Raw genomic sequence first — 56,560 nt, 5'->3', positions numbered from 1 at the left:
TCGCCCATCGCCTACCCCGGCTCGGGAAGCCGAGTCGTCGGGTCGGCTTCCTCGGCCGGTCGGGATCACGGCTCGCTGAGCCCGGCCCCGATCGCGTAGCGGGTGAGTTCCAGGCGGTCGCGCAGACCGAGTGTCTGCAGGAGGTCGGCGCGGTGCCGCTCGGCCGTCTTGATGCTGATGAACAGCAGGTCGGCGATCTCCTGGGACGTGTGGCCCTCCGCGACGGCCTTGAGGATCTCCTCCTCGCGCTCGGTGACGGCGCGGGCCGGCAGGGGCTCGCCCTGGCGGGCGCGCTCGAGGTAGGTGCGGATCAGGGTGGTGACGGCGCCCGGGTGGATGAACGGCTCGTCGCGTACGGCGGCGCGGCGCGCCTCGACGAGGTCGCGGTCGGCGACGGACTCGAGGACGTATCCGGTGGCCCCGGCCTTGAGGGCCTCGACCCACGCCGCGATCCCGGCCGGGGGCACCGGCGGCGGGCGTGACGCCCCGGCGACGCGCCCGGCGCCCGGGCACGGCCGCGGGCGGGTCGGTCCGAAGCTTGTTGCCGGGGTCCGCGTGTGGCGCCCTTGTGCGCGGGCCGCTCGGTCTATTCTGTCGCCGACCGAAAAGTGCACAATCCGTACATTTGGGAGCCCCACGTGATCGAAGGCATCGGCAGGCGCCGTTTTCTCGCCGCAGGGGCGGTCGTCGTGGGGGCGGGAGTGGCGGCGGGCAGGGCCTGGGGAAACACGCCGCCGGCCGATGTGCCACCAGGTGGCCTCCTGCGCAGCACGGCGCGGCTCCCCCGCCCGTACCAGGTACCCCTGCCGATCCCGCCGGTGCTCCGGCCGAGCATGCAAACCGCGACGACCGACATCTACGAGCTCACCCAGCGCGTGGCGAAGCTGGAGATCCTCCCAGGGCTCCGTACCAGCTGCTGGACCTACGACGGGTTCTTCCCGGGACCCACGATCGTCTCCCGCTCCGGACGCCGCACGGTCGTCTCGCACCGCAACCAACTCCCCCAGCCGACAGTGGTCCACCTGCACGGCGGCCACACGCCCTCCGACAGCGACGGGTATCCGATCGACCTGACGATGCCGGTCGGCAGCCGCATGTCGTACAGCGAGGCGATGGCGGGCATGCCGGAGATGCACGGCTCGGCCGGCCACCTCACCCACGGCCAGCGCAGCTACACCTACCCGATGCTCCAGCGGGCGGCGACCCTCTGGTACCACGACCACCGCATGGGCTACACCGGACCGGCCGTGTACCGGGGCCTGGCCGGGTTCCACCTGGTGACCGACGACGAGGAGGACGCCCTCGACCTGCCCCGCGGCCCCCGCGACATCCCGCTGATGCTCTCGGACCGCGCGTTCGCCGAGAACGGGGCGCTAATGTATCCCGCGATCGACTCCGGCATGCACGAGCCGGGCGTCGTGCACTCCCACCACTTCGGCGTGATGGGCGACGTCATCCTCGTCAACGGCGCCCCGTGGCCCGTGCACCGGGTCGAGCGGCTCCGCTACCGGCTGCGGTTGCTGAACGGCTCCAACGTCCGGGACTACCGCCTGGAGCTCGACCCCCCGCCGCCGGGCGGCAAGGGCCTGCTCCAGATCGGCAGCGACGGCGGGCTGCTCGGGGGCCCGCTGGCGCACGACAGCCTGCGCATCGCCCCGGCCGAGCGCTTCGACGTGATCGTGGACTTCTCCCGCTACCGGCCCGGGACCAAGGTGCGCCTGGTCAACCGGTTCGGCAGCGGCAGCACCGCGCAGGTCATGCGTTTCGACGTCTCCCCGTCGACCCGCGCGCCGCGCGACGACACCTACATCCCCAAGCGCCTGTCGCGGTATCCGGCCACCGTGCTCGATCCCAGCAGGGCCGTCGCGCACCGCACCTTCGCCTTCCGGCACGCACGCGGCGGGTGGACGATCAACGGCCTCCCGTACAAGCCTGGCCGCTCACTGGCCCGCCCCAGGCTCGGCACGATCGAGGTCTGGAAGTTCACCTCGGTGTTCTTCCACTCGGTCCACGTGCACCTGGACTCCTTCCGCGTGCTGTCCCGCAACGGCAAGAAGCCGGGCGCGTACGACGCGGGGTGGAAGGACACGGTGGCGACGGGACCGGGCGAGACCGTGGAGGTGGCGGTGCGGTTCAACGACTACGCCGGCAAGTTCATGATCCACTGCCACAACCTCGAACACGAGGACATGGCGATGATGGCGGACTTCACCACCTACTGAGGGTGCGCCCCCGCCAGGCGTCCCCGGCCCGGCACCGCGTCGGCTACGACGCGGCCGGGCCGGACGGCTGCTCCGGTGCCGTGCCGCCGCCGACCGGGGGGCTCCCGGCTCCCGGCGGTCCGGGAGTGCCGGGAGCGGGGCTCTGGGGACCCGGGACCGATTCGCCCGGCGGCGGGGACCCCGGGGCGGTCCCGCCCGGCCCCGTACCCTCCGGCGGCGCCGAGGGGGTGGACGGGCCGCCCTGCCCCGGTGCGGTCGGCGAGCCGCCCTGCGGCGGCCCTGTGGGGCTGCCGGGCGACGCGTTCTTCGGGGGTGCCGTCTTCCTGTCGTCCGTGGCCATGTCGTCACCGCTGTCCCGGGTGAACCACTCGCCGGTGTCCGGGTCGCGTACGACGAACTTCTTCACCGGCTCGGGGGCGGGCGCCACCACCACCGTCTTCGACGGCTGGTAACCGGGCCACGCCCGGCCGACGGTCCTGGCGCCGCCCTTCTGCTCGACCGGCCGGGTCAGCGGGTTGCCGCAGGCGCAGCGCACCCGGGGCACGCCCCGGTCGTCCACCAGGACGGCGGTTCCGGCCTGCAGCACCGACTGGAAGGCGGTGGGCCGGCCGTCGCGGTAGCCGTGGTTGGTGACCCGGGTGTCCGCCCTGAGCTGCAGCGGGGTCAGGCCCCGCAGAAACGCCGGCACCCCGGACGGGGCGACGCCGGCCACCGAGGCGAACGCCTTGTTCTTCGACGCGTCCGAGGACAGGACGCTGATCTGCTTCTCCACGTCACAGCTGGCGACGTTGCGCGTCCCGCCGTAGAGGCCGGGCATGCCGCCGCTGTACACCTGCCGCACGGTGCCCCGGGCCGCCGACGGGGTCGGCAGCGGTGGCGTCGCGGAGGGCGCGGCGGTCGCCTCGGCCGTCGACCGCGTGAACGGGTTCGGTCCGGCGCTGCCCGCCGGCTGCAGGAACAGCTCGCCCTGCTCTCCGCCCGACACTCCTCCGGGGCGGGTGAACACCACGGCCAGAGCGACCACGGCGACCACGGCGGCGGTGATCGCGGCCACCTTGGGCACCGACCGCCACCACGGTCCCTCCTTCCCGCCGCCCCCTCCGCCGTCTCCCCCGCCCCCTCCGCCCCCGTCGTCCGGCGGTTCGCCCGGTGGTGTCGGGGGCACGCCCACGACCACGGTCGGCGTCCGCTGCCGTGGGGACGGGGTGGCCCGGTCCGGGCGGGGGGCGGTCGCCTGATCCGTTCCGGGTGGTCCGGACAGCGGACCCGCGGGAGGGCCTTCGGGGCGTTCGGGCGACGGCGGTTCGACGCTCACAGGGCTTTCCTCCAGTCGTCCCGGGCCCGGCACCGGCTCCGCGGCGGGGCCGGGCCCGCGGGGGTCGCTCCGGGCACCCGGCCCGGACCCCGGCCGTACGGCGCCGCGGCCGCATCGGAGGCCCCACCTCTTGACCATTGTGTGCGCCCGTCTCACAGTCCCCGCAAGCCGACAGGTGCCGGGACGGGGCGGCTCCGCGGCCCGTGCCGCCGCGGAGCCCGAGGGGTGCGCCGCCGCGCCTTCCGGGAGACCATGGAATCCCGTCAGCGCGGCGAGGAGGGGACGGCAGGCCGGCCGGCCGGACCGGTCAGGCGGAAGAGGCGCCCACGATGAGCGAGACGGATCGGTACACGACCGGCCCGGAGCGGCTGGACGGGGTCTCGTCCAGCCCGAGCGGGCTGATGGACCTCCTGGGCGTCGCCGCGGTCCTCCTGGAGGGCGACGGCCGGGTCGACATGTGGAGCCCGCAGGCCGAGGAGCTGTTCGGCTTCACCGCCGAGGAGGCGGTCGGGCAGTACGCCGCACATCTGCTGGTGCACCATCCGCACCGCAAGCTCGTCATCGAGCTGTTCTCCGAGATCATGAAGACCGGTGAGAGCTGGGCGGGGTCCTTCCCGGTGCGCCGCAAGGACGGCAGCCGGCGGATGGTGGAGTTCCGCAACATGCGGCTGATGGACAGCCTCGGCGACTACTACATCCTGGGGCTCGCCACCGACCAGTCCACCATGCGCGAGGTGGAGCAGGAGGTCGCCCTGTCGACGCGGCTGATCTCCCAGTCGCCGATCGGCATCGCCGTGCTCGACACCGGGCTGCGGTACCTGACCGTCAATCCCGCGCTCGCGCGGTTCCACGGCATCTCCGTCAAGGACCACCTGGGACGGCAGTTCCGCAGCGTGCTGCCGGGTGCGGAGTTCCAGACGGTCGAGGCGGAGATGCGGCAGGTCCTGGCCTCCGGGAAGCCGATGGTCGACCGGTACACCGTCGGCCGGCCCCCCTCCGACCCGCGGAGCGAGCACGCCTGGGCGCTGTCGTTCTACCGCTTGGAGGACCACCGGGGCCACGTCCTGGGCCTCGCCGAGGTCGTCGTCGACATCACCGAGCGGCACCGCGCGGCCGCGGAGGCCGACCGGGCCCGGCGCCGGCTGATGATGATCGCCGACGGCTCCGCCCGCATCGGCACCGCGCTGGAGGTGGAGCGGACGGCCCGGGAACTGGTCGAGGTCGTGGTGCCCGACCTCGCGGACCTGGCCGCGGTCGACATCCTCGACAGCGTCCTCGACCAGCGCGTCCCGGCCCCCCACCAGGACCCGCCGCTGTTCCGCTCCCTCGCGGTCAGGAGCGCCTACGCCACGGACGCGGCCCGGGCCGTCCCGCCCCCGGGCGACCTGGTCACGTACCATGCCGACCACCTCTCAGCGCAGTGCGTGCGCACGCTCCGGCCGCACCTGATCGCCCACGCCGGCCAGCACGACCTGGAGCGGATCACCCCCGATCCCGAGTCCGCCCGGCTCCTCGCGGACGCCGGCGTCCACACGTGCATGGGGATCCCGCTCATCGCCCGCGGCGCGGTCCTTGGGGTGCTCGGCATGTGCCGCGCCCGTACCCACCAGCCCTTCGACGAGGACGACCTGGCCCTCGCCACCGAGCTGGCGTCCCGCGCCGCCGTGTGCATCGACAACGCCCGCTGGTACCAGCAGGTGCGCAACACCGCCGAGACGCTGCAGCGCAGCCTGCTGCCGGAGCCGCAGCCCCACCACCCCGGCCTGGAGGTCGCCGCGCGCTACCGGCCCGCCCAGGCCAGGAGCAAGGTGGGCGGTGACTGGTACGACGTGATCCCGCTCGACGACGAGAAGACCGCGCTCGTCGTCGGGGACGTCATGGGCAGCGGCATCGACGCCGCCACCACCATGGGCCGGCTGCGCACCGCCACCTCGACGCTGGCCGAGCTGGACCTGGACCCCGCCAAGGTGCTGGGCCACCTCGACAAGATCACACGCGGCCTGGACCCGTACATCGCGACCTGCGTGTACGCCCTGTACGACGCGCGCCGCGCCGAGTGCCACCTGGCGACCGCCGGGCACCTGCCCCCCGTCCTCGTACGCAGCGACGGCCCGCCGGAACTGCTCGACCTGCCGACCGGCACGCCGCTGGGCGTCGGCGGCGTACCGTTCGAGAGCACCACGATCGCGCTCCGGCCCGGTGACCGCCTCGTGCTGTACACGGACGGGCTCGTGGAGACCCGTGACGATCCGATCGACGAGCGCCTGGAGGTGCTCCTCACGCTGCTCGCCTCGCCGGACCCGACGGTGGAGGAGACCTGCGACCGGCTCCTGCGGGAACTGCGCAGCGCCGACGACCACGACGACGTCGCGCTCCTCATCGCCCGCGCCGACCCGCGCCCCCTGCCCTGACAGCACCTCTGAACAGGTGCCTCCCAGTGCCGTCCCGTGCGCCGGGCGGGTGGTGCCCGCGTCCCCGGGTGGGCTGGACGGCGCTAGGTGGAATGCATGGGGTTCGGCCCCGGCGCACGCCCGGGCCGTACTGCCGCACGGAAAGGCGTGAGCGAATGGGACACGGCGGAAACGTGATCGCGGAGCTGCTGGCCGACCACCGGGAGGTCGAGGAGATCTTCGACCGCATGCAGTCGATGTCGACCGGCGACCCGGCGCTGCGGGAGCTGGTGGACGAGGTGACCATCGAGCTGGTGCGGCACTCGGTGGCGGAGGAGCAGTACCTCTATCCGGCCGTCCGTGAGCACGTCGAGGGCGGGGACGGCATCGCGGACAAGGAGATCGCGGACCACGCCAGGGTCGAGGAACTGCTCAAGGAGCTGGAGCAGTTGCCGCCGAACGACGGCCGCTTCCATCCCCTGCTCATGCGGCTGATGGACGAGGTCACCGCGCACGTCCTGGACGAGGAGGGCACGCTCTTCCCGAGGCTCAGCAGTGCCTGCTCGCCGGAGGCGCTCGACGACCTCGGGGACAAGGTGCGCCGCGCCAAGTCCGTCGCGCCCACCCGCCCCCATCCCTCCGCGCCGGACACACCCCCCGCCAACAAGGTCCTCGCCCCGGGCGCCGGCCTGGTCGACCGCGCCCGCGACTTCGTCTCCGGCCGCGGCCGGTCCTGACGCACGGCACGGACGGTGCAGGGTCCCCGGCTCCCGGGGCCCTGCGCCGGGGCCCGGGCGCGGCGCCCGGGCCCCGGCGAAAACCACGGGCGCCCCGGGGTCGCGGGCGCAGTACGGTCGCGCCGTGGTCGGTGAGGACGGTTACTTCGGGGAGCGGGTCGCTGCGGCGTACGACGAGTCGTCCGCGGAGATGTTCGAGCCGGACGTGGTGGACGCGACGGTGGCGTTCCTGGCGGGACTGGCCGGCGGCGGCCGGGTGCCGGAGCTCGGGATCGGGACGGGGCGCATCGCGTTGCCGCCGGCGCGCCGCGGGGTGCCGGTCCACGGGATCGACATGTCGCGGGCGATGGTCGCCCGGCTGCGGGCCAAGCCCGGCGGCGACGGCATCGGCGTGACGATCGGCGACTTCCGCTGATCGCGGAGGGACCCGCCGCAGCCGGGGCGTGATGCGGCTCATGTCGTAAAAGCGCGGTTTTGCGTACGCTGGCCCCGCCGCGCACCGACAGGCCGCGGCTCGCACTCTGGCGGAGGACGGTCCTCTCGGCATGCACAGTGAGCTCTCGTCGGTCATAGCCGCCGCCACGCGCTGGCTGCTGTCCGCCTACCCGGCGACCGGCGGAGCGCTGAGCCGAGCCCTGGCGGAGGCCCAGGCCCGCCAGGCCGTCATGGTCGCCGCCACGCTGCGCTACCCCACGGCCGTCGACGCCGCCCTGCTCGGGCTGCTCGCGCCGGGCGGCGCCGACCGGCTGGACTGGATCGCCGGGGCCCACGCCGCCGACGAGGACGGGGGCGGCGACTCGGGGGCCGGCTGGCGCACCTGGGTCGACGAGGTCGTCGTCAGCTGGGCGGCCTGCCTGCTCTCCGACGCCGACCTCGCCGCCTCCGCCGTGGCCGCGCTGCCCGCCACCGAGCACGGCTCGGCACTCACGGGCGACGCGCTCCGGCTGATCGCCCCGGGCGCCCACGACCGCGCGGCGGCGACCCTGCTGCGCCACCCCGACCTGGTGGGGCCGATAGCCGGACTGCACCGCGCCGAGCTGACAGCGCTCCTGGAGACCGTCGCCATCAGCTGATCGCGGCACGTGAAATCCGGTGACGTGACGACCGGCGAATCCCACGCTCCCGGCATGGAAGGTGTCTCGATCCGCCCGGGCCGGTTGGCGGAGCCCGTACCCCGGAGGCCGGGGGTCCGGGTCAGCCGCCGACGTACTCCGCGAGGTGCTCGCCGGTGAGGGTGGAGCGAGCCGCGACGAGGTCGGCGGGAGTGCCCTCGAAGACGATCCGGCCGCCGTCGTGGCCCGCGCCGGGACCGAGGTCGATGATCCAGTCGGCGTGTGCCATCACCGCCTGGTGGTGCTCGACCACGATGACCGACTTGCCGGAGTCGACGAGCCGGTCGAGCAGGCCGAGCAGCTGCTCGACGTCGGCCAGGTGCAGGCCGGCGGTCGGCTCGTCGAGGACGTAGACGCCGCCCTTGTCGGCCATGTGGGTGGCGAGCTTGAGCCGCTGCCGCTCGCCGCCGGACAGGGTGGTGAGCGGCTGGCCGACGCTGAGGTAGCCGAGGCCGACGTCGGCGAGCCGGCCGAGGACGCGCTGCGCGGCCGGTGTGTGCGCCTCGCCGGCGCCGAAGAACTCCTCGGCCTCGGTCACCGACATGGCCAGCACCTCGCTGATGTCGCGGCCGCCGAGGTGGTACTCCAGCACCGACGCCTGGAACCGCTTCCCCTCGCACTCCTCGCAGGTGCTGGCGACACCGGCCATCATCGCCAGGTCGGTGTAGACGACGCCGGCGCCGTTGCAGGTGGGGCAGGCGCCCTCGGAGTTGGCGCTGAACAGCGCCGGCTTCACGCCGTTGGCCTTCGCGAACGCCTTGCGGATCGGGTCGAGCAGTCCGGTGTACGTCGCCGGGTTGCTCCGCCGCGAGCCCCGGATCGGGCTCTGGTCGACCGACACCACGCCCTCGGCCCCTACCTGTCGGGGCATCGACCCGTGCACGAGCGAACTCTTGCCGGAGCCGGCGACGCCGGTGACGACGGCGAGCACACCGAGCGGGATGTCGACGTCGACGTCGCGCAGGTTGTTCGCCGTCGCGCCGCGGACCGGAAGCGTGCCGGTGGGCTTGCGGACCGTCTCCTTGACCGCGGCCCGGTCGTCGAGGTGGCGGCCGGTGATGGTGCCGCCGGCCCGCAGCCCCTCGACGGTGCCCTCGAAGCAGACGGTGCCGCCCGCCGAACCGGCGCCGGGGCCGAGGTCGACGACGTGGTCGGCGATCGCGATCGTCTCCGGCTTGTGCTCCACGACGAGCACCGTGTTGCCCTTGTCCCGCAAACGCAGCAGCAGGTCGTTCATCCGCCGGATGTCATGGGGGTGCAGGCCCGCGGTGGGCTCGTCGAAGACGTATGTGACGTCGGTGAGCGAGGAGCCGAGGTGGCGGATCATCTTGACGCGCTGGGCCTCGCCGCCCGACAGCGTGCCCGCCGGGCGGTCGAGCGCGAGGTAGCCGAGGCCGATCTCCGTGAACGAGTCGAGGGTCCGCTGCAGCGCGGCGAGCAGCGGCGCCACCGAGGGGTCGTCGAGGCCGCGGACCCATGCGGCCAGGTCGCTGATCTGCATCGCGCAGGCGTCGGCGATGCTGATCCCCTCGATCTTCGAGGACCGGGCACCCTCGCTGAGCCGGGTGCCGTCGCACTCGGGGCAGGTGGTGAAGGTGACCGCCCGCTCCACGAAGGCCCGGATGTGCGGCTGCAGCGCCTCCTTGTCCTTGGACAGGAACGACTTCTGGATCTTGGGGATCAGGCCCTCGTAGGTGAGGTTGACCCCCTCGACCTTCACCTTGGTCGGCTCCCGGTAGAGGAAGTCGTGCATCTCCTTCTTGGTGAACTTGCGGATCGGCTTGTCCGGGTCGAGGAGGCCCGACTCGGCGTAGACCCGCACCGTCCAGAAGCTGTCGGACTTCCAGCCGGGGATGGTGAACGCGCCCTCGGCGATCGACTTGGAGTCGTCGTAGAGCTGGGTGAGGTCGATGTCGGAAACCGTGCCGCGGCCCTCGCAGCGCGTGCACATGCCGCCGGTGCGGGTGAAGGTCGCCTTCACCGCCTTCTGGGCACCGCGCTCGACGGTGATCGCGCCGCTCGCCCGGACCGAGGGGACGTTGAAGGCGTACGCGCTGGGCGGGCCGATGTGCGGTGTGCCGAGCCGGCTGAAGAGGATGCGCAGCATCGCGTTGGCGTCGGTGGCGGTGCCGACCGTGGAGCGGGGGTCGGCGCCCATCCGCTGCTGGTCGACGATGATCGCGGTCGTCAGCCCTTCGAGCACGTCGACCTCGGGCCGCGCCAGTGTCGGCATGAAGCCCTGCACGAACGCGCTGTAGGTCTCGTTGATCAGCCGCTGCGACTCCGCGGCGATCGTGCTGAACACCAGCGAGCTCTTGCCCGAGCCGGAGACCCCCGTGAACACCGTCAGCCGGCGCTTCGGGATCTCGATGCTGACGTCCTTGAGGTTGTTCTCGCGCGCGCCGTGCACGCGGATCACCTCGTGGCTGTCGGCGGCGTGCGGCGCAGGCGACTGCGTGTCCGTGCTCATGACCATGCTGTTCGTCTCCATCTGTCGGCCGGGGCCGCCTTCGCGGTCCCGGTCGGCGTCGCCTGGCTCGAACCGGCTTCGAGCGTAACGTCTGGTTCGTCTCCGTCGGTGCGGTCGCGGCAACGGCCGCCGGACGGTCAGCGCCGCTCGTTGAAGCGGATCAGGTTGCCCGCGGGATCGCGGAAGGCGCAGTCGCGGATGCCGTACGGCTGCTCGGTCGGCTTCTGGACGACCTCGGCGCCGCCGGCCTCCAGCCGCGCGAAGACGCCGTCGAGGTCGGCGGTGGCCAGGGTGATGCGGGCGTAGGTGCCCTTGGCCATCATCTCGGTGATGGTGCGGCGCTCGTCGTCGGTGATGCCGGGGTCGGCGGCCGGCGGCTCCAGGACGATGGACGTGCCTGGCTGGTCGGCGGGGCCGACCGTGATCCAGCGCATCCCGCCGTATCCGACGTCGTTGCGGACCTCGAAGCCGAGGGCGTCGCGGTAGAAGGCCAGGGAGGCCTCCGGGTCGTCGTGCGGGAGGAAGGTCCAGTGAATGGTGATGTCCATGACGCTCACGCTAGCCGCGGCCCGGTGACCGTGGCTTCTCCATTCCTGACCGGTCCGGGCCCCTGCCCGCGCTGCGCCGGGCCGAGGACAGCCTGTGGCTCAACCCCCGTGTCAGGGAGGGAGTGTTGACGACGCCGCGCGGGCGCCCGCGTGGGGCGGCGGCCGTGAGGAGGACGTCAGCCGCCCGGCGTGACGCAGGCGTCCAGCATCGGGCCGAGTTCGCGGGCCACGGCGGTCAGGGCGCGGACGTCCTGCTCCGCCCTGGCGATCACGACGGCTCCTTCGATGGCGCTGATCATCAGGGTCGCCAGCGACTGCGTGCGCGCGGCCGGCACCCCCATCGCCCCGAGTGCCTCGGCGACGGGTCCGGTCCAGGTCGCGAAGGCGGTCGCGGCCGCGGTACGGGTGGAGGCGGAGGTTCCGGCGCAGTCGACCGTGGCGGCGGCCACGGGGCATCCGCCGTCATAGCCCGAGGCCAGGAACTCGTCCGTCCACTGGCCCACCATGGCGGAGAACAGCCCGCCGGGAGTCGGCTCGGGCAGGGCGGCGAGGAAGCGGGCCACGCGGTTGCCCGCGTAGCGGCCGGCCCAGCCGACGGCCTCGTTGACCATCTGCTCCTTGCCGCCGGGGAAGTAGTACTGCAGCGATCCCCGGGGCGCCCGCGCGTGGGCCGCGACGTCGCGCATGCCCGTCGCGGTGACACCGCCGCGCCGGATGAGCTGCGCCGCGCTGAAGACCATGCGCTCGCGGGGACCCCGCGCGGAACCGCCCATCGCCGACCTCCCACCGTCCGGCCGTCCGGCCCTCCGCCCACGGGGTGGCGGCCGTCGCCCCCGGATGCGCGTCAGCCTATCGGCGCCGATCCCACCGGGGCCGCGCACGACCGGAGCGCGGGTGGCGGCGGTCCCCTCGGGACTATTATGACCGCTGTCATAACGCGCGGTCGACCGGTCGGAACGGCGGTGGGGCAATGGACGTGGGTTTCATCGGCCTGGGGATCATGGGGCGGCCCATGGCTCTCCGGCTGGCCGGGGCAGGGGTGCCGCTCGTGGTCTGGAACCGCACGGCCGCCCGGAGCGAGCCGCTGCGCGCGGCCGGGGCCGAGGTGGTGGACGGACCCGGCGAGGTGTTCGCGCGGGCCCGGGTGGTGATCCTGATGCTGGCCGACGGCGCCGCCGTCGACGCCGTCCTGGGCCGCGGCACACCGGAGTTCGCCGCCCGGGTCGCCGGACACGTGATCGTCCACATGGGGACGACCTCGCCCGAGTACTCCCGCGGTCTGGAGGCCGCCGTCCGCGCCGCGGGCGGCGGCTACGCGGAGGCCCCCGTCTCCGGCTCCCGCAAGCCCGCCGAGGACGGGCAGCTCGTGGCGATGCTCGCCGGGGATGCCACGGCGGTCGAGGAGGTGCGGCCGCTGCTCGCGCCCATGTGCCGGGAGACGTTCGCCTGCGGGCCGGTGCCCGGCGCGCTGCTGATGAAGCTGTCGGTCAACCTCTTCCTGATCACCATGGTCACCGGCCTCACCGAGGCCTTCCACTTCGCGGAGCGGCAGGGCCTGGACACCGCGCAGTTCCTCGCCGTCCTCGACGCCGGGCCGATGGCCAGCGCCGTGTCCCGCATGAAGGCACCCAAACTGAGGGAGCGCGACTTCACCGCACAGGCGGCCGCCGCTGACGTCCTGCACAACAACCGGCTCATCGCCGAGGCGGCCCGTACGTCCGGTCTGGCCTCGCCGTTGCTGGACGTCTGCCACGCCCTCTTCGACGAGACCGTGGAACGGGGCGACGGACGCTCGGACATGGTGGCGGTCCTCCGTGCGATCGAGGCCAGGACGGACGTCGGCGACCTCGTCACCGACTCGGCGTCGGGAGGCGGACGGCGGTGAGCGGCACCGGGTGGTCCGCGGAGGCCGCCGTCACCGCGCGGCGCGTGTGGCGGCTCGCCGAACCGGTGCACGCCGCCACCTACTTCGCGCCCGAGGCCCGGGCCGCGTACGAGGAGGCGGGCCTGCGCGGCTTCTGGCGCGGCTGCTTCGCCGGTCGCGCGGCGCCGCTCGGCCCGGTGGGGCCGGAACCGGTCGTCGCCGCCTTCTTCGGCTTCGCGCCCGCCATGGTGGCCCGGGCCCTGCCCGCCGTCTGGGAGCAGGCACCGCCGGAGCGCGCGCTGGAGGTACGCCGCCGCGGTGCGGGCGCGGCCCCGCGGCGGCTGCTCGCCGGGCAGGAGGCCGCCGTGGCGGAGGCGGTGGCCCTGCTGCGTCCGGTCGCAGCGGGCCTGGACGTCGCGGGACGGGTCCTCGCCGCCGCCAACTCGGCCCTCCCCGTGCCCCGAGACCCGATCGACGCCCTGTGGCACCACGCCACCGTGCTGCGGGAGCACCGCGGGGACGGCCATGTCGCCGCGCTCGTCGCGGCGGGTCTGGACGGCTGCGAGGCGCTGGTCCTGCGAACGGGCATCGATCTGCCGCGCGCGGAGTTGCAGCCGAACCGCGGGTGGACCGACGCGCAGTGGGACGCCGCCCGCGCGCGCCTGACGTCACGGGGCCTGCTCGGCGCGGACGGTGCCGCGACCTCCGACGGACGGGAGGCGCACCGCGTCCTGGAGGACGCCACCGACCGCGCCGCCGGGCGCCCCTGGGAGGCGCTGGACCCGGTTGCCGTCGACCGTCTCGTCACCGTCCTGTCAGCTCCAGCGCGGGCCCGCGCCGGAGCCCTGCGCTTCCCGAACCCGATCGGCGTGCCCGCCCCCTGAGGGGCCTTCAGGCCGAGAGGAGTTCGGCGATGCAGGTGTCCCAGTCGATGCGGGTGCCCTCGGTGCCCGGCGGGACGAGTTCCGCGGTCGCGGCCAGGAAGCGGGCGAGCTCCCCCGTGGCGATCTGCAGGACGGCGGCTCCGCCGGGACCGGCGAGCGTGATGAGGGTGTGGGTGTGGTCGCCGGGTTCGACGTGGACGTCTCCGTCCCCGGCGGACGCGGCGAGCCCGGCCAGCAGCAGTTCGCGGGAGAGCGCCCACTCCGCGTCGTCGGCACCGTCGCCGTGGCCGAACCGCATCCGCACGGTGTAGGGGTCGTCGGGACGGTAGTGGCAGTCCGCGGACAGATCCAGGAACCGCCGGGTCCCGGTGATCAGCCGCAGGGACAGACGCTCCGTGAGTGCTCGCATGGACGCCCCCTCGTGGGCCGGGTCCGGCCGCGTATCGCGTTCAACACCGTGTCTTCGCACTCCGCTTGCCCCGGGATTCGCAGCTCGGACCGGCATGACGGGAGAGATTCCGTGAAGGCTCACCGCCTTCGGCGCCGGGCGGCGTGAAGCATGCCGTGATCGTCTTGCCGTTCGCCTGTGTGCGGGAGTGGCAGTGGTCCGCGACGGCGTTCACGAGCGCGAGGCCGCGCCCTCCGGTGGCGGTCGAGTCGGGGGCGCGCGGGGCGGGCACCTCGCCGTCCGCGTCGTGGACGCTGACGTGCAGGCACCGTCCGTCCCAGGTGAGGACGAGGTCGGCGTCGCTGTGCGCGTGGGTGTGGGCGTTCGTGACGAGCTCCGACACGGTGAGCAGGACGTCGTCGACCGTGCCGGGCGCGTCCTCGGTCCAGTCGAGTGCGGCGAGGTGCTCCCGCGTCCACCGGCGGCCCGCGCGCACCCCGCCCGACACCGGGAAGGAGCGCGCCCAGCCCACGGCCTTCATGGAACTGTCGGTCATCGGTCCTCTCCCTTCTCCGTCCATGCGGTACGCCTACCCCGCCCTGGTGGGCGGCACCGCCCCGGGGAGCGCCGACCCGGTGGCTTCACGGACGCCCTCTATTGAACTCGTCCTGTTTTCTCCTGTGTTCGCTGCCGAGAACCGGGGGCCTCGGACGGGTCGACACGAAGGTCTGCGATGACGGCACACGACTGCATCGGCGGCGTCGGAACCGCGGGGTGCGTCCTCGCCGCGCGGCTCTCGGAGGACGGCCGGGCACGCATGCCGCTCCTCGAAGCCGGTCCGGCCGGGACGTCCCCGCCCCGGCGGCAGGATCAGACCTCGACGGCCGAGTGCTTGAGGCGCTCGGCGACCGTCGCCAGCAGCTCGTCGGACAGCCGCGGGTCCTCGACCGCGCGCGACATCAGCAGCGCGCCGACCATCGCGCTCAGCGTGAGCATCGCGTCGGCCCGCGCCTCGTCGGGGTCGTCGCCCTCCGCCGCCTCGCCGATGAGCTCCAGATAGCTCCGCACCTGCTTCTCGTAGGCGCCCTTCATCTCCGCGTCGCCGCGGCCCGCCGCGGCGCCGAGGGTCACCAGGGCGCAGCCGGTCCCGGGGGCGTCCCGGTGGGCGGCGCCGAGGTAGGCGTCGATCAGCCCGGTACGGGGCTCCCCGGGATTCTTGCGAGCGGCTGCCGCCATCTTCGCCTCACCGTCGGCGAGGGCCAGGGCCGCGGCCTGGCTCATCAGGTCGTCGCGCGACGCGAAGTGCTTGTAGAACCCGCCATGGGTCAGGCCGGCCTCTTTCATCAGGTCCGCGACGCCCGGGCGGGTCATGCCCTCCTCGCGGATCCGCCGGGAGGTGATCCGCAGGACCTTCTCACGCGACTCGGCCTTGGCTGCCTGCGAGTGACCCATCGCCTGACCTCCCGGATCTCCGTCGGGCTGCCCCGATTCAAAAGTGGATGACGGTCATCATACACCTTCCCCGGGGCCCGGTGGACTTCTTTGACATGCAGGATGACACGCATCATCCTTCATGTGGATGACATAAATCATCCAGACTGGGAGGGGGACCCCGAGGCGGTCCGGAGATCCCCCGCCGGTGCGGGCCCATGCCCCCCTGCCACCTGCGACTCATCCGCGTACACCCGTGACCACCCGCGAGGAGACATGCCGACTTCAGCCACCCGCCCGGACGTCAAGCGGGGGACCATCCCCGTCTTCGCCACGGCGACCGCGATCACGGTCGCCAACATCTACTTCACACAGCCGCTTCTCGACCAGATCGCGCGGACCTTCGGGACCTCCGCCTCCGCCGCCGGACTGGTGGCCACGGCAGGACAGATCGGATACGCGCTGGGCATCGTCGCCGTCGTCCCGCTCGCGGACCGGGCCCGGCTGCGCCGGCTGTCCGCCGTCCTGCTGGCGGTCACCGCCGTCGCCCTCCTGGCGGGCGCGCTGGCCCCCTCGGTCGCCCTGCTGGGCATGGCCACCCTCGTGCTCTCCGCGAGCACCGTGCTGCCGCAGGTCATCATGCCGACCGTCGCCTCGATGGCCGCCCCGGGCCACGCGGGACGGGTGCTGGGCGCGGTCGGCACGGGGCTGACCATGGGGGCCCTGCTCTCCCGTACGGCCTCCGGCCTCGTCGCCCAGGCCACCGGCACCTGGCGGGCCGGATTCCTCGTCGCCGCCGCGACCACCGCGGCCCTGCTCCTGATCCTTCCCCGCTACATGCCGGCAGAGCGTCCGGCAGGAGCCGCGACGGCCGGCGGTTACCTCCGCCTGCTCGCCTCGCTCCCCGGACTGGTCACCCGGCACGCCCCGTTGCGCCTGTCGGCCGCGCTGGGAGCGACGGTCTTCGCGTCCTTCTCCGCCTTCTGGTCCGCGCTCGCCTTCCACCTCACCGCACCCCCGCTCGGGCTGGGTCCCGCGACGATCGGCCTGTTCGGCCTGTGCAGCGTGCCCGGCGCGCTGGCCGCCCGCTACTCGGGGCGCCTCAGCGACCGGTGGGGCCCGCGCGCCGTCAACGCCCTGTCCGTCGCCTCGGCGGTGCTCGCCTTCGTGCTCTTCGGGGCCGCCGGGCAGTCGCTCGCCGCGCTGGCCGTCGGCTGCAACCTCCTCGGCTACGGGGTGACCAGCGGCCAGATCGCCAACCAGGCCCGCATCTTCACCGCCCCCGCCGGGATCCGGGGCCGGCTCAACACGGTGTACATGTTCGCGGTCTTCGCCGGCGGCGCGACGGGTTCCGCCGTCGCCGGGGTGCTGTTCTCGGCCTTCGGGTGGCCCGGCGTCGTGGCCGGCGGCCTCGGCTTCCTGCTGCTCGCCGGCCTCACCCTGGCCTGGCACGGCCTCCGCTCCCGCCGCGCGGCCACCCGGCCCGCCGGTACCGCAGCGTCGCCCCGGGAGGAAGCGGCCGACGCCACCGTGCCGACGGCCCGGGGGTAGCGGCGGCACCAACGCGCCGACGCGCCGGCCCGTGGCGGCGGCTCCCGGACCGGCGCGGGTCCCGGCACGGCTACGGTCCGTACGGGCCACCACGGGGGACGGTCACCGGGCGCGCTCCCAGGTGAGGACGCCGGTGCGGAGCACGCCCCAGATCCTGGCGGGTTCGGGCAGGCTCAGCCGGAGCCTGCCCCCGTCCAGGGCGGCGACCCTGGTCAGGGTGCCGCCCACCCAGTTGGGGAAGAGGCTGAGCTCCACGTGGTGGACGACCACGTCGTCCTCGGGGATCGCGTAGGTCCCCGCGTAGGCCAGGTAGCCCTCCGCCGCGGCGGCCAGCTCCTCGGGCAGCCCCTCCTCGAGGCGGCCCTGCCGGAAGTCGGGCCGGTCCACCCGCATGATCTGGGCCGACATCTGGCCGCCGGGGGTGTACGTGATCAGCCCGCGGGGACGCGGCCCGAACGGTTCGACGACGTCGCCGCCGACGACGTCAGTGGCCTCGTAGGACACCAGGCGCCAGGCGCCGATCAGGGAATTGCGCAGTTCATCGGGGGTCATGCCGTACCTCACAGGTGTGCGGGCGCCCGCCGGGCGCCGTCCGATGGCCGCCGGCCCGGCTCCCCGGAGACCGGCATCGCTCCTTGACAGTCAGGATGACGAGAGTAATCCTGAATGAGGATGATAGCTATCATCCACACTTGGGAAAGGACGCGCCATGACCGACACCTACGAGCCCACCCGCACCGCGGTACTGCTGGTCGACCCCTACAACGACTTCCTCTCCGAGGGCGGCAAGGTCTGGCCCGTGCTCGCCGGGGTCGCCACCGAGGTCGGTCTGCTCGACAACCTCCGCGCCGTCGTCGGCGCCGGCCGCCGGGCGGGCCAGAAGGTCTTCTTCGTCCCCCACCGCCGCTGGCAGGAGGGCGACTACGAGAGCTGGGACCACCCCAACCCCACGCAGCGCATCATCCAGGAGCGCCACACCTTCGCCCTCGGCACCTGGGGCGGGGAGTTCCACCCCGACTTCCGGCCCGCCGACGGCGACGTGGTCGTCCAGGAGCACTGGGCGCAGAGCGGGTTCGCCAACACCGACCTGGACTTCCAGCTCAAGCAGCACGGCATCACCCACGTGATCGTCATCGGCCTGCTCGCCAATACCTGCATCGAGTCCACCGGCCGCTACGCCATGGAACTCGGCTACCACGTCACCCTCGTCCGCGACGCCACCGCCGCCTTCGCCCCCGAGATGATGCACGCCGCCCACGAGCTGAACGGGCCCACCTACGCCCACGCCATCACCACCACCGACGAACTGCTCAAGACCCTGCAGAACGGAGACCACTGAGATGCGACTGACCGGAGAGATGCTGATCGGCGCGTCGTCCGTCCCCGCGTCCGAGGGCACGATGAAGGCGCTCGACCCCGCGACCGGCGAGCTGATCGGACCGGAGTTCGCGCTCGGCGGCCCGGCCGAGGTCGACCGTGCCGCACGCCTGGCCGATGAGGCCTTCGACAGCTACAACCGCACCGGCCTGGCGGAGCGCGCCTCGTTCCTGGAGCTGATCGCGGACCGGCTGGACGGGATACGCGCGGAACTGGCCGGGCGGGCCGCGCTGGAGACGGGCCTCCCGGTCGCGCAGCTGGAGGGCGAGGCGGCCAAGGCCGCAGTCCAGTTCCGGCAGTTCGCCGACGTGGTCCGGCAGGGCCGGTTCCGGCACGCCACGGTCGATCCGGCCCAGCCGGAGCGGCTGCCGCGGCCGCGCGCGGACCACCGCATGCAGAGGATCGCGATCGGCCCCGTGGCCGTCTTCGGCGCGAGCAACTTCCCCATCTCGTACTCCGTCGCCGGTGGCGACACCGCCTCCGCGCTGGCCGCGGGCTGTCCGGTGATCCTCAAGGCCCACAACGCCCACCCGGGCGCCTCGGAGCTGATGGGCCGGGTCATCCAGGGCGCGGTCGCCGACTCCGGCCTGCACGAGGGTGTGTTCTCCCTCGTCCGCGGGGCGGGCAACGGGATCGGCGAGGCCCTGGTGGACCATCCGCTGGTCAAGGCGGTGACCTTCACCGGTTCCGAGGGCGGCGGCATGGCCCTGTACCGGAGGGCCCGGCTGCGCCCCGACCCGATCCCGGTCTTCGCCGAGATGACCAGCGTCAACCCGACCTTCGTACTGCCCGCGGCGCTGGCGGCGCGTGGCCGCGAGGTCGGCGACGGCTTCGCCGAGCGCATGCTCGTCACCGTGGGCCAGGCCTGTCTGAAGCCGGCCGTCCTGCTCGCCGTCGACGGCCCGGGCTACGCCGCGATGCGCGACGCGGCGGCGGCACGGGTGAACGCGATGGGCGCACGCACGATGCTCACCCCGGGCATCCACGACGCCTACGACCGGGGCGCGCGGCGACTGCTCGACTCCGGGGCGGAACCGGTCGCGGAGGGACCGGAGCCGCAGGCCGCCTGGGAGGGCCGCGCGCGGCTGCTCGAGGTCGACGGGGACCGCTTCCTCGCCGAACCCGCCCTCGCCGAGGAGGTCTTCGGACCGGCCGCGCTCCTGGTCCGGCTGACCGGCATCGAGCAGCTCCTCGAAGTGGCCCGGAGCTTCCGCGGCCAGCTCTCGGCGACGATGCACCTCGACGACGAGGACCACGCGGAGGCCGTACGCCTGCTGCCGATCCTGGAGCGCCGCACCGGCCGGATCGTGGTGAACGCCTTCTCCCACCCGCAGGAGGTCGGCCACGCCACCATCCACGGCGGCCCGTTCCCGGCCACCACGGACAGCCGCTTCACCTCGGTCGGCATGAGCGCGATCGACCGTTTCCTGCGGCCCGTCACGTACCAGGGCTTCCCCGACGCGCTGCTGCCCGAGGCGCTGGCCGCCGCCAACCCGCTCGGGCTGTGGCGGCTGGTCGACGGGGACGTCACCCGCGACTGACCCACCGCGCGCCCGGCGGCGGGGGGCGGGGACTCCGCCGCCGGGCGCACCCGGGTCCCTCCCCGTCACTGGAGCGGGCGAGCTCCTCCCGGGTACGGGTGATCCAGGGGTGGTCGTCGCCGAGGCGGCGGACGCGGTCCTGGAGAACCTGGCGCAGCAGGCGGGCGGCCCGCGCCCGGTCGCCCGCGAGGCCGACCGAGCAGGCGTGCGCGTTGCGGCCGGCGACACCGGCCGGCATCCTCAGCACGGACACGGCCGCCCCGGCGGCACGCCCCCTCCCGGCCCCCATGCGTGTACCCCCGTTCCCACTTCCCGGTGGCACCGCCCGCTATCCCCCCGGGGCGGTGTAGCGGGCGGAGGCCAGGGAGAAGTCGAGGAAGCCGCGGGCCCAGGCGTGGATGCCGTCCGCGTACTGGCAGACCGCCGCCAGCTGCGCGGACGTCAGGTCGGTCGCGAGCGCGGTGGCGTACAGGTCGCGCGTCGCGGTGCGCAGGGCCGCGACGCGGCGCGCGTGCCACAGCCGGGTCTCGTCGACGGCCTCGCTCAGGGTCAGTCCGTGGTGGTGCCGCAGGACCAGGACGAGGTTGGTGGTCTCCCCGGAGCGCAGCTCCTTGTCCACGGAGAACAGATCGTTGGTCCAGCCGATGACGTCGGCGGCGGCCTCGCGCAGCCTGCGGCAGGCCGGGGAGATCCAGATCCGCTCGGGCAGTTCCGACTCCTGGGCGTACTCGATCAGGTCGAAGCACCACCCGGTCGCCCCGGAGACCCGCCGCCAGGATATGTACGTCTCGGGTGTCGGCACCTCGTGGCCGGCGCGGATCCGGATCATGTCCTGGTTGGTACGGATCCACGCGATCAGATGCCGGCGGAAGCGGTCGCCCCACGCGGGCCCCATGGCCCCCGTCACGCGCGGCACCACCTCGCCGAGGACGCGGACGGCCGGCGACGCCGAAGCGGGAGCCGTACGTCCCCAGACGCCGACGGCACGCGTCATGGCCTCCAGTTCCGCGCCGACCCGGGCGGACGGGTCCGGGCCGGCGTCGCTGCCGTCGTCGACGGCGAACATCCACAGCGTCAGCCGGGCCAGCTCCGTCAGCCGTGCCGGAGCCGCCCAGGGCCACACGTGTCCGGCCATGGCCACCTGCCGTTCCCGCCCGGCCTGTCCCTCGGTGTGCGCGGACAGCAGCCCGGCCCGCCGCGCCCAGGCCATGACGTGCGGCTCCACCTGCCGCAATCCGGGATTGAGCAGCGACGGTCCCGGCACGCGCACGGTGGGCCCCCCGGCCCGTCCCCGCGCGGCCACGCTGTGTGCGGCCCGTCCCGCCGGGCCTTCGATATGGACGAACACAGGAGTCTTCCCCACCGAGATCCCCCCTTCCCGCGCCGTCGGCGACCCGGGCAAGGACTACGACTTCAAGCCATCCCCGTCCGGGTTCCTACCCATCGATCGACGGCGGAACGCCAGGAACGGCCAGGTGACGTCGGGGCATTGGCGAGGTTCCCGGGGGTGCCGGAACCTCCGGGGGCCACGATGCGACATGATCCGGGCGGGCACCGACCGCCCGTGTCGTTCCCGTTCACCGAGGAGAGAAGTGCACAGACACCGCCGCCCGTCCTTGGCCGTCATGGCGGCCGCGCTCCTGGCCGCCCTGCTGGCCGCCTGCACGAGTCCCGGGACCGGGGTCGCGGCCGGATCCGGCCCGTCGGCCGTCGCCGGCAGCGGTCCGGCACCGGAGGCGGACCCGCCGGTCACCGGGTTGCCGGACGACCACCGGCACGTGGCCCCCAGGACCGCCGCCGCCCGGCGGCCCCACATGGTCCAGCGGTGCACCGAGCACACCCGGCGGGTGCGGCACTCCTCCTCCAGCGGTTCCCGCAAGCGGAGGTCGACGCGGACCTGGTACAGCACCGAGCACTACCGGGACTGCAGGAAGGTGCAGCAGGGCACCGAGCCCTACACCCGCGTGCTCTCCGCCGAGCGCTGGTGCGTCGAACTGGACGACGTCGGCGGCGACCGCGCCAGGGACGACATCTGGTACAGGGTGGACTCGCCCACCTACGGGAGGGTCGTCGACGCGCCCGAGGGCGCCGTGCTGTCCTTCACTCCCGTGGCGACCGGCTGCTGACGGCCCGCCTCGGGTCATGTCCGGGCTCCCCCCGTAATCCGGATGCGTCCCCCCGGCGCGCCTGCCATCCTCGCGCCCATGTCCACCACATTCGAAGATCTCGTCGCCGAGGGTGAGGCCGTCCCGACGGAGGGCTGGGACTTCTCCTGGTTCGCAGGCCGCGCCACCGAACAGCGCCCGTCGTGGGGTTACTCGGGGCTCCTCGCCGACCGTATGGCGCGGGCCGAGGCCGTGCTCGACGTCCAGACCGGCGGCGGGGAGGTACTGGCGTCCGTCCCGTCCGCCCCGTCCGTGGTGGCGGCGACGGAGTCCTGGCCGCCGAACCTCGAGATCGCCCGCCGCAATCTGGCGCCGTTCCACGCCACCGTCACCGAGGTCGACGACACGGCCGATCTGCCCTTCCCGCCGGACCACTTCGACCTGGTGGTGAGCCGCCATCCGGTGGTCACCCGCTGGGACGAGGTCCGCCGGGTGCTGCGCCCGTCCGGAACCTATCTGTCCCAGCAGGTCGGCGCGGGCTCGGTGCAGGAGCTGACCGACTACGTCATGGGGCCGCGGCCCGTGTCCGTGCACGCGTCGCGTGACCCCTACATGACGACGGCCGGCTCGAGCCCGGTCGAGGCCACGGCCCGCGCGGAGGCGGCGGGGCTGGAGGTCGTGGACCTGCGCCAGGAGGCGCTGCGCATGGAGTTCCACGACATCGCGGCCGTGATCCACTTCCTGCGCAAGGTCATCTGGATCGTCCCCGGCTTCACGGTGGACGCCTATCGCGACCGTCTCGCGGAGCTGCACGACTTCATGGAGCGGCACGGGCCGTTCGTGGCGTACTCGCGGCGGTATCTGATCGAGGCCCGCAAGGCTGACCGACGGCAATGACGGCACCACCGGTGAACGCCTCGCGGATCAGGCCCTTCGCGGCCTCCGACCTCGACGCCGCGACCGGTGTGCTCGACCCGCGGCCGGCTCAGGGCTGACCTCGCGCGGCCGCGGGCGCCGAACGGGCGGGCGGGACGCCTAATCCACGACCCCGAAGTCCTCCGGGAACGCCTCCAGGAACTCGCGGCGCCGGGGGTCGGGCTCGGCCGCCGCCATCGCCTCGAGGACGACCAGCAACTCGGTCCGCTGGGCGTCCGACATGCGGTCCACCACGGCGGCCACGCCCTCCAGCACCGTCACGGCGTCGTCCTCGTCCATCTGCTCCTCGTCCGTGCCGTCGATGAACCAGGTGACGTCCACGAGCGCCTCCGCCAGGGCGTGGGTCAGCGAAGGGTACTGAGGCATCGGCGTGTTCTCCCCGGAGAGGTGGCTGCGGCGTTCTCCGGTATCCCATCACAGGCCTCCGACAACGCTCTTCGGGGTCACCGCCGCAGGTGCGCGAGCGTCACGTCGGGCAGGGCGTACGGGCCGCCCTGGGGCGCGGCGGGGTCCGGGGCGCCGGGGTCCTGAGGGGTGTCGCCGGGTCCGGCGGCGAAGCGGGCGGCGTACCTCTCGGCGTCGTCGACGGGGGCGTAGTCCAGGACCGACGGGTCGGGGAGCCGCCAGAAGCGGCGGGTGTTGGCGGACACGGCGTACGCGGTGGCGAAGCGGACGGCCGGCGGCGCGGTGAGCGCGGCCCTGACCCAGCCGACGGCGTCGCGGTGGCTGAGCCAGGTCGCCAGATGCCGGAGCTCACCGGGTTCCGCCTCGAAGCTGCCGATGCGCAGGCAGATCACCGAGAGGCCGAACTTGTCCGCGTAGAGCCGCCCCAGCGCCTCGACGGCCGCCTTGCTCACCCCGTACAGGCCGTCGGGGCGCACCGGTTCGTCGGGGGCCGTGCGGTGCCCGGTGGGGTAGAAGCCCGTGACGCGGTTGCTGCCGGCCAGCACCACGCGCGGGATGCCGGTGCGCCGGGCGGCCTCCAGGACGTGGTGGGTGCCCAGGACGTTGGTGTCCAGCAGGTCGGCGAGGGGCGCCTCGTCGGGGATGCCGCCCAGGTGGAGCACGTGGTCGGCGCCCTTGAGGGCCGCTTCGACGGCGGGGGCGTCCCGCAGGTCGACGGTGTGCGCCTCCTCGTTGGCGGCCTCCGGGCGCAGCGGTACCCGGTCGAGCAGCACCAGCCGTTCGGTCTCGCCGCGCAGTGCGGCACGCACCACGGACCCGATGTTCCCCGCCACGCCCGTGATCGCCAGCGTTCCGCGCACCATGGCCACTCCCCCGTCCCCGACTGCCGCGCTGTTCCTCCGCGATCCTCCCAGGTTCGGGACCCGGCGTCCCTGATGAGGCGTCATTCACCCACTGTTGGCCGGTCGTTCGCGCGCAGTTGGCGAAGGCCGCCTCAGCGGGGGTGCGTTGGTCAATGCGAGGCACGGGGACGGTCTATGCTCTCCTCCGTTGTTGGGTCGTTGCGATATCAACCACTGCTGGTCGTCGAGGGGACAGCGCGCCATGAACCATCCGGGGTTGTCGATCAATCAAGTGCGGATCGCCGTGGCCGTGCTCAGCCTGGCGCTGTTCGCCCAGACGGCCTTCTGGCTTGTCTATGACATCGTTATCCGCGGACTTCCGGGCGCATGGGCGCTGTGGACGACGGGCTGGGTGCCCGGTCTGTCGGCCACGTCCTCCCTGGACCTGGGTCTGGCGGCGCTCCAGCTCGCCGCCGGGCTGGCCACGCTGTTCCAGACCCGCGGCGCCGGCGGCCTGCTGGTGACCGCGTGCGCCGTGACACTCGGCTTCCGCCTCCCCGCGGTCTGGTACGTGCTGCTCAACTCGTCCTCCGACCCCTGGTTCGGCACCCTGACGGGCGCCTCCGTGAACACCGTCGGCGGAACCGCCGTCCTCGCCGTGGTGCTCGCCCTGGTCCTGGGCGCGCTCCTGCTCCTCGCGCGGCACATGGAGTACGAGGCCACCGCCTCGGACGCGGTGGCGGGCGGCGGGGTCCGGCCCGTGAAGGTGACGGCCACGGCCTCCGGGCTGCTGCTCGCGGTGCTGAACATCTTCTACATCGGCCGGAACACGGTGACGGCCTTTCAGGTCGGCCCCGGTGTGCTCACCGACCTGCTCGTCGGCAAGGGCGGCGGGCGGGCGGTCCTCGGGGTGTCGTCCCCGTACCAGTGGGCCTGCCTGACGGTGCTGTGCGGGGCCGGCATGCTGCTCGCCGCCCGGCGCCGGCCCGTCGCCACCGGGTTCTCCGTCGGCCTGTCACTGTTCATGATGCCGTCGGCGTTCACGGAGCTGTGGGGGTACGCGGCGGGCACGATGCCGGTGACCGTCGTCGACACCGGACAGAGCCTGCTGGAGTTCGTCGGTTCGGCCGCGGTGGTCGCCCTCATCGTCGGGGACGTGCTCCGTGACCGGCGGCCGTCCGGGGAGCCGGAGATCTTCTCGACCGCGGAGCTGCCCGAGGTCGCCATCCCCGCCCAGCGCGACACCGGCGCCGAACCCGCCGCAGCCGAACGCGCCGCAGCCGCCGAGGCCGAACCCGCCGGGGCCTGAGTCCGGGCGGCCTCGTCAAGGGTGCCGCGAAGAGCGGTTGCACGTCCCCGGTGCCGGTGCCGACAGTCACGGGACGGCCACCACCGTACGGCCGGCCGTCCTCGGGGACGCACCCGCCATCTGCGAACTGCTCGACGCGATCGACGTCATGGAGATCGGACGCCCCGAGACGGACCTCGGGACGGTGGAGACCGAACTGCGGCGCTCTACCTCGCGCACGGCCTGGCGCTGCGCTTCGCCGTCGACACCTGGGAGGTGACGCCGCCCGCCGCCGGCGCGCGGTGAGGGCACGACCACCGCCGTCCGGCCCGGGAGCGCCGCGCCGGACGGCTCCTTCATGCCCGGCCCCGCCCGGCGTGCCGCACGGGACCGCGTGCGCCGGGCCGCGTCGCCGTCAGGAACCCGTCCGCCGGCCGAGTGCCGGACCGAGGCGGGTGGCGATGTCGGTGAGAATCTGCACGTAGTCCTCCGGTTCGAAGTCGAACGGCAGCGCGAACGCCACCTCGTCGACCTCGCGGAAGGCCGCGTGCGCGGAGAGCCGCTCCGCGATCTCGTCGGAGGTCCCGACGATGTCCGGGGCGAACATCAGACGTCCCGGCCCCTGTGGGGCGGCCGTGCGCGGCAGCCTCCGGCGGGCGTACTCCTCGTACTTCTCCCGCTGCCGCGCGGAGGCGCTGTCGGTGGGAACGACGACGAGACCCTGGGAGACCCGGGCGCGGTCGCCGTCGGGGTGCGCGGCGCGGAAGGCCCTGATGTGCGACAGCTGGATCTCGGCGAAGTCCTGCGACTCCTCCGCCTTGACGACGCTGCTGGTCAGCAGATTCATACCGTGGGCCCCTGCCCACCGGGCGGAGCGAAGGCTGCCCCCGCCGTACCACATGCGGCCGACCAGCCCCGGGGAATGGGGCTGGACGCGGTCGGAGAAGACCTCGAATCCCTCGGTGCCGCCGAAGTCGGTGGCCCGCTCGCCCCGTACGAAGTCCAGAAGGCGTTGCACCCGGCCGTAGCCGAAGTCCTCCTGCCCGGCGGTGTCGGGGTAGAGGGCGTGCCGGACCTCGTCGAAGTGCATCGGCGGCCCCACGCTGACGCCCGGGTTGAGGCGGCCGCCGGACAGGATGTCGACCGTCGCCAGGTCCTCGGCCAGCCGCAGCGGGTTCTCCCACCCCAGGGGGATCACCGCCGTTCCGAGTTCGATGCGGCTGGTGCGCTGCGAGGCGGCCGCGAGGACCGCGACGGGCGAGGAGACGCCGAACTGCAGATGGCGGTGGCGCACCCACGCGCTGTCGAAGCCCAGCCGCTCCCCGAGTTCGATCATCTCGAGCGTCGACTCGTGTCCGCGGCGCGGGTCCGCCTCGTCGAACGACCCGATGGTCAGGAAGCCGAGCTTGCGCAGCGGCTTGCCATGCGGTGGCACGGGGCTCTCCTCGTCGTCGCGCGGTCCAGGGCACCCTACGTCACGGTCCTCCCGGGACCCGCCGGGGCACACCGGCACCGGGGCCGGACGCGATCGGCGGTGCCCCGCCCCGGTGCGGGGGCGGGGCACCGCCGATTGCCGACGGCCGGTCAGCTCACGGTGACGGGCAGCTCGTACAGGTCGTTCTGGGTCACGACCGGCTTGTTGCGCAGCTCCGTGGCCGGCACGGCCAGATCCAGCTTCGGGAAGCGCTCGAACAGGGCGGGCAGGGCGACCGCGGCCTCCAGACGGGACAGGGCGGCGCCGGGGCACACGTGCGGGCCGTGCCCGAAGGCGATGTGCCGGATGGGGTGGGGGCGGGTGATGTCGAAGACGCCGGCGGTCGGGCCGTGCTGGTTCTCGTCGCCGCCGATCGCCGCGTACGAGACGATCAGGGCCTCGCCCTTGGCGATGACCTTGTCGCCCACGGGGACGTCCTCCGTGGCGAAGCGGATCAGCACGTGCGAGGTCGGCGTGGAGTGGCGCAGGGTCTCCTCGACCACCGACTCCCAGCTCGCCTTGCCGTCCCGGACCAGGGCGAGCTGGTCGGGGTGGGTGAGCAGGTTGACGACCGCGTTGACGATCAGGGAGATCGTGGTCTCGTGCCCGGCCGCGATCATCAGCTGCAGGGTGCTCTGGATCTCCTCGTCGGAGAGGTGGTCGCCCTCCTCCGAGGCCGCGATCAGCGCGCTGGTCAGGTCGTCGCCGGGCTCGGCGCGCCGGTCGGCGACGGTCTTGGCCATCAGGCCCGCGAGTTCGCCGAGGGTGGCGATGACCTCCTCGGGCGGGGTCTGGGTGGAGAAGAACTTCTCGAACAGCACCTTCAGTCGCGGCAGGTGGGCCTCGTCGATGCCCATGAGCTCCTGGACGACGTACATCGGCAGCGGGTAGGCGAAGGTCGCCTTCAGGTCCACCACCTCCGACGCGCGGGCCGCCTCCTCGACGCGGTCCAGCAGGCCGGAGGTGAGCTCCTCGATGCGGGCGCGCATCTGCTCCACCCGGCGCGGGGTGAGGGCCTGGGCGACCAGTCCGCGCAGCCGGCGGTGGTCGGCGCCGTCCACGGTGAGCATGGACCGGCCCGGGTTGGCGAGGCCGATCAGCGCCCAGTCGGCGGGTATCTCACCGCGGGTGAAGGCGTCCCAGTGGGCGATGTCCTTCACCAGCCGGGGGTCGGTCAGCAGCGCACGCGCCTCGGCGTGGTGGGTGACCGCCCACACCGGGACCCCGCCGGGCAGCTCGACCGCGGCCAGCGGGCCCGCGTCGCGCAGCGCGGCGCTCTCGGCGACCAGGTCGCCCACCAGCGGGTCCAGCACGATGGGGGAGGCGGCGTCGTGGCCGGTGACCGGGCACTTCATCAGTTTTCTCCTAGGGCGGGAGTGGGGGTGAAACGCACGGGGAGCTTGGTCATGCCCCGCAGCCACGGGGACGGGCGGCGCACCAGTCCGGTGGGGTCCGCCGCCAGATCCAGGTCGGGCAGGCGGTCCAGCAGCACCTCGATGCCGGTGCGGGCGATGGCCTCGGCGATCTCCTGCGCCGGGAACGGGCAGCGGTGCTCGCCGTGGCCGAAGGAGAACCAGGCGTTGTTCCCGTTGGTGGAGGCCCCGGCCTCCAGGTGTACCTGGGGGTCGGCGTTGGCGGCGGCGAAGCCGAGGATGAGCAGGTCGCCGGAGGAGATGTGGCGACCGCCGAGCCGGGTGTCGCGGCTGGCCCACCGCCCGGCGATGTTCTGGGTGGGGGTGTCCTCCCACAGCACCTCGTTCATGGCCTGCCCGACGCTGTGCCGGCCGCCGGTGAACGAGGCGGCGAAGCGGTCGTCGGTGAGCATCAGCCGCAGCGAGTTGCCGATCCAGTCCGCGGTGGGCTGGTGCCCGGCCACGGTCATCACCATCATGTCCTGCACGATCTCCTCGTCGGAGAAGTCGTACCGGTCGGCGAGCATCCGCGAGACGACGTCCGCGCCCGGCTGCTCCTTCTTGGCCTGGAGCAGCTCGCTCATCGCGGTGTAGACGTACACCTGGCCGGGGATGGCGTCCTGTCCCCCGTCGACCAGGTCCTTGACCGCCTTGACCAGGTGGGGGCCCTGCTCCTCGGGGAACCCGTAGAGCCGGGCCAGCACGCGGACCGGCAGCAGCATCGCGAAGTCCGCGAGCAGGTCCGCCGCGCCGCGGCCGCAGAAGGTGTCGATCAGTGCGTCGGCGTAGCCCTCGGCGTACCGGCGCAGGTCGACCGCGTCGATGGCCTCCATGGCGTTGCCCATCATCGCGGCGCGCCGACGGTGCCGTTCGCCGACGGTGTAGAGGATCGACGGCTGCTTGCGCCCGATCATGGGCAGCAGCGGCCAGTCGTCGGGGATGCGGTCCCACTGGTTCCACAACTCCGAGTCGCGGCTGAACAGCACCGGGTCGCCGGTGACATGCAGCAGTTCCCGGTAGCCCAGCACCAGCCAGGCCGGCACGTCGCCGTCGAGCATCACCGGCGCGAGGGCGCCGTGGTCGCGCCGCAACTCCCTGTACAGGGCCGCGGGTTCGATGTGGAAGCGCGGACCGCTGAACGGCACCGCCCCGGCGAACGGGTCGGTGCCGGCGGCCGGGGATGGTTGACTGGTCACGGTGCGGTCCTCTCCCGGGCACGCGGGCTGGCGGCGGACAGGGTCTGCAGGTGCCGGACGAGGGTGATGAGGACGTCCTTGGACGACTGGCGGGACCGCGCGTCGCAGTCCACCAGCGGCACCCCGTCCGGAAGCGACAGCGCGTCGCGGACCTGCTCCTCGGTGTGCTTCGGTCCGCCGAAGTCGTTGCGGGCGACCACGAACGGCGTGCCGTGGTGCTCCAGGCGGTCGATCGCGTACCAGGAGTCGTCCAGGCGGCGGGTGTCGACCAGTACCACCGCGCCGAGCGTGCCGGAGAACAGCCGGTCCCACAGGAACCAGAACCGCTCCTGCCCGGGCGCCCCGAACAGGTACAGCACGGTACGCGTGTTGATGCTGATCCGGCCGAAGTCGAAGGCCACCGTCGTGGAGGTCTTGGCCCCCACTCCGGCGAGGTCGTCGACCTCCGCGCCGGCCTGCGTCATGGTCTCCTCGGTGTTCAGCGGGCGGATCTCGCTGACCGAGCGGACCATGGTCGTCTTCCCCACGCCGAACCCGCCGGTGATGACGATCTTCAGCCCGTTGTCGGCGGTCGCGTGCAGCGGCGCCCGCGGCCCCGGCAGGCCGGGAACTCGGCCGGGGTCAGAGGTTGCGTAGTCCAACGAGCACCTGCTCCAGGATCTCGGGGTCCGGAAGTTGAGCCGCCGTCCGGGCGGTACGGGGATGGCGGGCGCTGATCCGGCCGGTGTCCAGCAGATCGCACAGCAGCACCTGAGTGATGCCGACGGGCAGCCCCAGGTCCGCGGCCAGCTCCACCACCGCGGTGGGCCGCCGGCAGATCCGCAGGATCGCCGCGTGCTCGGACTGCATCCCCGGAACCGGATCGCACTCGGCGACCACCAGGGTCACCAGGTCGAACACATCGGACGCAGGCCGGCTGCGGCCCGACGTGAGGGTGTACAGCCGGTCCGGATCCTCCTCCCGGCCCGGGCGGGGTGTCATGCGCCGTCGCCGTCCTCACCGGGCACCTCACGCGGGGGCGCGCTCAGGTGCTCGCCGAGCTGCTCGACCAGCTCGTGCATGTTGTGGCCGATCAGGCCGACCTCGGCGTCCTCGTCGGCGACGACGGCCAGATGGGCGCCGTCGCCCGCCTCCACGATGAACAGGATCCCGCCGTAGAACTCGGTCATGGCCTGGCGCACTCCGCCGCTGCCGTCGCCGAACTCGATGGACGCGCCCTGCGACAGGCTCTGGATGCCGGCGGAGATCGCCGCGAGCTGGTCCGCCTGGTCCACCGACAGCTCGGGGGTGCGGCACAGCTTGAGTCCGTCCCGGGACAGGACCAGGGCGTGGCGGGCGCCGGGTGTGCGCTCCAGCAGGTTCTCCAGCAGCCAGTTGAGCCGCTCGTCCGTACTGGTGCTGCCGGGGGCTGGTGCGGTCATCTCGTGTCGCTTTCTGGGGATGGGTCCGTCGCGTTGTGCTCGTCACGGCCCGCGCCGGGCGCGGACACGGGGTCGGGGGCGGGGGCGGGGCCGGTGGCGCTGGAGCCGTTCACCGCGCTGCGGAAGGTGCTGAACCGGGCGGCCCGCTCCGCCGCGGTGCCCTGGCCGCCGGTACCCGAGGTCCTCGGGGCAGCGGCGGGCCGGTCGTGCCCGGCGGCGGCCAGGGTCCGGCCGCGTCGGCGCTTCGGCAGGCCGCTCTCGCCCAACTCGGTGGCCGCCGAGTCGACTTCCTCATCGGGGACGACCGATGCCGGGGCCGGGGCCGGCGCCGGAGCGGGCGGGAGCGCTGCCGGCTCGTCCGGGGGCAGGACGGGAGCGACGTCCGGGCCGGAGTCCGTGCCGGGGCGCGGGACGGTGAGCAGTTCCTGCGGGATCATCATCACCGCGCCGGTGCCACCGCGGGCGGAGGGCCGGAAGGACACCGTCAGCCCGTGCTTGCGGGCCAGCCGCCCCACCACCGTCAGGCCCAGCCTGGTGCCGGACAGGCCGGTCAGGTCCGCGGACGCCGCCGCGACGGCGCTCTGCGCCCGGCGCAGCGCGACCTCGCCCATGACCAGGCCGCTGTCCTCGACCGTGATGACGGCCCCCGCGGGCACCTCCTCCACGTACACGTGGACCTCGGCGGTGGGCGGGGAGAAGTTGGCCGCGTTGTCCATGAGTTCGGCCAGCGCGTGCATCACGCCCTCGGCGGCGTGGCCGACGACGGCGACCTCGCTGGTGGAGTGGAGCCGCACCCGCTGGTAGCCGGCGATACGCCCCATCGCGCCGCGCAGGATCGACTCCATCCTGATCGGCTTGGCCCACCGGCGTCCGGAACGGGCCCCGGTCAGCACGGCGATGCTGTCCGCGAGCCGGCCGGCCTGGGCGGTGCGGTGGTCCAGGTGGAGCAGGTCGTGCAGGACGGCCGGGTCGGTGTGGCGGTGCTCCATCTGCCGCAGGTCGGCCAGCATGCCGGTGGCCAGCGCCTGCATCCGTCCGGCGGCGTTGGCGCCGACGGCCATGGCCGCGGCACGCCGTGACTCGCTCGTGCCCACCCGGTCGGCGACCAGGGTCAGCACCCGGCGCTGCGCGCCGCTCAGCGGCTCCCGCACCGCGGCCAGCGCCCGGTCCACGGACTCGCCGGCGGCGATCCGGTCGGCGGCGGCGGGCAGCACCTCTTCGGCGAACCGCTTGGCGTCCGCCCGGAGGGCCGCGACCTCGCCGGTCAGCCGCCGTGCCCGCCAGCGCTCCTGCGCAGCGACGGCCACGGCGCAGACCAGTACGAGGATGCCGGCTACGGACGCGGACGCGCCGGGCACCCGCAGCGACCGGGGCGCGGCGGCCACCAGCCATACGGCGACCGGCACGGTGACCACCAGGGGCACCGCCAGAGCCCGCGCCACGTACATGAGCGGAGCACGCTGCTCACGCGGCCGTGCCGGGATGCGCAGGCGCCCGGTCCGCGGGCGCGGGAGCGCGGTCTGCGCTGTCATCGATCAGTGACCTCGGGGCGGGTACGGACGGGTGGGACGGGCGAAGAGAATCCAACAAAAACGGGCATTACCGTGCGCACGGACCCGGTCGGGTTCCGTGTTCGCTGGGAACTCGCGGTCACTATATGCGAGTTGCCAGCGAGTGTTGATCAACGCAGCGGTGACAGTTGTTGGCTGGTGAGGATATGTGAGGTAACCGCGGGGTCGCTTGCGAGGACGTCCGTGAAACCTGCGCCCCCGTTTCCCTTCGTACGCCGCGCTGCCGTGGTCACGGCCGCCGCGCGGCGGCGGTGGCGCTGACCACTCCCTTTCGCCTCGCCCCGCGGGGACTTGGGCCCGTCGGCGCGTTCGCGCGCCGGGCACCGGGCCCCCCGCGCCCGGGCCTCGCCCCTTCCGCCGCACGACACGTACGGCGCCGTGTCCACTCTGGGACATGTCCCAAGCGCGACAGGGCGGTTCGCTACAGGGCGCAACACGACTGTGGCTGACTCTGGGAGTCCTTGAGCACTCCGATCATCTTGGGGTTCCCTTTGTCCTTGCCTCCGTCCCGCAGACGCGGGCTGACCGCCGCCGCCGCCGTCGTGCTGGCGGCGCTGACGGCCACCGGACCGGCCGTCGCGGACTCCGTCGCGGCGTCCCCTCCGGCCGCCGCGGCCTCCCCCGCCACCGCACCCGCCGGTCGCACCGGCGTTCCGCGCACCGTCACCCTCATCACCGGCGACAAGGTCACCGTGACCGCCACGGCCGACGGGCACACCGCCACGACCGTACGCGATCAGCAGGGCCGGCCCAGTGGCGCACACGTCATGACGGTCGGCGCCGACACCTATGTGTACCCCGACGCCGCGCTCCCCTACATCGCGTCGGGAGCCCTGGACGAGCAGCTGTTCAACGTCACCGGGCTCCTCGCGGACGGCTATGACGACGCCCGCAGCGACCAGTTGCCGCTGATCGTCACGTACACCGACGCGGCCGCCCGCTCCCGCAGCGCGAAGACGCCCGAGGGGGCGAGCAGGACGCTGACCCTCAGCAGCATCCAGGGAGCCGCGATATCCGCGCGGCACGCGCGGGCGGCGGACTTCTGGTCCTCCCTCACCGGCACCGAGGCGGCCCCGGCCGGAGCCAGGGCGGCCGGCACCGAGCCGTCGTCCGGACAACTGGCGGGCGGCATTGCCAAGGTGTGGCTGGACGGGAAGGTCAAGGCCGCGCTCGCCGACACCACGGCGCAGATCGGCGCCCCGCAGGTCTGGCAGGGCGGGGACACCGGACAGGGCGTGGACGTCGCCGTACTGGACACCGGGATCGACGCCGCGCACCCCGACTTCGGCGGGCGAATCGCGGCGACGCAGAGCTTCGTGCCCGGCCAGGACGTCACCGACCGGCACGGCCACGGCACCCACGTCGCCTCGACGGTCGCCGGCACCGGCGCCGCGTCCGGCGGCAAGGAGCAGGGTGTCGCCCCGGGTGCCGCGCTGCACATCGGCAAGGTGCTGAACAACGACGGCAACGGCCAGGACTCCTGGATCCTCGCCGGCATGGAGTGGGCGGCCCGCGATCAGCACGCGAAGGTCGTCAGCATGAGCCTCGGCGGCGGGCCCACCGACGGCACCGACCCGCTGAGCCAGGCCGTGAACCGGCTCAGCGAGGAGACCGGCGCGCTGTTCGTCATCGCGGCGGGCAACTCGGGTCCGGCACCGTACAGCGTGAGCGCGCCCGGCGCGGCGGACGCCGCGCTCACGGTGGGCGCGGTCGACGGGCAGGACCGGCTGGCGTCGTTCTCCAGCCGCGGTCCGCGCACGGGCGACAGCGCGCTCAAGCCCGACCTGACCGCGCCCGGCGTCGACGTGCTCGCCGCGCGCTCGCAGTACGCGCCGGAAGGCGAGGGCTCGTACCTGACGATGAGCGGCACGTCCATGGCGACGCCCCACGTCGCGGGCGCCGCGGCCCTGCTGTCCGCGAGGCACCCGGACTGGACGGGGCAGCAGCTGAAGGACGCCCTGGTCAGCACGACGAAGACGACCCGGCAGTACAGCCCCTACACGGGCGGCAGCGGCCGGCTCGACATCGCGGCCACCGTGAACGACTCGCTGTTCGCGACGGGTTCGGTGTTCACCCGCACCCACTGGCCCTACACGCCGGGGCAGACCGTCCGCAAGGACGTCACCTACACCAACACCGGCGCCGACCCGGTCACCGTGGATCTGGCGGTGAACGCGCCCGGTGTGCCGGAGGGGCTGTTCACACTCACCGACTCCCGGCTGACCGTGCCGGCGCACGGCACCGCCACCGTGGGCGTCGTCAGCCACCTCGACGCGGCGCAGGACGACGCGGGCTACAGCGCGGTGCTCACCGCCACCGGCACCGACGGCACGCTCCGCACCCACACCCCGATCGGCCTCAGCAAGGAGAGCCGCCGGGTCAACCTCTCCTTCACGGCGAAGGACCGGCGCGGCGGACCGCTGCCCGGCATGGTCATCCTGAAGGACGTCGCGCGCGACACGATCCCCCAGGTGTACTCCGTCGACGACTCCGGGAGCGTCTCCCTCAGCGTGCGTCCGAGCACCTACGCGGCCTGGATGTACGCCGCGGTGCCCGGCATCGACGGCACGCACTCGCGCGGTCTGGCCGTGCTGAGCGCCCCCGAGGTCGTCCTCGACGGCGACCGCACGGTCCGCTTCGACGCCGGCGCGCTGCGCAAGGCCGCCGCGGTCGCCCCGCAGCGGACCGCGAACAGCTACCTGCGCGTCGACCAGTACCGCTCGTACAAGGACCTGCACGCGTTCTTCGACAGCTACCAGCCCGAGTTCTGGCTCTACGACAGCCTGTGGGTCACCCCCACGCCGAAGGTGACGCAGGGCTCGTACACCTTCGCGACCCGCTGGCGTGAGGTCCAGCCGCCGCTGACGCTCTCCTCCGGCGGGCGCTCGTACGACGACGTCGTCATCCAGAGCCTGTCGCCCAAGCTGCCCGAGGGCACCGGCACGTACGCAGCCGTGTGGGCGGGCGACGGCTCGGCCGCGGACTTCGCCCGGCTCACGGTGCGGGGCAAGGTGGCGGTCGTGCGCCGCAGCGACACCGTGCCCGCCCCGGACCAGGCGGCGGCCGCGAAGAAGGCCGGTGCCAGGCTGCTCCTGATCCTCAACGACGGCTACGGGCCGCTGGACGCCTGGGCAGACCTGCCCGAGGGCGCTCCCCTGCCCGCGGCCTCGCTCGGCACGGACGACGCAGCTCGGCTGCTGCCGCGGGTCAAGCAGCACGGGGCGACGCTGAAGCTGGCCTCGCACCCGTACCCGCACTATCTGTACGACCTGGTGCGCCACAACGCCGGCGCCATCCCGCGCGATCCCTCCTACCGGCCCGGTGCGGGCGAACTCGCCCGGATCGACGAGTCGTTCCGCGACACCAAGCGGGGCGAGGCCGCCGCGATCCGCTACGACCTGTCGCCCGACTTCGCGTGGGCGGTCGGCGCCGCCGTGACCACCGTGCCCGCGCAGGGCGCGACCACCTCGTGGGTCACGGCGAAGCCCGGCGTCAAGTGGGTCGCGCAGGCGGCCGTGCCGGACCTGACCGAGTTCGGCTCTTCGCACTCGTACCGGCCGCGCAGCCGGAACGCCGAGACGTGGTTCGCCCCGGTGCACCACCCGCGGCTGCTCGGTGACAGCGCGATCGCGACGGCGCCCTCCCGGGTCGGCAACATCCTGGCCGTCTTCGGCATGCCCGCCTGGGGCGACTCCGGCGGTCACGCGGGAATCGTGTTCGACGGCGACGCCACCGCGCAGACCTCGCTCTACCAGGGCGACGAACTCCTCGGTCAGGGTGTCGACTACGTCTCCGCCGAGGTGGCCTCGCCGGAACCGCGGCCCTACCGGCTCGTCGTGGACGGCGCACGCGACCTGCCCGGACGGCCGTACGCGGTTCGCACGCACACGGAGTGGCGGTTCACCTCGGGGTACACCGACGACACCACCCTGGTGCCGATGGCGCTCGTCCAACTCGACTACGCGGTGCCCACCGACCTGTCGGGCCGGGCGCACCGGCGCGGCGAAGTGAACGTCACCGCTTCGCAGTTGCCGGGCGTCCTGGGCGCAGCGCCGATCAGCGCGGCGACCCTGGAGGTCTCGTACGACGACGGCAGGTCCTGGCACCGGACCTCGCTGCGGCACAAGGGCGGCACCTGGCAGGGGCGTCTGGACGCTCCGTCCAAGGCCCGCTTCGCGACGCTGCGGGCCACCGCCCGGGACGCCGAGGGCAACAGCGTCAGCCAGACCGTCGTCCGGGCCTTCGGCCTGAAGTGACGGCGTGACACAGGGGCGGGGTCGCGCGACGGCGCGGCCCCGCCCCGGCGCGTCACCCCGCGGCGGACGCACCCGGCGCGCCGGCCGGCGCTTCCCGTTCCGCGTCCGTGTCCGCGTCCGCATCCGCGTCCGTGCGGACGAACCGCCCGGCGGCGCCGGCCACGAGCGCGAGCACGAGGGAGGCGGCGCCGATGACGAACAGCGTGCGGTGGCTCTGGCCGGTCAGGTCGAAGACATAGGAGTACAGGTACGCGGAGAGGGCCAGCGACAGGGCCCCGGCCACGGTGGCCTTGCCCCAGGCGGCCGACTGTGCCTCGGGGCGCCGCGGCACCAGCTCGTGGACGCGCCCCAGGACGACGGGGACGACGCCGGGCGGGAAGGAGCCGATGACCACGCTCAGTACCGCGATCGCGAGCAGGCCGTGCGCCATGGCCAGCGCGGCGAGGGCCGCCGTCTGGAACAGGGTGATCAGCAGCAGCGCCCGGGCGAAGCCGAGGCGGTCGCCGAGGAAGCCGTAGAGGGTGGGGCCGACCAGCGCGCCGAGTCCGTAGAGGATCCAGACCGTGGAGCCGCTACCGGAACCCCGGCCGAGCCCCCGGCTGACGAAGTCGGCGAGGAAGGCCATGGCCGGGGTGAGGCCCATCGAGATCAGGGCGTACTCGCCGAGCAGCAGGCGCAGCCGCGGCGAGCGGGCGGGCTTCCGGGCCGCGGTGGCGGCCGGGGCCGCCGGTGCGGGGGCGGCAGACGGGGTGGGGGCGGCAGACGGGGTGGGCCAGCCGTTCCAGCTCAGTGCCGTCAGGACCGCGCACAGGGCCGCGAGGCCCATCCAGGTCCGGCTCAGCCCGAGGTGCAGCAGGAGGGGCACCAGGGTTCCCGAGGCGGCGATGCCCACCCCGAGCCCCGCGAAGATCGCCCCGCCCGCCACACCGCGGCGTGCGCCGCTCAGGTGCGGGAGCACGGCACCGGCCACCCGGACCATGATCACGCCACCGGCCACCCCGGAAGCCGCGCGCCAGACGAAGAACCAGACCACCGATACGGGAACGCTGCAGGCCAGCAGGGCCAGCGTGGCGAGCGCCATCATCCACCGCAGGGCCCGCCGGTCGCCGAGCCGGCGCCCCACCCGCCGGGCGCTCAGCGCGCCGGCGAGATACCCGGCCAGGTTGGCCGCGCCGAGGTAGGCGACCGCCGTCGGGGAGAACCAGCGGGCGGTGATCAGCTCGGGGACCAGGGGCGTGTAGGCGAAGCGGGCCAGGCCGATGCCGACGAAACTCGCGCTCGCGCCCGCCGCTATGGCCCGCCACGCGGCGGGCCGGGGAGGTGTGGTGCTCATGTGCTCATGTCCACTTTCCGCCCGGTCGCGGCGGGTCCGGGCATGGCCCGGCCCATCCGCGCAGACCATCTTTGACAACCCCGTCATGTTTGACAGCGTTGCAAACTTTGACGGAGGCGTCAAAAATGAAATAACGTGAGGGCATGGCTGGACGGCGTCAGTTCGATGAGCAGCACACTCTGGGCCGGATCCTGGACGTCTTCTGGAACCAGGGCTACGGAGCGACCTCCATGCAGGACCTGGCGACCGCCACGGGCGTGCAGCGCGGCTCGCTCTACAACGCGTACCACGACAAGGAGTCGCTGTTCCTGCGCGTCTTCCGGGACTACGCGGACGCCTTCCTCGCCGAGTCCGCCGCCACGCTCGACCAGCCGGACGTCCGGCGGGCGCTGGAGGACTTCTTCGACTTCACCATCGCGTCCATGACCCGCGGCACACCGGCCCGCGGCTGCCTGTCGACCAAGACGGCCACCGACACCCAGGCCGACGCGGAACCCATCCGAACCGCGATCCGCGACATGCTGGACCGGCTCGAGGGCGTCATGGCCGAGCGGCTCTCCCGTGACGACGCGGCCGGCCGGCTCACCGTCCCGGCCGCCGAGGCGGCGCGGGTCCTGATCACCATGACCCGCGGCACGGTCGTCATGGAACGCGTCTACCAGGACCCCGAGCGGCTCCGGGCCACCGCCGGATCCCTGATCACGATGATCCTCGGCGGACGGAGGACGGCCGCCGCCTGATCAACGGGCCCGGTAGGGTGCCCGGGTGACGGAGGACACCGAGCCCGACTGGGCGGCCACCCGCGCCTGGGTGGACCGCCACCTCGACGACGGGGAGCGGATCGAGCCCGCGGAACGGCTGCTCGGTGGCTGGACCTCGCAGATGCGCCGCCTGCGCGTCGAAGGGACCGGCGGCGAACGTCATGTGGTCCTGCGGTCCTTCGTCAAGCCCTTCTACCTCCGGCACGCGGAGCGGCTCCTCACCCGCGAGGCACGCATCCTTACGCTCCTTGGCCCGACCGACGTCCCCGTGGCGGAACTCCACGCCGTCGACGCGACGGCGGAACACTGCGACCACCCGTCGCTGCTCATGTCGTTGCTCCCCGGCGGCGTCCGGCTGGACGAGCGGGACGCCGCGGCGCGGGCGGGGCTCCTGGCCCGGCAGCTCGTCCGCATCCACGCCGTACGGGTCGCCGAGGAGCACCGGCCCCGCGCCTACCAGGCGTGGACCTCGCCCGAACGGGTCCGCCCTCCGCGGGCCACGGACCGGCCGGAGCTCTGGGCCCGCGCCGTTGACGTCATCCGTCGCGACCCGCCCGGCCACGAAGGCCGCTTCCTGCACCGGGACTTCCACCCCGGCAATGTGCTCTTCGCCGGGCACGGCGACGAGTTGCGCATCACCGGCGTCGTCGACTGGGTGGAGACGTCCTGGGGCCCGGCCGACCTGGACGTGGCTCACTGCGCCACGGCCCTCGCGCTGCTCCACGGCCCCGGAGCGGGAGTGCGCTTCGCCGACCTCTACACCGCCGTGGGCGGCCGTCTGACCGAGGCGCCCGAAGCCCACCTCTACTGGCGGCTCCTGGACGCCCTGGCCTTCGCACCCGACGCCGAGAAGGTCGCCGTCCCCTGGCGGGAGCTGGGCCGCGCCGACCTCACCCCCGCGACGCTCACGGAACGTCTGGAGGGCTACATCGCGGCGCTCCTCGACCGGTACGGGACGGTCTGACGCGGCGTCCCCGCAGGTGCCCGCACCGCGACGTCACGGCCGGCGGCGCCCGCGCTCCGTCGCGGAGCGCGCGCGCCACCACCGTCGGCAGGCATCCGGGTGACCGCCGGCCGCCGGTGGAGGGGACCGCCGAGGAAGTCGAGCGCGACCTCGATGCCGATGCCGGCCTGGGGTTCGCCGCGTTCGACGGCGCGCTGGAGGATGCGGGCCGCGTTCTCGCGCCGGTGGCGGCGGACGGCGAGGACGAGGGCGTCGGCGAGTTCCCGTTCCCGTGTCGCCTCGGCGAGCAGGCCGGGGACGATGCGGCAGGCCGGCGGGTGGCAGAGCGCGACCCGCGCGTCGCGGAAGAAGTGCAGGAGGTCACCGCGCAGGCTCCCGGTGTCGTGCGGCCGGATCTCCGACACGGCGACCCGGGAGACCAGCGCGACCGTCATCTCCCGCTTCGACGGCCACCGGCGGTGGATCGCCGCCTTTGCGGCACCCTCCAGCGAGAGCCTGCCGTAGCCGACGGCGGCGAGCTCCTCGAAGAAGGCCAGGCGAGGGCCTGCGTGACCTCGTCCTGCAGGACCGGTCCCCCGGACACACGGCGTCCGGGCGCGGGGGCATTCGTCATGCCGGCAAGCCGGCACAAAACGGAACGGTCGCGTCTCGACAGAGCCGGCGGCTACCGCCCGCCGCCGCCCGCGCCCCCGACCGGCAGGGTGACGGTGACGGTCAGGCCGCCGCCCGGACGGGCCGCGGCGTCGGCGTCGCCTCCGTGGGCGCGCGCGACGGCCTGGACGATGGACAGGCCAAGGCCGCTGCCCTTCGCGGCCCCGACGCGGTCGGTCAGCCTGCGGAAGGGCTGGAAGAGGACGGGCACCTCGTGGGAGGGAACGACGAGCCCGGTGTTGGCGACGGTCAGCCGGACGCCCTCGGGGACCGTGGCGGTCCGTACGTGGACCGTGCCGCCGGGGACGTTGTAGCGGACGGCGTTGTCGACGAGGTTCCGGGCGAGCTGCTCCAGCAGCACCGGGTCCCCCTCCAGCCGTGCGGGGCGCAGATCCGCTTGGACCGTGACTCCGGCCCGTTCGGCCGTCGTCGCCGCGGCCTCGACGACCGAGGTGGCCGCCTGGCCGAGGTCGGTGGGCAGCCGGTCCACGGTGCCGTTCTCGGAGCGGGCGAGGGCGAGCAGGGCGTCGATGAGCCGCTCGTGCCGGGCGTTGACCGCGAGCAGGTCCTCGCCGAGGTGCCGCACCTGCGCCGGGGCGTCACGGCGGTTCACGGCCACTTCGACGAGGGTGCGGTTGATGACCAGCGGGGTCTTCAACTCGTGCGCCGCGTTGGCGATGAACCGGCCCTGGCCCGCGAAGGACTCGTCCAGCCGCTCCAGCATCCGGTCGAAGGAGTCCGCGAGGGTCTTGACCTCGCCGGGCGGTGCGTTCAGGGCGATCCGCTGGTTCAGGGTGCGCCCGGCGACCCGCTCGGCCGTGCCGGTGATCCTGGTGAGCGGCCGCAGCAGCCGTCCCGCCACGAGCCAGCCGGCGGCGGTGGCGGTGACCCCCACGGCGGTGGCGACGAGCGAGCCCCACTTGAGCATCCACAGCACATCGGCGCGCGCGTCCGCCGCCGAGGCGGCGGACACGTAACCCAGCTCCTTGGCCGCCTGACTCTGCTGCTGCTCCGTCAGCGGCGGATAGACCTTGAGGTAGGGCGCGGTCCCGGGGTGGTACTGCCGGTAGCGCTGGACCAGGAGCACGGTGGCCGCCAGCACCACGGCCGCGGCGACGAAGAACATCAGGCCGAAGACGGCGGTCAGCCGCAGCCGCAGGCTTCCGCGCCGGTCGAGGATCCAGCGGGGGACGAACCTCATACGAGGCACCGCCCCGCGTCGACGTCCTCGTTCATCAGTGGCGCACCGCCTGCCCGCCTTCGCTCATCGATCCGTTCCCGGAGCACTCAGTATGCGGCCGCGGTGTGAGCGGGGCGTGAGGGGTCCCGCTCACCACCGGTTCACCTCCGCCCTGCTCGGATGACGGGCGCCCCGTCGCGCTCTCGAAAGGCAGGCTCTTGCTCGATCTCGTCTTCGGACGGCACGTGATGTACGTCCTCCTCGTAGTCCTTCTCTCCGCGGCGGTGTTCGGGGGCACCGGGCACCTGCTCCGCCGGCGCTCGGACCGGCCCTGGGCCTATGCCGCCTGGGCCGCCTCCACGACGGCCGCGCTGCTGCTGACGCTCTGGGTCAGGACGGCCGCGACCGGCGCGGTGATGTGCGTCGTCAACAAGGACGTGTGGGAACCGCTGGGCGTGGCCCAGGGACGGATGAACATCGCCCTCTTCGTCCCGATCGGCTTCTTCGGTCTGCGAGCGGCCCGGCGCCCCGTCCCGCCGCTTCTGCTGTCCGTCCTGCTCAGCTGCGGGATCGAGAGCGTCCAGGCCGTGGTTCCCGCCATCGGCCGCTACTGCGACACGAGCGATCTGGTGGCCAATGTCCTGGGGGCGGTCGCGGGCGTGGGCCTCGGGGTGCTCTCCGTCCGCCTCGGCGGCAGGCGCCTGCCGCCCTGGGGATTGCCCCGTCGCCGTCTGCCGATCGCGGCAGGGGCCGGCCTCACCGCGTGCGCCTGCCTGCTGGCGGCCACCGTCGAAGTCCGGGTCGTCGACCACGCGGAGCCCGCCAGGGCCGCGTCCGCCGAGCAGCGGGCGGCGATCGCCGACGTGGTCCGCCGGGCGCTGGGGAGCGGCTTCCGGATCACCGGTGTCTCGGACTTCACCCCGTGCGGCGTGGACGGCGTGAACGAGCGGGCCTGGGCCGAACTGGAACCGGACGCCGGGGTCGAGATGACCTGGCCGGACCGGGACCTCGTCACCATCGACGTGCGGGGGCGCACCACGTCCCTCACGCAGCCGCCGACCGGATACCCCATCCCGGGCGCGGCCGGACCGGTGAACGACCCCTCCGCCGCGCGCCGGGTCGCCGGCCGGTACGTGGCCGCGCGCTACCCCGCGGAGGCCGACGCGACGCGGCCCCTGGTGGAGGCGCCCGAGGCGGAGTCGGCGGACATGTGGACGGTCGCCTATCCCTACCGTGATCCCCGCATGCCCGCCATGAAGTCGCTCCGGGTGACGCTCAACCGCGCCGGACGCCTGCGCGGCCTCCAGCTGTCCGCCGGCCCTCCCGGCGGCGACGCCACCGGCGCGGCAGGAGCGGCGGAGCAGAAGACGGGCACCTGCTCCGACGTCCCGCGCGGGGCCCCGCCCCTCGGGAACTCCTGATCGTTCAGGTACTACGGGTACGAAAGTTGCCCGTGGCACCTAACAACTTACGGAGCAGGCATGACCGCTGGGGAGGACGGCCGGCCCGGTGTCCCGGGAACGGGCCACGGTGCGACGGCGGGGCCGGGTCGCCGGAAGCGGCCTCGCAAGGCCCGCGCGCAGCGCCCCTGGTGGCAGGAGCTGCCGATACTGATCGTCGTGGCACTGGTCATGGCACTGGGGATCAAGACGTTCTTCGTGCAGGCCTTCTCCATCCCCTCGGGTTCGATGCAGAACACCCTGCAGGTGGGCGACCGGGTCCTGGTGGACAAGTTCACCCCGTGGTTCGGCGCGACACCCGAGCGCGGCGAGGTCGTCGTCTTCCGCGATCCCGGCGGCTGGCTGGGAGACCGGCCGCCGGAGCCGACCGGAGCGACCCGGCACGCGATCACGAAGGCCCTGGCCTTCGTCGGCCTGATGCCCTCGTCCGACGAGCAGGACCTGATCAAGCGCGTGATCGCGGTCGGCGGCGACACCGTGGAGTGCGAGCGGGGCAAGCCGGTCAAGGTGAACGGGACACCACTGGACGAGCCGTACATCTATCCCGGCGCCACGCCGTGCGACGACCTGCCGGTCGGCACGGTCAAGGTCCCCAATGACCACCTGTGGGTGATGGGTGATCACCGCAACGGCTCCTGGGACTCCCGCGCCCACGTCCACGACCAGGGCGGCGGCTTCGTGCCCGTGGACGACGTGGTCGGCCGCGCCTTCGTCGTCGCCTGGCCCGTGCCCCGGTGGTCCACCCTGCCGGTGCCCGCGACCTTCGACAGGACGTGACGCGCGGCGGCCGGGTGCACCCGCACATCGGGCCGCCCGGCCGCCGTCCCGTCGCCGCTTGCCCCCTCGCGGCACGGCGCCGGCAGTGGGGGAAGTCCCACGATGCGGGAACGCTTCCCGCCATCCGGGCGCGGGAGAAGGCGATGCGGCCATGACCGGTGATCGCACGGGACGGCGGGGGGGCCGTCGCACCGCCTGACCCGCGACCCGGGCGAAGGACCTCGCGGTGCAGGCGATCGGCTGCGCCTTGGCCATCTCCGAGGGACGGCTGTGGCGTGGGCACGTCGGCGTCGGTAAGGTCCCGCCTCTCCGCGCACCCGGCCGGAGGCCGGACGCCGACCCCGTCGCCTTGACGATGCCCCGTACGGGTCGCACAGTGGACACCGCGTTGCGGCAATGGCTTCCACGATGCGGCACGTAAGGACGGTGGAGCCGTGATCCATACGACTCCGCGCATCCACCGGAGCGCGGACGCACCCGGTGCCGGCCCTGGTCCCGGCCCCGTACTCCCTGCGCACGGCGGTGGCGATCGCCCCGCCACGCACGCGAACCTGCCCGTGTTACCCCCCGCCCTCCACGGCCCGGCCTCGGCGTCCGCGCACCGGACCGGCCGCGCGGGGCGCCGCGTTCCCCCGGCGACCGCCCGGCACGACCGCCCCTGACCCGTCCGGCACCGAGTCCGGTGACGGCCCACCCGTCCGCAGTGGCGCATTCACGCGTTCCCATCGTGCCGCGGGGCGCACGGCACGGCACATCGCGCACCACGTCCGCGCACGGGGTTCGAACCACCCGCAGGACCGCCCATGAACGACTTCTCTCCCCCCGTCCCCACAACGGCGCGGGCCGGCCGTGGCAGCCGCCCGTCCCGCGCAGGCACCGCCGGTGGACGGTGGGGGCACTTCCGGCGTCCCTTCCGGACTGCCGGGCGTTTCCGGGGGGCCGGTACGCGCATCCAGGTGTCCCTGCCGGTCGGGCTGATCGCGGCGATCACCCTGGCCGGGTCCTTCGCCCCCATGGCCGTCCACCTGTCCCCCCTGCTGGTGGCCGCCCCGACCTCCACGGCGGCGTTCGCGCGCGCCCGGTTCACCGCATGCGTCGCCCTGGTGGCCAGCGCGGCCATGATCGTCGTCGACCGGCACGACGGGCTGCTGCACTCGTCGATCCTGTTCATCCACATCGGCGCACTGCTCGCGGTGTCGGGCTTCGTCATCGCCGCCCGGACCCTGCACGACCGCGACCTCAGGGAGCTCAACCAGGTGCGGGCGGTCTCCGAGGCGGCGCAACGGGTCCTGCTGCGGCCGATCCCGCCGCGGATGGGCCCGCTGCGGGTCGCGTCGGTGTACCGGGCGGCGGCCGAGCACGCCCTGGTGGGCGGCGACCTGTTCGCGGCCGCCCGGACCGACGGCACGACCCGTTTCCTGATCGGCGACGTCCGCGGCAAGGGACTTCCCGCCGTCGAGGACGCCTCCGTGCTCCTCGGCGCCTTCCGTGAGGCCGCCCACCACCACGCCACCCTGCCCGAGTTGGCGGCCTCCCTGGAGCTCAGCGTCCGCAGGCACCTGGCCCAGCTCACCGAGTCAGACCCCGAGGCCGGGGAGCGCTTCATCACCGCCCTCCTGGCCGAGGTCCCCGACGACGCCGGACTCGTCCGGATCGTCAGCTGCGGGCATCCCCCGCCCCTGGTGAGGCACGGCGGCCGCGTGGCCGCCCTGGACGCGCTCCGGCCCGCGCCGCCCTTCGGGCTGGCCGGCGGCTCCCCGGACGACTACCACCTCGACACCTTCGTGTTCGGGGCCGGGGACACCCTGCTGCTGTACACCGACGGCGTCATCGAGGCCCGGAACGCGGCCGGCGAGTTCTTCCCGCTGCCCGACCGAGCGGGCGACTGGAACTGGGAGGGCCCGAACCAGCTCCTGCGGCACGTCGGCGACGACCTGGACGCCCACACCTGCAGCCACCTCGACGACGACCTGGCGATGGTGGCCGTGCAGCGCGCCTGCGCACCGGAAGCCGGTCAGGGTCCGCCCCCGCCCCGGCCGCCCCACCCCGCGGAGGCCGCCCTGTGATCGCCGAGCGGGCCGTACGGCCCGGCCGGCGGCACGTCCCCGACCGCGGAAAGGCGCTGTTGACAATGGCCGGCACACGACTCCCGTGGCGACTCAGCCCCCTGCTCATCGGCTACATCGGGGCCGCCTGCGCGGTCCAGCTGGAGGCGTCCGCGGGCGGCCTGGTCCGCTGGTCGCAGTACTCGGCGTTCGCGCCCCTCGCGGCCGCCGCCCTGCTCCCCGTCAGACGTACCCTCGCCGTCGGCATCGCCACCCTGGCCGCCAGCGTGGCCGTCTACGGCTTCGCGATACGCGGGGTGTCCACGGGCGGCCGGACCGTCGTCATCGCCGCGGCCGCGCTCTCCGTCGGTCTCAGCGTCGTCCTCTGCCGGACCCGGCTGCGGCTGCAGCAACGGCAGTGCGCGACCGCCCCCGGGCCGCGGTCCCGCACGACGACCGCCACGGAACCGGCGCACCTCACGGACGGCGGAGGAGCGGACGCCCCGCCCTTTGGTCCGCACGGTCTGCTCCCCGGCCACCTGCCGGTCACCGCGGCCGTGGAGGTCGTCGGCCACTGCCTGCCCGCATGCGGCCGGTCCGGCCCGGTCGCCCACTGGCTCGACGCCATACCGCTGTCCGGCGCCCGGGTGGCGCTCGTCGCCGGCTCGGTCGCCGCCGGGGACGGGACCGCGGCGGGCGACGCGGCCGCCGAACTCCGCGCCGCGGTACGCACGCTGGCCGACATCGACCTGCAGCCGGACGAGCTGCTCGCGCACCTCGACGACGTCCTCGGCCGCCTGCGGCCCGCCGGCGCCGGGGTCAGCGCGGCATGCCTGTACGCGGTCTACGACCCGGTCTCCGGGCGCTGCTCGCTCGCCGGCGCGGGGCACCCCGCACCCGTCGTCGTCACACCCGACGGTGCGGTCACGCCTGTCGGCCTCCCGCCCTCGCGACCCCTGGGAACGGCACGGCCGTCCGTCGAGGCCACCGAGATGGAACTCCCCGCGGGCAGTCTCCTGCTGCTGCTCACCGGCACCGGCGCCGGCGGACCCGGCAGCCCGGGCGGCCCGGAACTCCTCGACGTCCTCACGCGGCCCCACCCGTCACTGGACGCCACCTGCCGGTCCGTCCTCCAGGCCGTGCCGGGAACGGACCGTCCTCCCATGGCCGCCGTGCTCGCCGCCCGCACCCGCGTCTTCGACACGAGCACCGTCGCCACCTGGGACCTGCCGGCCGACCCCGCCGCCGTGTCGCACGCCCGCAGGCACGTGGCGAGAAGGCTCGACGCCTGGGGCCTGGCGGAGGCCGCGCCCTCCACCGAACTCATCGTCAGCGAGCTCGTCACCAACGCCATCCGCCACGCCCGGCCGCCCGTCCGGTTGCGCCTGATCCGTCACGACGGGGGCGTGACCTGCGAGGTCTCCGACAGCAGCAGCACCTCCCCGCATCTGCGGCGGGCCCGCACCTTCGACGAGGGCGGCCGTGGGCTGTTCATCGTCGCCCAGCTCACCCGGCGCTGGGGGTGCCGCCACACCCCGCAGGGCAAGACCATCTGGGCCGAGCACCCCTGTCAGGCCGGGACCGGTACGGCCTGCTGAGACCGTCGCCCACGGCGGTCCCGCGCCCGGGGGACGCCCGGGCGCGGGACCGCCGTACGGTGCCGCCGGCGGTCACCGGCGCACGGTGAACTCCCCCGTGAGCGGCCCGAGTCGCACGCTGTACGTGCCCGCGGCGCCGCGTCGTACGGTGAAGCCGACGCGTATGTCGTGACCGGCGCGGACCCGGACGGTGCGGCGCTGCTCGACCTCGCCACCGACCAGGAGCACGGCCTCGTACGTCCCGGTCCGCTCGCCGACGTTCTTGACGTCGGCGCCGATGCGGACCGGCCTGCCGGGCCGGGCCCGTTGCGGGGTGACGGACAGGCCGCTCAGCGCGAAGACCGGTTCAGGACCCGCGATCCGGTCGTGGACGAAGACGTCGAACCGGCGGTTGGTGTCGTCGGCGACGAGGTTCGTCGACGCGCTCTCGAAGGCGACGTACCGTCCGTCCCCGCTGAGGGAGGGGAGGTCGGATGCGCCGTCCCCGTCCGCTCCCTCCGGCGCGGTGGAGACCCGCTCGGTGGTGCCGGCCGTGCGGTCGCGGACGAAGACGTCCGGCTGCCGGTTGGTGTCACCCGGGTCGAGGTTCGCCGCGTAGCTGTAGAAGGCGACCTTGCTCCCGTCGTCGCTGAGCGAGGGCGCGAAGGCCCAGTCTTCGGCCTCGGTCCCGCCCGAGGTGACGGAGACCTCCTCCGAGGCGCCGGTCCGCAGGTCGTGCGTGAACAGCTGCCAGTTGTTGGTGAAGGCGACGACCCGGCCGTCGGCACTGATGACGGGACCGGTGTTCTCGCCGGGCCGCGGGCCGGGCACCTGCGTGGTGGTGCCGGTCTGCCGGTCGTGGACGAAGACGTCGAGCTCCCCGTCGGTGTCGCCGGGCACCAGGTTGCCGGCCGCGCTCTGGAAGGCGACGTACCGTCCGTCGGCGCTGACCGACTGCTCCCTGGAACTGCCGTTGCCGGGGGTGCCGTCCGGGGCCTGTGAGACGCGGCTGGTCCGCCCGGTCTGCCGGTCGTGGACGAAGACGTCGGTGGCGTTGTTGGTGTCGCCGGGCACGAGGTTGTCGGCGTCGCTGTTGAACACGGCGTAGCGTCCGTCGGCGCTCAGGGAGGGCGCCGAGGACAGGCCGTCGGCCTGGGTGCCGTCGGAGGCCACCGAGACGCGTTCCGTGGCGCCGGTCTCCCGGTCGTGGACGAAGCTGTCGGTCTGCTGGTTGGTGTCGACCGGCACCAGGTTCGTGGCACCGCTGTTGAAACCGACCCAGCGGCCGTCGGCGCTGAGGGTGGGCGTCAGGGAGAAGCCGTCGGCCTGGGTGCCGTCGGAGGCGACGGACACCCGCTCGGTCTCGCCGGTCCGCAGGTCGGTGACGAAGACGTCGAGCTCACCGTTGGTGTCGCCGGGGGCGAAGTTGGACGCCGGGCTGGCGAAGGCCACCGCCGTCCCGTCCGCGCTCAGCTCCGGCCACCATGCCTCGTGGTTGCCCTGCTTGCCCTCGGAGGTCAGCGACACGCGCTCGGTGGCCGGCGGTCTGGGCAGCTGCAGAGCGGCCCGACCGGCCGGACCCGAGCCGTGCACGCTCACCCGTACGGGCTTGGAGCGGGAGATGCCGGGCGCGGCGGCGGAGACCTCGTACTCGCCGACGGGGACGTCGCGGATCGTGTAGCGGCCGTTGTGATCGGTCGTGGCCTTCAGCGGGTCGGGGACGTCGAGGACGGCGACCGTCGCTCCCGGTACCGTCGAACCCGTCGGCCCGTAGGTGACCCGGCCGGTGATCACCCCGCGGCGGGTCGGCGTCAGCCGGAGCGACAGGTCGGTGTACCGGTCGGCCCGCACCCGGGCGGTGGTCTCCTGCGCCGCGTAGCCGAACCGCGTCAGCCGCAGGGCGTGCGTGCCCGCCGCGAGGCGCAGCTCGAAGCGGCCGTCGGCTCCGGTGGTGACCGTGCGTCCGGTGTCCGTGCGGGCCACGGTGACGCCGGCCAGCGGTCGGCCGCTCTTTGCGTCCCTGACCGTGCCCCGTACGCCGCTGCGCAGTGCAGCCTCCTTCACGGCGGCGTACGCGTCGATGCGGCCCCAGCCGTAACGCGGGTTGGGGCGCGCGCCGTAGCGCTGGTCGAAGAAGGAGGTGCCGGTGAGGATGGCGAGGGCGTCGTCAACGGTGAGGTCCGGGCGGGCCTGGAGCATCAGCGCGACGGTGCCGGACACGTGCGGTGTGGCCATGGAGGTACCGCTGAGCAGCCCGTAGTCGCCGCCCGGGAGCGCGGACAGCACGTCCACGCCGGGCGCGGAGACGTCGGGCACGACGTACGACTGGGGCCATTCGGCGGGCGCGTCGATCCAGTCGCTCCGGTCGACGACCTCGCCGCAGGAGAAGTCGGCCACGTCGTCGGCGTCGTCGGTGGCGCCGACGGACACGGCCTCGTACACGTTTCCAGGGCTGGCGGAGCCGTCGACGCACTGGTTGCCGATGGCGAAGGAGGGGAACACCCCGGCGCGGTAGATGTTGCGGGTGGGTTCGATGAGTTCGTCCGCGTAGCCCTCGGCGCCGAGCGACATGCTGACGACGTCGGCGGGTTCGCCGGCGGGCTTTCCGTCCGCGTCGTAGGGGGCGATCGCCCACTCCATGCCCGCGATCACCTGGGCGAGCGTTCCCGAGCCGCCCGGGATGATCAGTCCGGCCATGAGGTCGGCGTCCGGGGCGACGCCGATCCGCGTGCCCGAGGCGTCGCCGCCCGCGATGGTGCCGGCCACGTGCGTGCCGTGGAAGCTGCTGTCGTGGGGCAGGGAGGCCACGGGCTCACCGGTCGCGGAGAACTCGAGCCAGCCGCCCGGGTGGGCGGGGTCCGCGGCGTCGTCGGTGGCGAGCTTCCCGGCCAGGTCGGGGTGGTCGAAGTCGACGCCGGTGTCCAGGACCGCGACCCGTACGCCCTTCCCCGTCGGCCCCTGCTCGGCGCGCACCTTGTCGACGCCGATCTTCGTCAGGCCCCAGGTGCTCGCCTCCGCGGCCGCCGCGCGGCTCGCCGTGGCGGGCTTCTCGGGCTCGGTGGAGGGCGCCTTCAGGGTGAAGTTGGGGATGATGTGGTCGACCGGCGCGAGGGCGGCGAGTTCCCGGAGGGTCTGCGGCCTGACCTTCACCAGGACCATGTTCTTCAGCCAGAAGGTGTTGAGCACCTCGTCGCCGCGCGACTCGACCAGGTCCACGACCGGGGACTGCACGGAACGTGCGCTCCGGGTCAGTTCGGCCCGCACCGCACCCGGCTCGGCACCCTGCTCGGGGAGTGCGGTGCGGTCGCGCAGCACGACGGCCGCCTCGACACGGCCGTCACCCCGCGCACCGGCGGCCTCCATCCGGCGGACCAGCACCGGGTCGATCTTCTGTCGCCCGGCCGGCTGCGTCGCCGGCGCCGGGCCGCTTCCCTGCGCCGCCGCCGGGAGGGCGGTCAGCAGCAGCGTGCATATCCCGAGGGCCGGCAACCACGCGCGGTGGCGGCGTTGCCCGAGTAAGCGGCGGGCGGACAGCGGCATGGGCGCTCCTTCGTGCGACGTGGGTCCACGTCCTCGAGCCGGAATGACGGTGTACCGCCGGGAACGCTGACATCCGCTTCGCCGGGCTGACAAGATGATCGGGGGGCGACTTCCCGTCAGGTGACGGGAGTACGACACGTGAGGACGGCGCGAAGGCGGACCATGCTCGAATCCATCGGCCTGAGCCGGCAGGACGAAGCGGTGTACGAAGCCCTGATCCGCCGTGTGCACGCCACCGTCTCGGAACTGGCCCACGACTGCCGGCTCCCCGCTCCCACGGCGCGGCGCTGCGTGCAGTCGCTGGTCTCGCTCGGCCTCGCCGTCCGCTCCACCGGGCGCCCCGTCACCTACGCCGCGGTCTCCCCCGACAGCGCCCTGGAGACCGTACTGCGGGACCGGGAGCGGGCGTTGAACGACGTGCGCTCCCACGTCACCGGCCTGATGGACCTGTACCGCGCCGGCACGCGTTTCGTGAACCCGGGCGAGCTGGTCGAGGTCGTCTCGGGGCGCGACGACGTCAACCGCCACTGGGCGCAGATGCAGCAGAGCACCCGGACACAGGTGCGGGGCTTCGACCGGCCGCCGTACGCCGCCGTCGAGGAGCACACCGAGCCGAACCCGATCGAACTCGAGCTGCTCAAGCGCGGCGTCGCCTACCGCGTCATCTACGACAGCACCGTGCTCGCGCTCCCCGGCTGGCTGGCGGACGTCACCGTCGGCATCCGGCACGGCGAGCAGGCCCGCGTCGCCCCCGGACTGCCGATGAAGCTGGCCGTCTCCGACGACCGGCTGGCCATCATCCCCCTGCTGCGGCCGGGCGACAACGCGGTGACGGCGTCCTATCTGATCCACCCCTCGCCGCTGCTCGACGCACTCATCGCGCTCTTCGAGGCCCTGTGGGAGCGCAGCGTCCAGGTGCGCCTCCCGGCGAGCGACGGTCCGGCGGGCCGGCTGGAACAGACCGCCGGCGAGCTCTCCGCCGAGGAGGCCAAGCTGCTCACGCTGCTGGCCGCTGGCGCCACCGACAAATCGGCCGGCCGCGCCCTGGGGTGGAGCGAGCGCACCGTCCAGCGCCATGTCACCAGGCTCATGCAGCGCTTCGGCGCGCAGACGCGCTTCCAGATCGCCATGGAGGCGACCCGCCGCGGGTGGATCTGACGCCTCCGCCGCCCCCTCGCCGGGGCCGCGCCGTGGCGGAGCTCCCGCACGCCGCGTCCCACCGGCCCGGCGTGCCGACCGACGGCCGCACGTCGTGTCGCTTCACGCGGTTCGCGTGATGTGTCACAAAATGTCCGGGGTGCCGTGGGCATCGCGGACGTTCACGGACCAGCCGTCAGGGAGACCTCGTGGGTACCACCGTCGCAGATGTCATGGTCGCGGCTCTGGCGGCATCCGGCGTACGCCGCGTCTACGGCCTGCCCGGGGACTCACTGAACGGCTTCACCGACGCCCTGCGCCGCAACGGGGCCGTCTCGTGGGCGCACGTGCGGCACGAGGAGACCGCCGCGTTCGCCGCCGCGGGCGAGGCGGCGGTCACCGGAGGGCTCGCGGTGGCGGCCGGCAGCTGCGGCCCGGGGAACCTGCACCTCATCAACGGACTGTTCGACGCACAGCGCAGCCGTGTGCCGGTGCTGGCGATCGCGGCGCACATCCCGCGCGCGGAGATCGGCGGGGAGTACTTCCAGGAGACCCATCCGCAGGAACTGTTCCGCGAGTGCAGCGTCTACCGCGAGATGGCGAGCATCCCGGAGCAGATCCCCCGGCTGCTGCGCATCGCGATGCGCACGGCGCTGGAGCGTGCCGGCGTCGCGGTCCTGGTGATCCCGGGCGAGCTGTTCCTGGCCGACATCGACCTGCCGGCCCCTCCCCGTCCCGTGGTCGCCACCTCCTCTCACGTACGCCCGGCCGAAGCCGCCCTGGCGCGGGCCGCGGAGGTGCTCAACAGGGCGGAGCGGGTGACCGTCCTCGGCGGCGCCGGCTGCCGGGACGCGCACGACGAGGCGGTGGCACTGGCCGAGGTGCTGAAGGCGCCCGTGGTGCACGCGCTGCGCGGCAAGGAGTTCCTGGAGCACGACAACCCCTACGACGTGGGGCTGACGGGCCTGATCGGCTACAGCTCCGGCTACCGGGCGATGGAGCACTGCGACGCGCTGCTGATGCTCGGCACCGACTTCCCCTACCGCCAGTTCTATCCCGGCCCCGGCGTGCCGGTCGTCCAGGTCGACGTGCGCGGGGAGCACATCGGGCGGCGCACGGACGTCGACGTGCCACTGGTCGGCACCGTCAAGGACACCGCCGCGGCACTGCTGCCTCTGCTCCACCCGAAGACCGACCGCTCCTTCGCCGACCGGATGACCGGCCACTACCGGCGGGTGCGCGGCCGGCTGGACCACCTCGCCGCGGCCGGCCCCTCGGACTCCCCCATGCACCCCCAGCACGTCGCCGCCACCGTCGACAAACTCGCGGCCGCCGACGCCGTCTTCACCGCCGACGTCGGCACCCCCACGGTGTGGGCGGCCCGCTATCTGACGATGAACGGCCGCAGGCGGCTCGTCGGCTCCTTCAACCACGGCACGATGGCCAACGCCCTGCCGCACGCGATCGGCATCCAGGCCTCCCATCCCGGTCGCCAGGTCGTCGCCCTGTGCGGAGACGGCGGCCTGAGCATGCTCCTCGGGGAACTGCTCACGCTGCGTCAGCTGGACCTGCCGGTCAAGGCCGTGGTCTTCAACAACACCGCGCTCTCCTTCGTGGAACTGGAGATGAAGGCCGCGGGGATCGTCAACTACGGCACCGAGCTGGGCGAGGCCGACTTCGCCCAGGTCGCGCGCGCGGCAGGGCTGTTCGGGGCCAGGGCCGAACGGCCGGCACAGCTCGACGAGGCGCTCGCCGCCGCGTTCGACCACGACGGCCCCGCCCTGATCGACGCGCGCACCGCCCGCCATGAACTGTCACTGCCCCCGAAGATCACCTACGGCCAGCTCAAGGGCTTCACGCTCTTCGCCACCCGTACGATCCTCTCCGGGCGCGCCGACGAGATCGTGGAGCTGGCCAGGACGAACCTGCGCGAGCTCGGCTTCGACTAGAGCCGGTCGCCGGAACCCCGCTCAGCGGGGCGCGCCCGGCGCGACCAGGGTGTGCACGAGGGGGACGCGGACCAGGACGAACGCGCCGGCCACGACGAGCAGCGCGCCCAGCAGCATGGGCAGGAGCCACCAGCCGTCCCGCAGGTGCTCCTCGAAGACCGTCACGCCCAGGGCGAGGCTCACGGTCGCGTCCCCCAGGGTGAGCGCGGGCTGGGAGGCCACCAGCGGCCCCGACTGCATGGCGTTCTCCAGGAGGAAGACGGCCACGACCCCGACGAGGGCGAAGCCGTACGTCTGCCACGCGGTGAAGAAGGCGGCGGGTCCGTCGCTGCTCCACACCTGTGTCGCGTCCTTCAGGAGCCCGGCGGTCAGCGCGTAGCAGATCGCCGCGCCGAGGCCGAAGCACGCGGCACGCACCCGCCCCTCGGGGCGCCGGACGGCGGTCAGCGTCAGGAGCAGGACGGCCGCGGCGCAGCTGGGCAGCGCCAGCGCCCACACGCCCGGGCGTGGCTGCGCCGGGCCGCCGCTGGGCGAGGCCGCCCACAGTCCCGTGCCCAGCCCGGCCACCATGGCGCCGACGGCGGCCCAGCCGCGACGCGGGAGCCGCCGGTGGAGCACCAGGCCGCCGATGAACAGGGCGAAGGGCAGTTCCAGGACGAAGAGCGGCTGTACGAGCGAGAGCGCGCCGTTCAGCAGGGCCAGCGCCTGGAACGCGGCCGCCGCGATCACCGCGCCGAACCCCGCGAGCCACACGGGCTTGCGCAGCAGCTCGCCCATGAGGGCCGGGCGCAGCCCCACGGAGAGCGGGACCGTCCGTGCCGCGTAGCGCTGAAGAACGGTGGCCAGGGCGTTGCTGACCGCCGCGAGCAGGGCGAACAGCACGGCAAGGGCGGTCTGCACCAGGGCTCCCCTCGGGATCCCGGCCCACGCTGATCGCTCCGCTCCCCCACCGGGACGCGCGACGCGTGCGCGACCTGAGGGGTCTCGGCAAACCGGGTTGACGCCCCTTGCCGTGCACCGGTTTCCTGCTGCGATGCCGACACTTCGCATCGAACGGCCCGACGGCGACGCCATGCTCGAGGACTGGCGGTTGGTCCACAACACGATCATCCCCACCGACCCCCTCTCCCTCGACGACGTGCGCGAGCGTTCGCGGCGCAACCACCTCCAGGTCGCCTACCTCGGCGGCGTCGCCGTGGGCTGCACGACGGTACGGCCGCCCACGGGCGAGGACGCGACGGCCACGGTCATCGCGCGGGTGCTGCCCGAACACCGCGGGCAGGGGTTCGGGCAGCAGCTCTACGCCCGGGGGATGGACCGGGCGCGGGAGCTGGGCGCGGGGGTGATCGAGACGATCGTGCTGGCCTCCAACGTGGAAGGGCTGCGCTTCGCGGAGGCGCACGGCTTCGTCGAGGTCGAGCGCTACGTGCTGGACGGCGACACCGTCCCGTACGTCACGCTGCGGCTGGCCTGAGCGGCGGCCCCGCGTCCACTCCGCCGGGCCGCCGTTGTGCGACATCCGCGGGCGGCCCCGCATCGGCGTCGCTACCGCTCCGCGGGGGCGCTCCGCCGCAGGTAGCGCGCCGCCACCTCGCGCAGCCGGTCCCGGCCGAAGCTGCGCCCGTGGCCCGGGTGGACGACGGAGACGTCCAGCTCCGCGAGGAACTCCACGGTGCGCCGGTAGGCGGGCACGTCGGACTCGGGGAGGTCGTCGACGAGGTAGCCGTCGTAGACCGCGTCGCCCGAGTAGAGCACCCCGGTGCGCTCCTCCAGGAGCGCGACCGAACCGGGCGTGTGGCCGGGCAGGTGGAGGACGGTGAGCGTGCGGTCGCCGAGGTCGATCCGCTCGTCCCCGCCCAGCGTGCGGGTGAGGGTCACCGTGCCGATGCCGTAGCCGCCCGGGTCGTACGCGGGGTCGGGCAGGGCGTCGATGAGGAGGTCGGGGAAGGACGCGCCCACGTCCTCGGTGCCGAGCCGCTCGGCGAGTTCGGCGCCGTACAGGCTCGCCGGCACGCCGCGCGCCAGGGCCGCGGCGTCCGCGGTGTGTGCGGCCCGGTCGTGGAACTCGTGGGCTCCGCCGACGTGGTCGAGGTGCGCGTGGGTGAGGACCAGCAGCGGGTCCCGCGCGAACACACCCGGCATCTCCCGGCCCAGGGGGACCACGCCGAGGCCGGCGTCCACGACGAGGTCGCGGTCGGCGCCGCGCAGCCACCACACGTTCGCCTTCAGGATCTGGTGGACGTGCGGCTCGCTGATTCGGACGAGGCCGTCGTCGACTTCGCGTTGCTCGTACCAGTGCGTCATGTCGGCCCAGTGTCCTCGCCCGCGGTACGCGCCTTTCGGCGGGGGTGCGGGTGGGTGCGGCGCGGGCCGGTTCGGGGCCGGACACGGCGACGGGGTGGCCCGGTCGTCCCGGTCGCGCGTAGTGCACTCCCGGGGACGACCGGGCC

General features: G+C 73.7%; 47 protein-coding genes and 3 pseudogenes. 24 read left to right on the top strand and 26 right to left on the bottom strand.

The window, feature by feature from the left end:
• Positions 1-65: 65 nt before the first annotated feature.
• Positions 66-437: pseudogene (locus ACWDAS_RS27385) on the bottom strand (LuxR C-terminal-related transcriptional regulator); the annotation flags it as partial.
• Positions 438-638: 201 nt separating this feature from the next.
• Between ACWDAS_RS27385 and ACWDAS_RS27380 the strand changes: the two are divergent.
• A complete protein-coding gene (locus tag ACWDAS_RS27380) occupies positions 639-2,222 on the top strand; it encodes a multicopper oxidase family protein (protein WP_450395967.1) in 1,584 nt (527 codons plus the stop codon).
• A gap of 43 nt (positions 2,223-2,265) precedes the next feature.
• Here ACWDAS_RS27380 and ACWDAS_RS27375 read toward each other — a convergent pair whose 3' ends face one another.
• Complete coding sequence (locus tag ACWDAS_RS27375; RefSeq protein ID WP_450395965.1) at positions 2,266-3,537, bottom strand: DUF6777 domain-containing protein; 1,272 nt, start codon at positions 3,535-3,537, stop codon at positions 2,266-2,268.
• 329 nt (positions 3,538-3,866) lie between these two features.
• Between ACWDAS_RS27375 and ACWDAS_RS27370 the strand changes: the two genes are divergently transcribed.
• The 4 genes and pseudogenes from ACWDAS_RS27370 to ACWDAS_RS27355 all read left to right on the top strand — a co-directional run bounded on the left by ACWDAS_RS27370 (position 3,867) and on the right by ACWDAS_RS27355 (position 7,737).
• Positions 3,867-5,948 carry a SpoIIE family protein phosphatase gene (locus ACWDAS_RS27370; protein WP_450395962.1) on the top strand — a complete coding sequence of 694 codons (2,082 nt, stop codon included), beginning with the start codon at positions 3,867-3,869 and terminating at the stop codon, positions 5,946-5,948.
• A gap of 155 nt (positions 5,949-6,103) precedes the next feature.
• Positions 6,104-6,664, top strand: a complete 561-nt coding sequence (locus ACWDAS_RS27365; RefSeq protein ID WP_450395959.1) for a hemerythrin domain-containing protein — start codon at positions 6,104-6,106, stop codon at positions 6,662-6,664.
• 124 nt (positions 6,665-6,788) lie between these two features.
• A pseudogene (locus ACWDAS_RS27360) lies at positions 6,789-7,073 on the top strand (SAM-dependent methyltransferase); the annotation flags it as partial.
• Positions 7,074-7,209: 136 nt separating this feature from the next.
• Positions 7,210-7,737 (top strand): hypothetical protein, encoded by a 528-nt coding sequence (locus ACWDAS_RS27355; RefSeq protein ID WP_450395956.1) that lies wholly within the window; start codon positions 7,210-7,212, stop codon positions 7,735-7,737.
• A gap of 121 nt (positions 7,738-7,858) precedes the next feature.
• Here the strand turns inward: ACWDAS_RS27355 and ACWDAS_RS27350 are convergent, their stop codons facing one another.
• From ACWDAS_RS27350 to ACWDAS_RS27340, 3 genes are all read right to left on the bottom strand, one after another.
• On the bottom strand, positions 7,859-10,252 hold the full coding sequence (locus ACWDAS_RS27350) for an ATP-binding cassette domain-containing protein (RefSeq protein WP_450395954.1): 2,394 nt from the start codon (positions 10,250-10,252) through the stop codon (positions 7,859-7,861).
• A 131-nt stretch (positions 10,253-10,383) separates the two neighbouring features.
• Entirely contained in the window at positions 10,384-10,794 is a 411-nt protein-coding gene (locus ACWDAS_RS27345) for a VOC family protein (protein WP_450395951.1), read from the bottom strand.
• A 176-nt stretch (positions 10,795-10,970) separates the two neighbouring features.
• Positions 10,971-11,567, bottom strand: a complete 597-nt coding sequence (locus tag ACWDAS_RS27340) for a TetR/AcrR family transcriptional regulator (protein WP_450395948.1) — start codon at positions 11,565-11,567, stop codon at positions 10,971-10,973.
• A 197-nt stretch (positions 11,568-11,764) separates the two neighbouring features.
• Between ACWDAS_RS27340 and ACWDAS_RS27335 the strand changes: the two genes are divergently transcribed.
• Positions 11,765-12,679 (top strand): NAD(P)-dependent oxidoreductase, encoded by a 915-nt coding sequence (locus ACWDAS_RS27335; RefSeq protein WP_450395945.1) that lies wholly within the window; start codon positions 11,765-11,767, stop codon positions 12,677-12,679.
• Positions 12,676-13,542 carry an SCO6745 family protein gene (locus ACWDAS_RS27330; RefSeq protein ID WP_450395942.1) on the top strand — a complete coding sequence of 289 codons (867 nt, stop codon included), beginning with the start codon at positions 12,676-12,678 and terminating at the stop codon, positions 13,540-13,542. Before ACWDAS_RS27335 ends, ACWDAS_RS27330 begins: the two co-directional genes overlap by 4 nt.
• Before the next feature lie 7 nt (positions 13,543-13,549).
• Here ACWDAS_RS27330 and ACWDAS_RS27325 read toward each other — a convergent pair whose 3' ends face one another.
• From ACWDAS_RS27325 to ACWDAS_RS27315, 3 genes are all read right to left on the bottom strand, one after another.
• On the bottom strand, positions 13,550-13,951 hold the full coding sequence (locus ACWDAS_RS27325; protein ID WP_450395939.1) for an SsgA family sporulation/cell division regulator: 402 nt from the start codon (positions 13,949-13,951) through the stop codon (positions 13,550-13,552).
• A gap of 40 nt (positions 13,952-13,991) precedes the next feature.
• Positions 13,992-14,486: an ATP-binding protein gene (locus tag ACWDAS_RS27320; protein WP_450395936.1), complete on the bottom strand. Its 495-nt coding sequence runs from the start codon at positions 14,484-14,486 to the stop codon at positions 13,992-13,994.
• A gap of 314 nt (positions 14,487-14,800) precedes the next feature.
• Entirely contained in the window at positions 14,801-15,382 is a 582-nt protein-coding gene (locus ACWDAS_RS27315; RefSeq protein ID WP_450395933.1) for a TetR/AcrR family transcriptional regulator, read from the bottom strand.
• A 255-nt stretch (positions 15,383-15,637) separates the two neighbouring features.
• Here ACWDAS_RS27315 and ACWDAS_RS27310 point away from each other — a divergent pair, with 255 nt between their 5' ends.
• Positions 15,638-16,912: an MFS transporter gene (locus tag ACWDAS_RS27310; RefSeq protein ID WP_450395930.1), complete on the top strand. Its 1,275-nt coding sequence runs from the start codon at positions 15,638-15,640 to the stop codon at positions 16,910-16,912.
• A 102-nt stretch (positions 16,913-17,014) separates the two neighbouring features.
• Here the strand turns inward: ACWDAS_RS27310 and ACWDAS_RS27305 are convergent, their stop codons facing one another.
• Positions 17,015-17,464 (bottom strand): lipocalin-like domain-containing protein, encoded by a 450-nt coding sequence (locus tag ACWDAS_RS27305; protein WP_450395927.1) that lies wholly within the window; start codon positions 17,462-17,464, stop codon positions 17,015-17,017.
• 157 nt (positions 17,465-17,621) lie between these two features.
• On the opposite strand from ACWDAS_RS27305, the gene ACWDAS_RS27300 reads away from it, so the two are divergent.
• Together ACWDAS_RS27300 and ACWDAS_RS27295 are read left to right on the top strand one after the other, a co-directional pair.
• Positions 17,622-18,251: an isochorismatase family cysteine hydrolase gene (locus ACWDAS_RS27300; protein ID WP_450395924.1), complete on the top strand. Its 630-nt coding sequence runs from the start codon at positions 17,622-17,624 to the stop codon at positions 18,249-18,251.
• 1 nt (position 18,252) lies between these two features.
• A complete protein-coding gene (locus tag ACWDAS_RS27295; RefSeq protein ID WP_450395921.1) occupies positions 18,253-19,830 on the top strand; it encodes an aldehyde dehydrogenase (NADP(+)) in 1,578 nt (525 codons plus the stop codon).
• On the opposite strand, the gene ACWDAS_RS27290 is transcribed toward ACWDAS_RS27295, so the two are convergent.
• On the bottom strand, positions 19,817-20,083 hold the full coding sequence (locus ACWDAS_RS27290; RefSeq protein WP_450395919.1) for a hypothetical protein: 267 nt from the start codon (positions 20,081-20,083) through the stop codon (positions 19,817-19,819). The two genes, ACWDAS_RS27295 and ACWDAS_RS27290, sit on opposite strands and share 14 nt — an antisense overlap.
• Before the next feature lie 75 nt (positions 20,084-20,158).
• Positions 20,159-21,094, bottom strand: coding sequence for a terpene synthase family protein (locus tag ACWDAS_RS27285; protein ID WP_450395917.1), 936 nt, complete (start codon positions 21,092-21,094; stop codon positions 20,159-20,161).
• Positions 21,095-21,422: 328 nt separating this feature from the next.
• Between ACWDAS_RS27285 and ACWDAS_RS27280 the strand changes: the two genes are divergently transcribed.
• Both ACWDAS_RS27280 and ACWDAS_RS27275 read left to right on the top strand, forming a co-directional pair.
• A complete protein-coding gene (locus ACWDAS_RS27280) occupies positions 21,423-21,956 on the top strand; it encodes a hypothetical protein (protein ID WP_450395914.1) in 534 nt (177 codons plus the stop codon).
• A gap of 78 nt (positions 21,957-22,034) precedes the next feature.
• Positions 22,035-22,832 (top strand): class I SAM-dependent methyltransferase, encoded by a 798-nt coding sequence (locus ACWDAS_RS27275; RefSeq protein ID WP_450395911.1) that lies wholly within the window; start codon positions 22,035-22,037, stop codon positions 22,830-22,832.
• 138 nt (positions 22,833-22,970) lie between these two features.
• On the opposite strand, the gene ACWDAS_RS27270 is transcribed toward ACWDAS_RS27275, so the two are convergent.
• Together ACWDAS_RS27270 and ACWDAS_RS27265 are read right to left on the bottom strand one after the other, a co-directional pair.
• Positions 22,971-23,237: a hypothetical protein gene (locus ACWDAS_RS27270; RefSeq protein WP_450395908.1), complete on the bottom strand. Its 267-nt coding sequence runs from the start codon at positions 23,235-23,237 to the stop codon at positions 22,971-22,973.
• Positions 23,238-23,314: 77 nt separating this feature from the next.
• A complete protein-coding gene (locus ACWDAS_RS27265) occupies positions 23,315-24,139 on the bottom strand; it encodes an NAD-dependent epimerase/dehydratase family protein (protein WP_450395906.1) in 825 nt (274 codons plus the stop codon).
• 256 nt (positions 24,140-24,395) lie between these two features.
• On the opposite strand from ACWDAS_RS27265, the gene ACWDAS_RS27260 reads away from it, so the two are divergent.
• Positions 24,396-25,427, top strand: coding sequence for a hypothetical protein (locus ACWDAS_RS27260; protein ID WP_450395903.1), 1,032 nt, complete (start codon positions 24,396-24,398; stop codon positions 25,425-25,427).
• 37 nt (positions 25,428-25,464) lie between these two features.
• Positions 25,465-25,686, top strand: coding sequence for a hypothetical protein (locus ACWDAS_RS27255; RefSeq protein WP_450395900.1), 222 nt, complete (start codon positions 25,465-25,467; stop codon positions 25,684-25,686).
• A gap of 135 nt (positions 25,687-25,821) precedes the next feature.
• On the opposite strand, the gene ACWDAS_RS27250 is transcribed toward ACWDAS_RS27255, so the two are convergent.
• From ACWDAS_RS27250 to ACWDAS_RS27220, 7 genes are all read right to left on the bottom strand, one after another.
• On the bottom strand, positions 25,822-26,841 hold the full coding sequence (locus ACWDAS_RS27250; protein WP_450395898.1) for an LLM class flavin-dependent oxidoreductase: 1,020 nt from the start codon (positions 26,839-26,841) through the stop codon (positions 25,822-25,824).
• Positions 26,842-26,990: 149 nt separating this feature from the next.
• Positions 26,991-28,235 carry a cytochrome P450 family protein gene (locus ACWDAS_RS27245; RefSeq protein ID WP_450395895.1) on the bottom strand — a complete coding sequence of 415 codons (1,245 nt, stop codon included), beginning with the start codon at positions 28,233-28,235 and terminating at the stop codon, positions 26,991-26,993.
• Positions 28,235-29,488, bottom strand: coding sequence for a cytochrome P450 (locus ACWDAS_RS27240; protein ID WP_450395892.1), 1,254 nt, complete (start codon positions 29,486-29,488; stop codon positions 28,235-28,237). Before ACWDAS_RS27240 ends, ACWDAS_RS27245 begins: the two co-directional genes overlap by 1 nt.
• Positions 29,485-30,129: a GTP-binding protein gene (locus ACWDAS_RS27235; protein WP_450395890.1), complete on the bottom strand. Its 645-nt coding sequence runs from the start codon at positions 30,127-30,129 to the stop codon at positions 29,485-29,487. Before ACWDAS_RS27235 ends, ACWDAS_RS27240 begins: the two co-directional genes overlap by 4 nt.
• Complete coding sequence (locus ACWDAS_RS27230; protein ID WP_450395887.1) at positions 30,110-30,469, bottom strand: DUF742 domain-containing protein; 360 nt, start codon at positions 30,467-30,469, stop codon at positions 30,110-30,112. The genes ACWDAS_RS27235 and ACWDAS_RS27230 overlap by 20 nt, the downstream gene beginning before the upstream one ends.
• Positions 30,466-30,909 carry a roadblock/LC7 domain-containing protein gene (locus ACWDAS_RS27225; RefSeq protein ID WP_450395884.1) on the bottom strand — a complete coding sequence of 148 codons (444 nt, stop codon included), beginning with the start codon at positions 30,907-30,909 and terminating at the stop codon, positions 30,466-30,468. Before ACWDAS_RS27225 ends, ACWDAS_RS27230 begins: the two co-directional genes overlap by 4 nt.
• Positions 30,906-32,441 carry a sensor histidine kinase gene (locus tag ACWDAS_RS27220; protein WP_450395882.1) on the bottom strand — a complete coding sequence of 512 codons (1,536 nt, stop codon included), beginning with the start codon at positions 32,439-32,441 and terminating at the stop codon, positions 30,906-30,908. Before ACWDAS_RS27220 ends, ACWDAS_RS27225 begins: the two co-directional genes overlap by 4 nt.
• Positions 32,442-32,977: 536 nt before the next feature.
• On the opposite strand from ACWDAS_RS27220, the gene ACWDAS_RS27215 reads away from it, so the two are divergent.
• Positions 32,978-36,736: a S8 family serine peptidase gene (locus ACWDAS_RS27215; RefSeq protein ID WP_450395879.1), complete on the top strand. Its 3,759-nt coding sequence runs from the start codon at positions 32,978-32,980 to the stop codon at positions 36,734-36,736.
• 52 nt (positions 36,737-36,788) lie between these two features.
• On the opposite strand, the gene ACWDAS_RS27210 is transcribed toward ACWDAS_RS27215, so the two are convergent.
• On the bottom strand, positions 36,789-38,069 hold the full coding sequence (locus tag ACWDAS_RS27210; protein WP_450395877.1) for a YbfB/YjiJ family MFS transporter: 1,281 nt from the start codon (positions 38,067-38,069) through the stop codon (positions 36,789-36,791).
• A gap of 143 nt (positions 38,070-38,212) precedes the next feature.
• On the opposite strand from ACWDAS_RS27210, the gene ACWDAS_RS27205 reads away from it, so the two are divergent.
• Together ACWDAS_RS27205 and ACWDAS_RS27200 are read left to right on the top strand one after the other, a co-directional pair.
• Positions 38,213-38,809, top strand: a complete 597-nt coding sequence (locus ACWDAS_RS27205) for a TetR/AcrR family transcriptional regulator (protein WP_450395875.1) — start codon at positions 38,213-38,215, stop codon at positions 38,807-38,809.
• A 25-nt stretch (positions 38,810-38,834) separates the two neighbouring features.
• Positions 38,835-39,794, top strand: coding sequence for a phosphotransferase family protein (locus tag ACWDAS_RS27200; RefSeq protein WP_450395872.1), 960 nt, complete (start codon positions 38,835-38,837; stop codon positions 39,792-39,794).
• On the opposite strand, the gene ACWDAS_RS27195 is transcribed toward ACWDAS_RS27200, so the two are convergent.
• A complete protein-coding gene (locus ACWDAS_RS27195; RefSeq protein WP_450395869.1) occupies positions 39,755-40,228 on the bottom strand; it encodes a TetR-like C-terminal domain-containing protein in 474 nt (157 codons plus the stop codon). The genes ACWDAS_RS27200 and ACWDAS_RS27195 overlap by 40 nt on opposite strands.
• Positions 40,229-40,458: 230 nt before the next feature.
• Positions 40,459-41,646, bottom strand: a complete 1,188-nt coding sequence (locus ACWDAS_RS27190; protein ID WP_450395866.1) for a sensor histidine kinase — start codon at positions 41,644-41,646, stop codon at positions 40,459-40,461.
• Positions 41,647-41,843: 197 nt separating this feature from the next.
• Between ACWDAS_RS27190 and ACWDAS_RS27185 the strand changes: the two genes are divergently transcribed.
• From ACWDAS_RS27185 to ACWDAS_RS27170, 4 genes and pseudogenes are all read left to right on the top strand, one after another.
• Positions 41,844-43,046, top strand: coding sequence for a VanZ family protein (locus ACWDAS_RS27185; protein WP_450395863.1), 1,203 nt, complete (start codon positions 41,844-41,846; stop codon positions 43,044-43,046).
• A 60-nt stretch (positions 43,047-43,106) separates the two neighbouring features.
• Positions 43,107-43,856, top strand: a pseudogene (gene lepB / locus ACWDAS_RS27180) (signal peptidase I); the annotation flags it as partial.
• 962 nt (positions 43,857-44,818) lie between these two features.
• On the top strand, positions 44,819-45,928 hold the full coding sequence (locus tag ACWDAS_RS27175) for a PP2C family protein-serine/threonine phosphatase (protein ID WP_450395860.1): 1,110 nt from the start codon (positions 44,819-44,821) through the stop codon (positions 45,926-45,928).
• Between the two features lie 65 nt (positions 45,929-45,993).
• Positions 45,994-47,505: a SpoIIE family protein phosphatase gene (locus ACWDAS_RS27170; protein ID WP_450395857.1), complete on the top strand. Its 1,512-nt coding sequence runs from the start codon at positions 45,994-45,996 to the stop codon at positions 47,503-47,505.
• Positions 47,506-47,577: 72 nt separating this feature from the next.
• On the opposite strand, the gene ACWDAS_RS27165 is transcribed toward ACWDAS_RS27170, so the two are convergent.
• On the bottom strand, positions 47,578-51,024 hold the full coding sequence (locus ACWDAS_RS27165) for a S8 family serine peptidase (RefSeq protein ID WP_450395855.1): 3,447 nt from the start codon (positions 51,022-51,024) through the stop codon (positions 47,578-47,580).
• 162 nt (positions 51,025-51,186) lie between these two features.
• Here ACWDAS_RS27165 and ACWDAS_RS27160 point away from each other — a divergent pair, with 162 nt between their 5' ends.
• Entirely contained in the window at positions 51,187-52,182 is a 996-nt protein-coding gene (locus ACWDAS_RS27160) for a helix-turn-helix transcriptional regulator (protein WP_450395852.1), read from the top strand.
• A gap of 188 nt (positions 52,183-52,370) precedes the next feature.
• The gene (gene poxB / locus ACWDAS_RS27155) at positions 52,371-54,110 is read left to right on the top strand and encodes a ubiquinone-dependent pyruvate dehydrogenase (RefSeq protein WP_450395849.1); all 1,740 of its coding nucleotides are present in this window, start codon (positions 52,371-52,373) and stop codon (positions 54,108-54,110) included.
• Between the two features lie 21 nt (positions 54,111-54,131).
• On the opposite strand, the gene ACWDAS_RS27150 is transcribed toward poxB, so the two are convergent.
• A complete protein-coding gene (locus ACWDAS_RS27150; protein ID WP_450395846.1) occupies positions 54,132-55,010 on the bottom strand; it encodes a DMT family transporter in 879 nt (292 codons plus the stop codon).
• Positions 55,011-55,143: 133 nt separating this feature from the next.
• Here ACWDAS_RS27150 and ACWDAS_RS27145 point away from each other — a divergent pair, with 133 nt between their 5' ends.
• On the top strand, positions 55,144-55,584 hold the full coding sequence (locus ACWDAS_RS27145; RefSeq protein ID WP_450395843.1) for an N-acetyltransferase family protein: 441 nt from the start codon (positions 55,144-55,146) through the stop codon (positions 55,582-55,584).
• Between the two features lie 71 nt (positions 55,585-55,655).
• Here ACWDAS_RS27145 and ACWDAS_RS27140 read toward each other — a convergent pair whose 3' ends face one another.
• Complete coding sequence (locus tag ACWDAS_RS27140; protein ID WP_450395840.1) at positions 55,656-56,414, bottom strand: MBL fold metallo-hydrolase; 759 nt, start codon at positions 56,412-56,414, stop codon at positions 55,656-55,658.
• Positions 56,415-56,560: the final 146 nt, after the last annotated feature.

Source organism: Streptomyces sp. NPDC001070, from assembly GCF_053598835.1.
The sequence above is the reverse complement of the archived record's forward strand: the minus strand, read 5'-3'. Positions and strand labels throughout refer to the sequence as shown.

What these genes read in the sequence shown, in the direction of transcription:
- ACWDAS_RS27370 (WP_450395962.1), top strand. Translation starts at nt 3,867, where the DNA reads ATGAGCGAGACGGATCGGTACACGACCGGCCCGGAGCGGCTGGACGGG.
- ACWDAS_RS27365 (WP_450395959.1), top strand. Translation starts at nt 6,104, where the DNA reads ATGGGACACGGCGGAAACGTGATCGCGGAGCTGCTGGCCGACCACCGG.
- ACWDAS_RS27355 (WP_450395956.1), top strand. Translation starts at nt 7,210, where the DNA reads ATGCACAGTGAGCTCTCGTCGGTCATAGCCGCCGCCACGCGCTGGCTG.
- ACWDAS_RS27350 (WP_450395954.1), bottom strand. Translation starts at nt 10,252, where the DNA reads ATGGTCATGAGCACGGACACGCAGTCGCCTGCGCCGCACGCCGCCGAC.
- ACWDAS_RS27345 (WP_450395951.1), bottom strand. Translation starts at nt 10,794, where the DNA reads ATGGACATCACCATTCACTGGACCTTCCTCCCGCACGACGACCCGGAG.
- ACWDAS_RS27340 (WP_450395948.1), bottom strand. Translation starts at nt 11,567, where the DNA reads ATGGGCGGTTCCGCGCGGGGTCCCCGCGAGCGCATGGTCTTCAGCGCG.
- ACWDAS_RS27335 (WP_450395945.1), top strand. Translation starts at nt 11,765, where the DNA reads ATGGACGTGGGTTTCATCGGCCTGGGGATCATGGGGCGGCCCATGGCT.
- ACWDAS_RS27325 (WP_450395939.1), bottom strand. Translation starts at nt 13,951, where the DNA reads ATGCGAGCACTCACGGAGCGTCTGTCCCTGCGGCTGATCACCGGGACC.
- ACWDAS_RS27320 (WP_450395936.1), bottom strand. Translation starts at nt 14,486, where the DNA reads ATGACCGACAGTTCCATGAAGGCCGTGGGCTGGGCGCGCTCCTTCCCG.
- ACWDAS_RS27315 (WP_450395933.1), bottom strand. Translation starts at nt 15,382, where the DNA reads ATGGGTCACTCGCAGGCAGCCAAGGCCGAGTCGCGTGAGAAGGTCCTG.
- ACWDAS_RS27310 (WP_450395930.1), top strand. Translation starts at nt 15,638, where the DNA reads ATGCCGACTTCAGCCACCCGCCCGGACGTCAAGCGGGGGACCATCCCC.
- ACWDAS_RS27305 (WP_450395927.1), bottom strand. Translation starts at nt 17,464, where the DNA reads ATGACCCCCGATGAACTGCGCAATTCCCTGATCGGCGCCTGGCGCCTG.
- ACWDAS_RS27300 (WP_450395924.1), top strand. Translation starts at nt 17,622, where the DNA reads ATGACCGACACCTACGAGCCCACCCGCACCGCGGTACTGCTGGTCGAC.
- ACWDAS_RS27295 (WP_450395921.1), top strand. Translation starts at nt 18,253, where the DNA reads ATGCGACTGACCGGAGAGATGCTGATCGGCGCGTCGTCCGTCCCCGCG.
- ACWDAS_RS27275 (WP_450395911.1), top strand. Translation starts at nt 22,035, where the DNA reads ATGTCCACCACATTCGAAGATCTCGTCGCCGAGGGTGAGGCCGTCCCG.
- ACWDAS_RS27270 (WP_450395908.1), bottom strand. Translation starts at nt 23,237, where the DNA reads ATGCCTCAGTACCCTTCGCTGACCCACGCCCTGGCGGAGGCGCTCGTG.
- ACWDAS_RS27265 (WP_450395906.1), bottom strand. Translation starts at nt 24,139, where the DNA reads ATGGTGCGCGGAACGCTGGCGATCACGGGCGTGGCGGGGAACATCGGG.
- ACWDAS_RS27245 (WP_450395895.1), bottom strand. Translation starts at nt 28,235, where the DNA reads ATGAAGTGCCCGGTCACCGGCCACGACGCCGCCTCCCCCATCGTGCTG.
- ACWDAS_RS27230 (WP_450395887.1), bottom strand. Translation starts at nt 30,469, where the DNA reads ATGACACCCCGCCCGGGCCGGGAGGAGGATCCGGACCGGCTGTACACC.
- ACWDAS_RS27225 (WP_450395884.1), bottom strand. Translation starts at nt 30,909, where the DNA reads ATGACCGCACCAGCCCCCGGCAGCACCAGTACGGACGAGCGGCTCAAC.
- ACWDAS_RS27220 (WP_450395882.1), bottom strand. Translation starts at nt 32,441, where the DNA reads ATGACAGCGCAGACCGCGCTCCCGCGCCCGCGGACCGGGCGCCTGCGC.
- ACWDAS_RS27210 (WP_450395877.1), bottom strand. Translation starts at nt 38,069, where the DNA reads ATGAGCACCACACCTCCCCGGCCCGCCGCGTGGCGGGCCATAGCGGCG.
- ACWDAS_RS27205 (WP_450395875.1), top strand. Translation starts at nt 38,213, where the DNA reads ATGGCTGGACGGCGTCAGTTCGATGAGCAGCACACTCTGGGCCGGATC.
- ACWDAS_RS27195 (WP_450395869.1), bottom strand. Translation starts at nt 40,228, where the DNA reads ATGACGGTCGCGCTGGTCTCCCGGGTCGCCGTGTCGGAGATCCGGCCG.
- ACWDAS_RS27190 (WP_450395866.1), bottom strand. Translation starts at nt 41,646, where the DNA reads ATGAGGTTCGTCCCCCGCTGGATCCTCGACCGGCGCGGAAGCCTGCGG.
- ACWDAS_RS27170 (WP_450395857.1), top strand. Translation starts at nt 45,994, where the DNA reads ATGGCCGGCACACGACTCCCGTGGCGACTCAGCCCCCTGCTCATCGGC.
- ACWDAS_RS27165 (WP_450395855.1), bottom strand. Translation starts at nt 51,024, where the DNA reads ATGCCGCTGTCCGCCCGCCGCTTACTCGGGCAACGCCGCCACCGCGCG.
- ACWDAS_RS27160 (WP_450395852.1), top strand. Translation starts at nt 51,187, where the DNA reads ATGCTCGAATCCATCGGCCTGAGCCGGCAGGACGAAGCGGTGTACGAA.
- ACWDAS_RS27145 (WP_450395843.1), top strand. Translation starts at nt 55,144, where the DNA reads ATGCCGACACTTCGCATCGAACGGCCCGACGGCGACGCCATGCTCGAG.
- ACWDAS_RS27140 (WP_450395840.1), bottom strand. Translation starts at nt 56,414, where the DNA reads ATGACGCACTGGTACGAGCAACGCGAAGTCGACGACGGCCTCGTCCGA.